This is a genomic window from Ruegeria arenilitoris (assembly GCF_013031355.1).
Taxonomy (GTDB): Bacteria; Pseudomonadota; Alphaproteobacteria; order Rhodobacterales; family Rhodobacteraceae; genus Ruegeria; species Ruegeria arenilitoris_C.
On sequence record NZ_WPZO01000011.1, the window covers coordinates 1 to 55,656 of the forward strand.

Here is a 55,656-nt window from a genome sequence, read left to right on the forward strand (position 1 = left end):
TCCGAGAAATCGGCGCAAACGCAATACTCAGATGGAAAGAATGGAAAGCAAGAGACGAATAAGGGTTTCAATGATCCCGTCTAGCAGCAAACGCTTGCTGGAGCAGCCTAGTAGAATACCAGATTTTCCGAGTATTTCTGGGTTTCGATAATGTTCGGCACCGGTGGTGTCGTTGTACCTGCCGGCCAAAACGATCTTCCGCGATGGTTGCCCGACAAGCATGTTGAGGCACGCGCGCAGACCGCTGTATAAACTCCGCCCAACCAAAAGAACGCGCGCCGCCCCATTCGGGCGGTGTTTTGCGATCTAATAACCAAGCCGACATAAATACGAAATCGGTGTTTCTTTGTCGCTTGCGGGCCAACACTGTCGCGAACCGGCACGCCCAAGTAGAGCGATCGCTCTACCCATGTTTTTATGAATGGCACTCAGACCCAAATCGAAGAACGCCCCAACCATCAGTTTTCTGAAAAGGGCTTTCCCATCCAAAGCGTTGACGCGGCGGGGGTTGAAGCAAAGGCTTCGCCGAGAAGGCTAAACAAGTACTTCCGCGACCGCGAAACGATGGTGATTGCCTCCCTGGGGTCTTGCGCTGCAGCACATTCGGGCTGGGTAAGCCAGAACGTTTCAGAAAGCGCTGATCACATGCCGCAGGTTATGTTCGATTGTCGGTTTGGCTGTGTACTTGCGATGCGCCCGGGCACTGCTGGCAGTGACAAATACTCGCTGAAGCAGGAGCAACCGGCGATCCGGCAAGAGATAAAGAACGTGAAGTCAAGAAAATCCACATGCTTGCACATAGCCTGATCGGCAACAAACCGGGTGTCACAGCCGCTGATCTGCTGGAGCAGGCAATCGCAACTTAGGAGAACTAGGAAATGTTTGAAGGCAAATGCGCGTTGGTAACTGGCGCAGCCGGAGGTATCGGGCGGGTTATCGCAGACAAGCTCAGAGCGAGTGGTGCAAAAGTTGCCGTCGCCGATCGTACGACGGACGGAATCGAGGCCGATGCACATTTGCCCGGTGATCTGCTTGACCCAACCTACAGCGATCAACTGGCTGCTGCGGCACAAAAGGCACTGGGTGGATTGGATATTGTCATCAACAATGCAGGTGTCATCACCCGTGGTCCGGTCACGGAAACCAGCGACGCCGATTGGGCCTTGTCCATGGGCGTAAATGTTGAGGCTCCCTTTCGGATCTGCCGCGCTGCCATCCCTCTGATGGCCGAAACCGGTGGTGGAGCTATCGTCAACACATCGTCCTGCTGGGGCGGAAAGGCCCCCGGCCCGAACCATGCCCTGTACTGCATGACCAAGGCTGCGATTGCGTCGCTGACCGAATGTATGGGCATGGATCATGCGCATCAGGGCGTCCGGATCAACGCGGTCTGCCCCAATGAGGTGAACACGCCGATGCTGCGCTCGGGCTTTTCCAAGCGCGGTTTCGATCCGGACAAGGCTGTGGCCGAACTGGGCAAAACCGTCCCATTGGGACGCATCGCCGAACCCGAGGACATCGCCGATGTCGTTCTGTTCCTCGCATCGGATGCGTCGCGCTACATGTGCGGTGCGCTGGTCGAAGTAAATGGCGGGAAACCGGTCGCATGAGGCGTTTTGAGGGCAAAGTCGCGCTTGTTACCGGTGGTCGCTCCGGTATCGGGCAAGCCATCGCAGCACGGCTGGCTGATGAAGGCGCGCGCGTCTTCACAGCGCAGCGGGGAGCTGAGGACAGGTTCGAAGGGATCGCGGCGAATTTCTCGGACCCTAATTCTCCGGCACAGGTTGTGGCCGAGGTCGTGGAGCGGGCGGGGCAACTGGATGTTCTGGTCAACAATGCGGGCATGATGCAAGAGGCTCGTGTCGAAGACATGACACTGGCGGACTGGCAGAAAAACCTGACCGTCAACCTGACCGCACCCTTCCTGATGATCCAAGCCGCCCTGCCCTATCTGCGCAAGACGCGTGGCAGCATCGTCAATACCGGCTCGATCGAAGGTTTGGGCAGCAATCCAGGCCACGCGGCCTATTGTGCCTCCAAGGCCGGGTTGCACGGTTTGACACGTGCCGTAGCTGTTGACCACGGGGCGGAAGGCGTTCGTTGCAATGCAATCGCCCCGGGTTGGATCGACACCGAGTTAAATCTCGACTTCATCGAGACGATGCCTGACCCCGACGCCTTTCGCCGGGACATCGGAAAGATCCATCCGGTCGCGCGTACTGGCAAGCCCGAAGAAGTTGCTGCGCTGGCCGCTTTCCTTGCCGCCGAAGAAAGCGGCTTTATCACCGGTCAGGTTTACACCGTCGACGGTGGGCGCATGGCGAAACTGAGTTTGCCGTGAGAAATTCGCGGCGCATCATTGCTGCAGCGTTAAACTTGGACGTTGGCAAATCGACCTCAAGTGTTGATTTGCCAACGGTCTGTTCAAGCGAACCGAGCATCGACTAGTGAGGGTTCAATTACTCTCGCATCGCGCCACCTCGGCCTGTGCTTGGTGAGTGCGGTCCTCTCGACTTAAAGATACTTCCCACTTTGCGGGCAAAAAAAAGCCCGCCCATTTTCAGGGCGGGCAAGTCGGGGAGTATTATATCTTAGTAAGTCTGGTTCAGCTCATCGGCAGCAGGGATTTCCCGCTCGCGCCGTGCAATGTAGTCCAGAAGCTCTTCGTTCTTGGCTTCGTCCAGCTTGGGCTCTTCATACTCGCCCAGCAGTTTCTTTGCGTGTTTCAGCGCGCGCTCGGTGATCTCGACGCTGCCTTCTGCCTGCCATTGCTCGATCGAGTTGTTGTCAAACAGTTCCGGCATGAAGAACGCAGTCTGAAAGTTCTCTTGCGTGTGCGGGTGGCCCAGATAGTGGCCGCCTGGGCCCACGTCCGGAACCGCCGAAATCGCCTGATCGAAGTCGTGCCATTTCGGGCCTTCGGCCATGCGATAGGCCATTGCACATTGTTCCGCGTCGACGATGAACTTGGCGACCGAGCAGTGCATGCCCGCTTCGTTCCAACCCGCCGAGTGCCAGATGTAGTTCGCACCGGCGTGGACAACCGCGCCGAGCGTGGTTGCGGATTCATAGCCCGCCTGCGCGTCAAAGGTCTTGGCCCCGCCCAGCGTGTTCGAAGTGCGCCACGGCACATCATAGAACCGCGCCATCTGGCCAATCATGAAGTTCATCAGGCTGATCTCGGGCGTGCCCGCCATCGGTGCACCCGATTTCATCGACACGGTCGACAGGTAATGGCCCCAGATCGCCGGCGCACCTTTGCGGATCACCTGCGTATAGGCCAGCGCCGACAATGCCTCGGCGGTCAGCTGTGCAACAGTTGCCGGAACGGATGCGGGCGTGTTCGCGCCACCCAAAACGAAGGGCGAGCACAGCACCGGCTGATTGCGGCGGCAGAAGGCGCGCATTGCACCCAGCATGGTCTCATCCCAGACCAGCGGGCTGTTGCCGTTACAGTTGCCGGTGGTGACGGGATGGCTGTCGATGAATTCGTCACCAAACAGAATGGCGCACATATCCATCACGTCCTCGGCGTTCTTGGGCGACGTGGTCATTCCCATGAACATCTTGTCCGAGTACTTCATCGACGAGTACGTGATGCGCAGGTGGCGCTGGCTGATCGGGTGATCGTAGGGCTCAACGATATGATGGGCCGAGCTGTGCAGCGCAGGCATCATGTGGCTGAGCTTGTGGAACATCGCCAGATCTTCCAGCAGCGGGTTACGGCGCACATCGTCCAGATCGCGCAGGAACGGCGCGCCGGTCATCGGCACAAACACCGAGTGCTTGCCACCCAGCTTAACGTTGTTGTTGGGGTTACGAGCGTGATAGGTGAACTGCGCAGGAATGGTCGAGATCAGCTCCCGCACCATGTTGCGGTCCAGATAGACCAGCTCTCCATCCACCTTGGCGCCGGCTTTCTTCCAGTCCTCCAAGGCGATCGGATCGCGGAATTGAACGCCGACATTCTCAAGAATGTCCATGGCGGCGTTGTCGATGCGTTCAACCTGGCTGCCGTCCATAACCTCGCATTCAGGAATTGCGCGGGTCAGGCCTGGCAACATGTCAAACTTTGGAGCGGTACGGATTGCCCGGCGGGCAGAGCGCCCGCCTGAGCGGGAACGAGTGCGGGTTTCAGTGGTCATCGGGATTCTCCAGAATTTTTCTGAAAATCACATATTCCAGCTATTCCCGCGTGCCATCTTGCGAAGCAAATTTGATAGATACGACATGTATCCGACGTGTGTACCCGACCTTCTGGCCCACGAAAATTGCACCATCTCAACCAGACTTGCGCACAGGTTTCAGCTGATTTTGTTGCGTTGAGCGTGAGGGGAAACACCAAAGCGTGCGCGGTAAACCTTGGAAAAATGGCCGGAACTTTCGTATCCACATGCCATTGCAATGTCCGTTATGGAATCTTCTGTTTGCAACAGAAGCGTCCGGGCCCGGTCCAATCGCATTTCGACGTAGTACTTTTTTGGTGTCGAGTTCAGGTATTTCCCGAAAAGCCGCTCAAGCTGGCGAGTCGAAATACCAAGTCTGGACGCGATCGACGATGGCGGAATAGGGTCGTCAATCTGATCCCGCATAATGCGAATTGCCGCCACCAGGTGTTTATTTCGCATCCCATTTCTGGATTGCAAAGATACACGCTGCTCTGCGGTGGCGTTTCGGACCGCAACATAGACCATTTGATCGGCAACCTCGAGCGCCAGATCCTCGCCATGGTCTGCTTCGATCAAATGCAACATAAGATCTGCGGTTGCAGTGCCCCCGGACGCTGTGATGTGCTTTTCATCCGCTACGAAAACGCTGCGTACCAGATTTATGTTTGGGAACTCTTCCATGAAGCTGTCGTGGTATTCCCAGTGAATGGCCGCTTTCATCCCATCCAGGAACCCAGCCTCGGCCAATATCCACGCGCCGGAACACAGAGCCCCGATTTCGGCTCCCTTGACCCGCTCCCGACGCAGCGCCGACAGCAAGGGGCGGGTGACATGCGCGCGCATGTTGATACCCGACAACACCAGAAGCCTGTCGCATTTATGAACTGAAGTGAAATCTCCGTCTACAACAGTCTTGGTTCCATTCGAACAAGTGGCAAATTCACCATCTTCGGAATGCAGCGACCACTCGTACAAGTTTTTGCCACTGAGCAGGTTTGCAATTCGCAACGGTTCAATGGCACAGGAGAATGCAAGGTGAGAAAACTCGTCCGTAAGAAAAAACACGAACTTCTGTGCCTGGGACTTTTCCGCCTCGGTCACCACCTACCCGCCTTTCGAACCCGTCTGAGAGGGAGTTCGAGTATAACACGGGCTTTTAGACGTCAAGCGGGCTTGCTTCATCACGAGGGTTGGGCAGCAGATCAAGATACCGATTTCGGAAAAGCCGCCGACCGGTTTGACCACTCACAAAGCACAAGAGCGCTTTACCTCCTTGGGCTTTCCCAAGTTTGCACCGCGAGTTTTCTTGCTAAACCCTGTGGACCATTTTGACGGTGTAGACACAGATCGCATTTAAGGCTGCGAGCAGTTATCCAGCATGTGAACCTTTACGGTGTGGCTCTTCTTGTCGGGATTGTGACAAATGCAATGGGTCTTGTTTTGGCCCGTATTTGGTGCACACGTAACATTGGACACCGGGCTGGAGCAGCTAAATTCAAAGCTGTTCTTCGTTTCTTGCTCGTACTGAGTTTGAGATAAACCATGGAATTCAGGGAAGATGTCTGCTTTCCTTGAGGAACTTCGATATCTTTCATTGAATTGCCATCAAAGTTCACATTTTGCGACCTGGTATGGGCCACACCCAAACCACTTACCCCGCCATGAAACCTCAAACGAACAACAGCGGGAATTCGACCTGACCCGGATGTGCCGCCGCATGGCAAAGGATACCGCAGGTATCCAGTTCCAATCAGCAGAGGTATGATGTCCCTTCGTCGGTCAGAAAGTCAGCTTTCAAAGGGCCCTGTCGAACATCATCACAACACTAAAAAATTTGGCAGAGAGGCGCGGGTAAGCTTGCTCGTGCAAGACATTAGAATTGCCATCAATATCGATGATGATGGCTCCGGTGTGCCGCAGGACCGTCTTGAGAAGATCTTCGCGCCATTCGTGAGGTTGGACAGCGCGCTGACGCCAAAAGCGTTGCAATAGATAGCGCGTCGGTCGTTTCAGGTTTCTGCTGTGGTACAGAAACCCTGCCAGCACCTTACAAACTCAAGAATTTTCGCCATAGGCCGCTGGCAGCAAGAACTGTTCCGACCGAATGGACAGCGGTCTACGCTCTCCAAGCAGCAGTCCCTGGCAAAACAAGCCTGATTCAGCAAAAGAAACCGCAAGCCGCTTGAGCTTCGCCTTTGTCCAAGAGCTGTTTTGATAGACCGCGTATGATTGCGGAGAAGGGGGATTCAGCTCTTGGGGTCCGAAGTCTGCTTCCCTGTCGAAAACATCAAGCTGGACAGCCTGACACGGTTCGACCTGCATCTGCTGTGTCCAGTTTCTGGTCCACAAAAATGCCTCCATCATCGAATAATGCGTGGCTTCTTTGAGCAACCTTTTCGCCACTTTCGGTCCTACGATATAGGCGGCGGCACCACGCTTATTCTTAAAGATCTTTCGCGAAACAACCTGCAGTGTCGGGTTTTGCCAAACTGGGTTTCGTCCAACCGTGTGTTTGTATTGCGCGTATTCTAGATCGTATATGTAATTCCACGGCTCTTCGCGACTATCGATATAGTCGAGAACTGACTTGAAGCCGTCAGACAGCAAAACATCATCTTCCAGCACGCATACTTTCTCAGTCTGCGCAGCAGCTTTCTTCCAAACAAGCCGATGCGAAAATGTGCAAGCGATATCTTGCGCTCTGACTTTCCGGGTCCATTCATTGGCCGCGTTTTGCAACGTGTCCTCGGACAGCTCGCTGACCGAGACCCCGTCTACGAACTCTATGTCCAATCCAAGCCGCGCAGCTTGGCGCTGCTGAAACTCACGGCGCAGCTTGTTCTGGGGCGGGTTGATCATCATGATTTTCATAGTGGAACCTTTATTCTTTCAGGCCTGTCAGGAATTGGCTCTGAAAGAAGTTTTGAATGGTTGCGGCCCGCGGGCATGTCAACATGGACTGTTGCCGCCTGTAACTGTTGGAAAGCACATCGCATGGTGTGCACAGGCCCCAGGGCCTGGACCCAGGCGTATCTCTACGAATGCTATCCAATTGACCTCACTACTCGAGAAGATGTTCTCGCATTTTTCGTCTGAGTTCGTTGATCCTCGATGCGATGAATTGGAGTGCTACTATTCGAAAGACCGGCCTAAATCCACCCCCAAATAAGGGCTACGATTGCGGCGTGCGCACTGATCTCTGCCAACGCAGTCAGCGGGTTGCGACATGGTGACTTTCCGTTTTCGAGTACGTTCCAGCCAAGCTGCTCAGCTTTGCTGATCTGAACGACATACAGGTGCCACAACAAGTAACGGCTGCGATCGACCAGAACCAGCAGCAACTTGGCAAGGTTCGCCACTACCGATCTCAACGGGCCTAGGACCAAGGAAAGAAATGAGCCAACCGGGTGGTAGCTCCTTTTTTCGTCCATTCCCGAAAGATTTTCGGAATTGCTTGAAAATGTCGACAAATCTGAAATCCTTGCTCAGTGGCTGAATCGTTCTTGCCGATATATCGTCCGAGAAGATCACATCAGGATTACAACGCGGCAATAAAGTCATCCCTGTCCTTTTTCAGCGTCTAAGCGATCCAATTTGTAAGGGTCAGGACCCACTGATTTCGGTCTGCTGGCGTGATTCACCGTTGATGCGCTGGTCTAGCTACTGAGCCTAGCGAAGAGAAAACGTTCATGATCGGCGCCACCTCCATGAAAGCCCCCCGCACGGCGTCGAGTCCGTGCGCTAATAAATAAAGGTGGACGCCTGATTGGCAGACCAAAAAAGGCGTGATGAATACCACGTTGCCGGCCATCTGTGACCGCAAAGGGCGCGGCTATACCCGGTCGGAAGCAATGCAAAGCCGCAATGACAAGTGTCCGAAGGACTCCATCCCGGCCACCGCGCTCACCGGCATTTTCTGGGTATCAACCAAAACCGTGTCCTGAAACTAAAGTGCCTTTTCACCACTACCCCTATTCGCCTTGCCATGCACTTTCTCTCTGAACCGCTGAGCGAGTATGTACAGGGATGGTATTATGAAAATACCGACAAGCGCCGCTGAGATCATCCCGCCGAAAACCGGTGTGCCGACACCTCGCCGCGCGAGCATCGAGGCACCGTCGGCTACAACCAGCGGATAGAGTCCGGCGATGAATGCAAAGCTGGTCATCATCACCGCCCTGAAACGCGCGCGGGCACCCTGAATGGCAGCGTCCATGGCACTCAGACCTTGCTGGTACCGATCCATTGCGAATTCGACGATCAAAATCGCATTCTTCGCAGCAAGCGCAATCAGAACCACTAGGCCGATCTGGGCATATAGATTGTTCTGCAGACCCAACAACAGCAGCGCCCCCAAGGCACCACACACTGCGAAGGTGACAGAAAACAGCACCGCCAGCGGTATCGTCCAGCTTTCGTAAAGGGCGACAAGAAAGAGATAGGCAAAGAGCAAAGCAAGCCCCAGAACAATGGGCGTTTTTCCGGCAGCTTCGATTTCCTGCTGGGCAGTTCCCGTCCAATCGTAGCTGTACCCTTCGGGCAGGGTCTTGGCCGCAATCTCCTCCATCGCTGCGATGGCTTCTCCTGTAGAGACCCCCGGAGCAGGGCCACCGTTAATGGTCACCGCTTGGAAATTGTTGTAGCGGGTCAGCAATTGCGGACCCAGAACAAGCTCTGTCTTTGCAACGGCGCGCAACGGCACCATCTCACCGTCACTGTTTCGCACATGAATGCGGGCAATATCTGCGACATTGGCCCGGTATTTCTCATCCGCTTGCAGATTGACCTGCCACGTCCGGCCAAAGAGGTTCATATCGTTCACATGATACCCGCCCAACGTGACCTGCATGGCCCGGAACAGGTCGTCGACATTCACACCCAGCGTCTGCAACCTTTTACGGTCGAGATCGAGGTTCAGTTTCGGGGATTGTGCCGAAAAGGTGGTGTAAACGCCGGACAGCCGGGGGTCGGCATTGGCGGCTGTGACCAGCCCGGCCGCGGTAGCACCCAGATCCAAAACACTGTCGCCATGCAGGTCCAGAAGCTCGAACTCGAACCCGGCACCCGTGCCCAATCCAAGGATTGGCGGCAGATTAAAAGGAAAGGCGATCGCGTCTTCCAAACCGGCAAACTCACGCCGGACATGTTGGATCGAGGACTTGACGGACAAGGCCGGATCCGTCCGGTCTTCGAACGGCTTCATGATGGCGATGCCAAACCCGCTGTTCGATTTGTTCAGGCCATCGACAAAGCTAAAGCCCGTGACTGTCATGACATCCTGCACGCCGGGCGCGGATTTGATGATGGTCGCGACGTCCTCCATAACTTTGGATGTGCGGTTGATCGAGGACCCCTCGGGCAGTGCGACCTCAACAAAATAGGCGCCTTGATCTTCGACCGGCAAGAAGCCGGACGGCGCGGTCTTAAACAACCAACCCGCGCCAAAAAGCCCAAAACCAAGCAGCAACACTGCCAAAATTGCCCGACGGGCAAGAATTGCAACCGCATAGGCATAGCCGTCGCGGGCGTTGTCTATACGGCGCGAGATCCAGGCAAGCGGTCCGCGTTTTGGGGCGCTATCCCGGCGCAGCAGCACCGCGCACAAAGCCGGGCTGAGCGTTAGGGCGTTCAAAGCTGAAATCAGCATCGAAAAGGAAACTGCCACCGCGAATTGCTGGAACATCGTTCCAGTGATGCCGGGAATGAACGCGACCGGCACAAACACCGAAAGCAACACACAGGTTATTGCCAGAATGGGGGCCGTAATCTGTTTCATGGCCTCGCCGGTGGCTTCGGCCACGGTCATCTCGGGGTTTTCGCCCATGACCTTTTCAACGTTTTCGATCACCACGATCGCATCATCCACCACGATGCCGATCGCCAGCACCAATGCCAGCAACGAAACGGTGTTGAGTGAAAACCCCAAAGCGAGAATGAACGCCAGCGCACCAATAAGCGAAACCGGAACCGCGATAAGCGGGATCAGCGCCATCCGCAGGTTGCCCAGAAACAAGAAGACTACGATCACCACCAGGGCAAACGCTTGCACCAAAGTTTTCACAACTTCATCGATACTGGCGCGGACGAAGGTCACCGAATTGTAGGGCACACTCCAGTTAACCCCATCGGGAAAGGCGCTCTGCAATCCGGTCAGCGCCTTTTTTATGGCCTCTGATGTGTCCAGGGCATTCGCGCCGGGCTCAAGGTAGACACCAATCATTGCGGCCGGCTTATTGTCAAACGAGGAAAAGGAATCCCGGGTTTTTGCCCCAAGGTCTACTCGCGCGATATCACTGATCAAAACGAAAGAGCCGTCTGGACGAGCTCGCACGACAATCTCTTCGAACTCTGCGACGGTGCTCAACCGGCCTTGCGTCTGAATACTCAGCTGAAAAGTCGGGTCATTTGTCATCGGCTGCGCGCCAACGCGCCCCACCGCCGCCTGAACGTTTTGCGCATTAAGTGCGGCGATCACATCGTCGACGGTCACCGAAAGGCTGGTCATCTTGTCGATGTCGAGCCAGATCCGCATCGAGTAATCAAGCGCCCCGAACAGCGTTGCATCCCCTACCCCGGGTGATCTTTTGATGCTGTCCAGAACGTTGATTGTCGCAAAATTCGACAGAAACAAATCGTCGTTCTTTGGGTCGTCCGACGTTATGGCCACGACCTGCAACAGAGCCGAGGATTTCTTTTTGGTGTTGACGCCTGCGCGTGTGACCTCTTCGGGCAATGCGGACATGGCCAGGCTGACACGGTTCTGCACATTGACGGCATTGATATCGGGGTCCGTTCCAGGCTCGAAAGTGACCTGCAGATTATAGCTGCCATCCGAGCCGCTCGTCGATTTCATATACAGCATGTCGCTGACCCCGATCACCTGTTCTTCGATGATTTGGGCAACGGTCGACTCGACCACTTCAGCGCCGGCCCCTGGGTAACTGGTTGTGACCTGAACCTGCGGCGGGACAATGTCGGGCAGCTGCTCCACCGGCAGCTGTGTAATGGAGATCAACCCGGCCAGCGTAATCACCACCGAGATGACGATTGCGAATCTGGGACGGCGGATAAACAGTTGCGAGATCATGGGATCAGTTTCCGCTGGTGGCTGACGGTGTGCTCTGGGCTGTGGAGATGCTGACCTCGACGCCCGCATGAACGCGCTGAAGGCCGTCTGTGACAACCTGGTCCCCTTCGGTCAGACCGCTGGAAATGACAGCTTCAGCCCCTTCGGTCCGTTCCAGTTGAACCGGCTTTTTTTCGACCTTGTCGTCGCTTCCGACCGTGAAGACAAAGTAACCCGACTGATCTTTCTGCAAAGCCTTGGCGGGGATCACCAGCGATTTGTCCTGCGTGGGATCGGTGACAAGAACCCGCACCAGCTGATTATCAATGAGTGACCCATCCGCATTAGGAAAAGACCCCCGGACCAGAACGGTATCCGTGCCCGACTGCACCTGCGTGTCAGCCACTTCAATGCTGCCCGTTTCACCGTATGTCGTGCCATCGGCAAGGATCAGCTGCAGTTTCAGCGGCTCAGAGTCCGACGCCTTGACGCGGCGGGCACGAAATTCAAGCAGTTCAGTTTCGGTTACCGGAAAGGTTACATTGATGGGATCGATGCTGGACAGCGACAACAGGGTTCCACCCTCTGGGCTGACGAATGCGCCCACGGACAAGTCCGTCAGTCCGATCCTGCCATCAAAGGGCGCGGTTATCTTTGTATAAGACAGGTCAAGCTGAGCGTTCTGGAGGCTGCCCTGTAGTTCCAGCACATGTCCATCCGCCTCACCTTGCTGCGCTTCCGCTTTCTGAACGACCGCCTGAGGTGTGTCGCCTTTGGCGTAGAGCTTTTGCTGTCGATCAAGCTCGATATCGGCAAGTTTCTTTTCCGCTTGTGCCGCTTGGATCTGTCCCTGAATTTCCGTGACGCTCGCCTCGTAGGAATCCGGTTCGATCTCAATCAGGACATCCGCCGCTTTGACAGTCGAGCCATCCTTGAAATTGATAGACTTCACATATCCGGGCACGCGCGCAATCAGATCGACACGATCTACTGCCTCAACCCGGCCAGTGAACACTTCGGTCAACGATACTGGCTTCATTTCCGCCGCTGTCACGGTCACTTTGGGCTTCGGTTGGTTTTCCTGCGCCATGGCACTGGAGGGAGGCATGCTCAAGTGCAGAAACAATGCAGCGATTAGAAACCTTAATAGCAAGGTTCATCCTCCTGAAAAATTTGTAAGTATTTGCGTTGGCGCCAGAGTAACTCAATGCAGTTGAAAATCCAGAAACTGACGTTGCGTGCCTTGTCTGCGCCTCAACCAAATGAACATTGTTGCAATCAGGGGACACAGCTTTGCCCCGTTCTGCTTTTTCGCGCTGCAAAATTGCCGCGCAGTCGACATAGGCCCGGTTCGAAGGGCTGCATCGCGGTGTAATGGCCGATGCAGTTCGGCCTTTTCTACACTCTTAGGCATTTGCAGGATGGGTAATGATTTTGGGATTTATTGACAAAGTAATACTTTTGTCCTATTTGCGTTAAATCCCAAAAGGATTACCAACATGAAACCTATTCGCAGCACCTCGGATCTTTCGGCGTTCCTTCGCATCACCCGGCAGCAAAAGGGCTGGACACAAGCCCAACTGGGGGAACGGGCAGGAGTGGCCGAAAAGCATGTAAACCGCATCGAAAACGGCGCGAATGAACCGCGTATTTCAACCGTCATTGCACTTCTGGCTGCGCTGGGGTTCGAATTGATGGCTCAGGAAACAGGGACCGACACATCGGTTAGCCGGTCGGTAGAGGATCTGTTCTAATGGCGCGCCCCAGCCAAAAGCGCAGCCTTGATGTGTGGATGAACGGGCGCCTTGTTGGCGATTACAGCTACTCCGCCAATACCGGCATCAGCTTCCAATATGAACGTGATTGGTTGAACAACGGATTTGCCGTGTCGCGCCAGTTGCCTCTCACGGACCGTGTTCAGAGGGGCGACCGGGTGGCGGCGGTCTTTGAGAACCTTCTACCCGACAACACAGACCTGCGCCGTATTATTGCAGAACGCACCGAAGCGCGCTCAGCCCGGCCTCACGACCTGCTATCCGTCATCGGTCGAGATTGCGTGGGAGCCATGCAGTTCGTTCCCAAAGGCAGCGATCCCGGCGATCCGTTCGCCTACGACAGCGAGGTACAAAGCGAGGCGGAAATCGCGAACACGCTCCGCAATCTCGCAACCTCTCCGCTGGGATTGCGTGAGGGCGAGCCGTTCCGCATTTCTCTGGCCGGGGCGCAGGAGAAGACGGCTTATTTCCTGAAAGATAGCCAATGGCACCGCCCATTGGGACTGACCCCGACCACCCATATTTTCAAGCGTTCAATGGGGGTGGTGAACCAGCAAATCGACATGTCTGACAGTGTTGAGAACGAGTATCTGTGCCTCGAACTGACCCGCAGCCTTGGACTGCCTGTGAACGAAGCGAAAATCGGCACGTTTGAGGATCAAAAGGCCCTCATCCTCACGCGTTTTGATCGACGCCACCGTCAGAAAGACGGCACGCTCTTGCGAATGCCGCAGGAGGATTTTCTGCAGGCGATGGGTCTGGAATCCGGTCAAAAATACCAGGAATATGGCGGCCCGAGCTTTAAGGATTGTGCAGAACTGGCGAAAGGCTCAGCTGCACGAGAGGCGGATATGGCGCTGCTGGTCAAAGCCCAGATTGTCTTTTGGATTCTACAGGCCACAGACGGGCACGCGAAAAATTTCTCAATCGAAATGCTGACCGATGGGTACAAGATGACCCCTCTCTATGACATCCTGAGCGCAGCCCCTCATGACGCAGGTGGCTCTCTGCGCAAGAAAGACGTCCGAATGGCCATGTCCGTCGGAGACAAGCGATACTACCGCATGGACCAGATACATCCTCGTCACTTTGCACAAAGTGCAGCACGCTCGGGCATTCCCCCTCGCGTTTTCGATGACGCCGTTGCGGAGCTTACAACAGATGGTCAACAGGCAATAACCCAAGTGGGCGACACGCTTCCCGAGAATTTCCCGGATCGGGTCGCCGGGCCAATCATAAAGCTGGCTCAAAACAGGATGCAAGTTCTTGAAGCCTTTGTAACAGGATAGGTGGTTGGGCCGAAGGGGCGCGCACCACCTGAGCCTCGTCGAGTCCACGAGACATATGTAAAACGTCTGGACCGATCATTAATGGCGCGGGTCTTCGAACGGCATCGCGGAAGTCCAAACCTACACCACCATTCTCAATCGCTACACGCCCTTGGCAAAGCGCGATGTTATCTCAAGGCATTCTCGGCCCATTTGCCGGAAGGGCTGGTCGATATCGTGCCCGCAACTGGAACGAGGCGGTCAGGGCCGTTCTGGGCATTTTGGACATCGCTTACGGTCTCAGAACCGGTATCTGCTACACTGCCCTTCCGTTTGGGGTCGAGTTGGTCAAGGCCGGGGCTCAATGAATGATTGTCGGTCTGCTGACCCTGAGTCTGATCCTTATTTTTCGCAAGAAAAGCCGATCATGCTTCCCAACCTGATGTCGCGAACGAATTCAATTTGGCGAAGACCTCACAGAAAACGCCGCTTGAGAGAAAAAGTCCAGCAGTGTTGAATTGGGCGCAAGAAGACCAACGCAACAGACCGTTGTTGGCTACCTCTCATTTAAGCAACTGAGGACCGCTGGATATGAAACAAATTTCCATAAACCTGATCGGCGCGGGTCGAGTCGGGCGGACCTTCTTGCACCTTCTGGCCGCAAACCCGAATTGCCGGGTTCAGGATATCCTCAGCGGTAACTATAGCTCGGCCCAAAACGCCGTCGAACAGGTCAAGGCCGGCCGCGCCGTGCAGCAGATTTCGGAATTGCGCCCCGCCGACCTTTGGATCATCGCAGTGCCGGATACTCAGATAGCCGCCGTGGCGGCGGACCTGGCCGAAGGGCTGGCGGGAACAGAGGCAGCAAAGGTATCGGTGGCGTTTCACTGCAGCGGCTTTTTCCCGGCTGCTGAGATGGATCCGCTGCGGCACCTAAATTGGCATCTTGCCAGCGTTCACCCGGTTTTGTCCTTTGCTGACCCAGAACGCGCAAAAGATCAGTTCAGGGGTGCGCTGTGCGGGCTTGAAGGTGACGAGGCGGCCCTGGCTGTCATTAAACCCTTACTGGAACAACTGGCGGTCGAGTGCTTTGCAATCCGTTCCGAGGGCAAAAGCCTTTATCACGCGGCGGCCGTGATATCGAACAACTTTACCGTCGTGTTGCAAGCGATCGCACGAGAAGCGTGGAAAGATGCGGGCGTAGCGGATGATATCGCACGTCGGCTGAACGAAAAGCTCCTCGACAGTACCGCCGAGAATGTCCGTGCTTTGGGTCCGCAGCAGGCACTGACGGGCCCGGCGGCTCGCGGCGACGAACAGGTTGTCGCCTCTCAGGGCCAAGAGGTTGCGCGCTGGAATCCGGAGGCCGGCGAAATCTATAGCATCCTGAGCAAATTGGCACGCACCATAAAGACAAACGGCTGATCTTGCTGCGAGGTTTCTGAACGAACAAAGAAGTCACGCTGAATGGGCAGATTCTGGGCGTCAATAACCTTTGTAGATCATGTTCGCGACAGGATCACATCCTTCGGATAGTGCCGCTCGTCACGGACACCAAACAGACGAAAATCAAAGGTCACATGCAGTCTTAGGTTTGAATACGGTGGGCACTACTCTTCGGGGCCCAGTTTGCCGGTAGCAACAAGAGTTTCAAAATACTCGACCTTCAGATCGAAGGATTTCAGGAGTTTTCTGGTGCTTGGCTTAACCACGGCATCATCGAAAGCGCCCTGCTCAAAGTGCCCAGCTGCCTCAAGATCGGACCAAAGGCTTGTGACCACCAACTCCTTCTGACCGCTGTTCACCTTGACTGCGAGGGCAGCGCCGAGGTGTCCGGGAAGCTGTGCCATTTCAACGAAGGTGGTTCGCTTCAGATGCTCTGCATATTGTTCCAGGACCTCATCAGTTCCTGCTACTGCGCGCCACCAACGGATTATCATGCTGCTTCTCTTCGTTTGAATTTCTATTGTGAAAGTTTGGAGCGAGAGCCCCGGCCATATCTTTTTTGCATCGGGTTGAGGCCGGAGTTCAATTGCCTTCAACACCACCACGGAAGGACAACTTTGTGAACTTTGAATTGCTTAAAGACGAGGTGGATGGTGTTTCGTCAGAGGAGTATGGGGGATCGCGTGGCCGCGCTGAAGACGTCCTTTTCCTATCCCTCCCTTGACCCCAGCATGAGGACACTTTACGGGCTGCTTCCTTTGCAAAAGCATGTTGGAGACCTATGCCATGGCCCCGGTAAACCCCTGGATTGGCATCGATTTCGGCACGTCGAATTCGGCGGTGGCCTTTCTCGACGGAAACGCACCCCGTCTGGTAAGGTTCGATGGATCGGTCACGACACTTCCCACCACTTTTTTCTTCGATTTCGACACGCGCAAAACCTTGATCGGTGAACCTGCCAACCAAGCGCTGCTCGAAGGGTTGGAAGGGCGTTTTATGCGGGCGCTCAAACGGGTTCTGGGCACCACGCTGATGCATGAAAAGCGCCAGATCCTGAATGAGAGGCTGACATTCGTTGAGATCATCGGGTCTTTCCTGCGCAGACTACGGGAGCGTGCCGAAGCTGAGCGCGGCGTGCAATGCACCCGCGTTGTGTCGGGTCGCCCCGTGGTTTTTCATGGGCTGGACGACCCGCGTGAGGCACAAGCCGAGGCCGACTTGCGGGCGTGCTACGAAGCCGCCGGGTTTACCGAGGTCCTGTTCTGCCCCGAACCTGCTGCAGCCGCGATCGCAACCGGTGGAATGGGCCATGAAGGGGCAACTGGATTGGTCGTAGATATCGGCGGTGGGACGTCGGATTTTTCAGTTTTTCGATCGGGAACCTCAGGCATTGAAATTCTGGCCAATCATGGTGTGCGGATCGGCGGTACAGATTTTGATCGTGCGATCAGCATAGATCGCGTGATGCCCCTTTTGGGCAAGGGCTCGATGATCCGGGATGTTTTCGGCAGTGGCGCATCGCAAGCACCCAATGCGATCTTCAATGACCTTGCGACCTGGGAGATGATCCCGTTCCTATATACCGCGCAGAACCGGCGCATGGTCGATGAAATGTTAAAAATGGCCAAGTCCCCCGAGCGGATGTCCCGGCTTGCCTCAGTTTTGGAGCACGAATTGGGTCACGAGCTGGCCTTCGCCGTTGAACGCGGGAAGATCGCTGTGAACACAGGTGCGGATGATCCAGCAATTGTACTGGATATGATGGAACGAAATCTGTCGGCACCGCTGAACAGCGCCCTGGTCGCGGACAGCCTTGCCACACATGCGACGCTTCTGGAGGAAGGAACGCAAGTGGTGCTGCGCCGGGCCAACTTGACGCCCAGCCAGATCGACCGTGTCGTCTATGTGGGGGGCTCAAGCCTGATGGGTATTGTGCCGAAAACGATGCGCAGTGTGTTTCCCAAGGCAGATCATACCTTTGCCTCGGTCTTTACTGCGGTTGCTGAAGGTCTGGCCATCGTCGCAGCGCAAGAAGGCGGCTTAAGTCCTCCGTGAACCCATCTCAGTCACCTCAATGGGGCGGGTGTCCGCCCCACCCCACCAAGGGTTCGTGTGTCGGGACCTTTTGGGGCGCTCCTACCTACTTTCGCTCGTGAAGCATCCGTAAACTGCGTAGTTGCGATATAAACGCCGGAGCGTGACTTTGCCGTCATTTTGCGCAAGCTCTCGCAGCGCCGTTTCCAGCGTCGTTCGCGGGGCCACGTGAAAGCGGGCGAGCCAACCAAGAAGGGCACGTTGAAACCAGCGCGGCAGGCCCGCGCTGTCGCCGAAATCAACCACATGGAGCTGTCCGCCGGGCGCGAGATGCCGGGTTGCCTCGGTCAACGCGCCTTTCCAGTCGGGGATCATCGAGAGGCTGTAGGACAAGACAATATGGTCAAAGCTCTCGACGCCGAACATGGCTCTTGGGTCAAACCGGCAGGCATCCCCCTTGGCCAGCACAGCATTCCGGCCCAGCTTTGTCCGAGCCGTCGTCAGCATTTGGTCTGAGATATCAAACCCGTATATCTTGGCCTCGGGATATCGTTTGTGGATCATCGCCAGATTGCGCCCTGTACCACAGGCGACCTCCAGCACGCGCGCGCCGGGCTGGATGTTCATTTCGTCGATCAGATGATCGCGCCCCAAAAGATAGTATTTCCGCGTCAGATCATAGATGAGCCGCTGATAGCGATAGGTCTCATCCATCAACTGAGAATGTTCGATCGTGCCATTCATTTACGCGGTCTTTCGGTAAAGCTGTACACCGCCATAAATCGCGGATCGGTCGGTCTTGAATGCGGTCTGGGACGCCTCGGTGTCATAGGTCCATTGACGAAGGGTCGCGTCCTCGACCCGGCCGGGCAGAATGTCGTCTGCCCCGCCGGTGCGGAACAGAACACGCGCACCAGGCCGGGCGGTGCGGGTAATCTGGGTCCAAAGCGCGTTCAGTTGCGCATCCGTCATCCAGTCCTGCGCGTCGAGAAGGACATAGACCGATTTCGATCCGTTGGGTGCCATGGTCAAAACATCGGTGATGGATTGGTTCAGGATCTTGGCGCGACCCGCTGCGCTGCGCAACGCTTCGAAATGCCGCTCTTCAAGGTAAGGGGGTACCGGTCCTTCACCATCAGGCGCATAGGCGCGGTTTGCAGCCTGCCATGCAAAATAGTTCTCGGCGATCGGGAAGTCACAAAACAGCTTTCGCGTGCGTTCCTTGAGAACCGGGATGATGTCGCCATCCGCATCGCTGGCCAGCTTGTCATATTGTGCGGGCGGGATACCCAGCCCAAACAGTGAAGCGCGGCGGCGGGCCAGGAACTTGACGAACCGCGAGTTATACAGCGGCGCGATCTGGCTGGTGAAAAAGGCTTCCTGCTCGGACAGGGTATTGGCCCGCAAAAGTTGATTGAAATCAACACGACCCAGACGAGCGACCAGATGCACCGCGCCAAGATAGGCTCCAAGCACTCCAAAGCGGTAGAAGCCGCGCGCAAACATTGATTTGCGGCTGCGCAACCCGGTGCGTCCGTTCCAGAATGCCCGCGATTTAGCGTCCAGATGCGACAACACGAATTGGTTCAATAGTTCGACATTTTCGGGCCGATCTGCATAGCCAAAAACCGAGTAGAACGCCTTGTGATCGGGCAGGTGTGTAGCCGCAGCAAGCTTGAGCCGGTTCAACTCGACATGCCAAGGCGACAAATCCACAGCAGTCAGCGAGGCGGGCTGTGCGGTCAGATAGGACATCACATTGCACCCGCCCGAGGCGATGCAAATGATGTCATCATCTTCGTCTAATTCGAGGGCAGCCATGTCACACACCGGGTCTTCCCAGATCTGCGGATAGACCAGACCGCGAAAGAGAAAGGCAAATGCACGCTCAGAGACTGTATCCAGCGAAAAGGCTCGATTCTCATAAACCGCATCTCTGATTGTGTCCGTGCTTGCGACGCTCATGCCTGCTCCTTCTCTGATGTGAAATTGAGTGCGTGTTGCGCCCGTTTTCGACGTGTCTGGCGTTGTTCCAGCAACCGCATCCTGTTGCTGCGTGACTCCCAGTCGACAAGCCGCAGCGCACCGTGCATGTCCTCGACAATTGCGGTGCAGCTCTCCACCCAATCACCGGTATTCACATAGTGGACGTCACCAATCTGACGGATCGCAGCATGATGAATATGGCCGCAGATCACCCCGTCAAAACCGCGCTGGCGCGCATCCTCGGACAGGACTTCTTCGTACTTGCCGATAAAGTTCACAGCCTGCTTGACTTGATGCTTAGACCATTTCGACAGCGACCAGTATTTGCGCGACCAGAGCCGGCGAACCATGTTGATTTTTGGGTTGAGCCAGATCAGCGTCGCATAGGCGCGGTCACCCAGATAGGCCAACCATTTCGCGTTGGCGATGACCGTGTCGAACTGATCCCCATGCGTGACAAGGTATCGCTTGCCGTTCGCCGCCACGAATGTGTCGTGGTCCTTGACTTCAATGCCCCCGAAATGAATGCCGGGAAAACGGCGCATTACCTCATCATGGTTGCCTGGGATAAAGACGACGCGAGTTCCTTTCTGTGCCTTTCCCAGAATGCACTGAACAACATCATTGTGCGCACTTGGCCAATGCCAGCCGCGTTTTATCTGCCAGCCGTCAAAGATGTCACCCACAAGGTAAAGCACGGCGCTGTCGTGTTTTTCGAGGAAGTCTGCCAAGAGGGCCGCACGGCATCCCCGCGTTCCCAAATGGACGTCAGATATGAATATTGCGCGGTAGTTTGTCATCGACAGCCCAGACCAGATTTGGGGCTGGGCCTATCGCTTGAATGTGTCAGCGTCGTAACAGAACCGAATTTCTACCCTGTTTTTGAACCTGCGGTCTGGCGATTGAAAATTAGCCAGCTGTCGCTATTCGCTGCGCACTGCATAATGAGACAGGAACATGTCCAGGCAGTCCGACATGATGCCATCCGTGTTTTGCTTTGCCCCAAGCATGAACTCGGGCGTGTAGAAAAACTCTCGGATCAGGCTGTACAATTGCCGTGAAGCACACTGCGCATCAACAGCGCGAATGGCACCAGCTTCCATTGCTTCAGAGATCAACTCGGTTATCGGGTTCTGTAGCTTGGCAACTTCCGCGACATAGGCTTTGGACCGTTCCGGATCAATCAGCATTTCTGCGGTCACCATTCGCGTAATGGCTATGGTTTCCGGTTCAGTCAGCTTTTCGACATACTTGGTGATCAACTCTTCAAGCTGCGTTTTCAGATCGTGCTTCGGATCAAAGGGAACGTGACCAGTGTTCACTTTGATCCAACGGCGCACCGCAAACGACGCACCAATACCGGCACATAATAGGAGAACCGTTTTGGGTTTGAAATCGGCTCTTTGCTCCGCAGCGTTTGTACTTTCGGTCGCACCAGCATTTGCAGGCGGAGAACAATCATTGGCCGACAAAACGCTCGGAACTCCTATCACCGCAGAAAACATCGTCGATGTTCTCGAAATTGGTCGTACCGTTACAAATCTCACACTCAGCGTCGACACCCAACAATGGGACGTCACCGCTGATCTTTTGGATGGTGATATCGAGACCACTATCGGTGAGCCTGTTAACGGCGCGCCAGTGGTAAAGTCTGAAGAAGAAATCCTGACACGCTGGAAAAGCTTCTATGAGACCGCAGAGAAACTCGTCATTCATCACGTGACTTCAAACAATCGCATTTTCTTTGAGGATGCCGACACCGCAACAGTCTTTAGCAAAGGTGTTATCGTGCTTGAGAACACGCCGGCTGGCAAATTTGCCGACGATGGCGACACACTGCGCGGCTATCGCTGGTTGGACTATGAAATCGGCGTTCATAGAACCGACGCTGGATGGAAAGTGCACAAGGTCAACGTCACTTACCTTGTACAGGAATTTGACTCTCTACCCGCAAACTAAACCTGACCTCTATCGCGGCGGCAGCTTTTGCGAGGTCAACCAGCTTTAAATCCCGGTGCTTACAAAGAAAGGGCGATTTGAATGGTGACCGCCGCAAAGGTTTCTTCCGTCGAACGGTGGGAATAGGTCACCCTCACCGTTTTCCTGATTTTCTGCATCGGCACCGAGGTCCACCGCCCCTATTCCTGACCAGCAACAATAAATCGCTATCCGGACGTCTCAGTTCCCGAAACCCAAAATTCGTTTCGCCTGGACCTGACCCGCTCGGCAAGAAAATCGACGAACATCCGAACCCGCGCCGTGTTCCGAAGATCACGATGTAACAAAAGCCAGATGCTTCGATATGGCATCGGTTTTTGGAACGGGGCGCGGATCAGATCGGGATGACGGTCGCCGAGGTTGCATGCCAGATAAGCCATGCCCAGCCCCGAGGCCGCCAGCGTGATCAGAGGAACCAGTTCAGATACCCGGTGTTTCAGTGTTGCCTTGGGGTAATAGCTGTCCTTCACCCATTTTGCTGTCGTCACCTCCTCGGGTTCGTGCCAACCAATCAGGTGCAGCCCTTCGCCGCCGTTGTCGCTGATCCGTTCGGCATAGTCGCGTGTGCAATAGGCTGCCTGAGACATCTGGACGAGCTTTCGCCCGACAACATCATCCGTCACTTCATCTGAAACACGTAAGGACACGTCTGCTTCCCTGCGCATCAGGTCGCGGACATCGTTGGTGAAATTCATGTTCAACGTAATGTCCGGATAAAGCTCGGCAAAGGCGGCAAAGTCGTCCATCAGCGAAGTCATCGCCAACCCATGAGGCAGCGTTACATAAACGGTGCCTGAAGGCTGCGCATCCCGGCCAACAATGATCCGCGACGCAGCGGTCATTTCCGCCTCGACACGCTCGGCATGGGGCAGAAGGTCTTCACCAAGTTGCGTCAGAGCCATCCCGGATTTGGAGCGGTCAAATAGCCGGCTTCCGACACGCTCTTCCATGACCGAAAGACGTCGCGTCAGCGTGGTGTGGTTCACCTGAATACTGTCCGCCCCACCCCGAAGTGTTCCGGATCGGGCAACGGCCAAAAAATACTTCAGATCGTCCCAATTGAGGGAGTGGCTTTCTTTTATCGACATGCGCTAAGTGTTTCATTTTTGAAGCACCATGTCCACTAATGCCTACCTATAGTTCATTTATTGGCCACCTTATCTTGGAGACATCAAACGTGACCCCAAGGAGCCCGCCCCATGAACCCAATTCAATCTGTACTGATCACAGGCGCAAATGCTGGCCTGGGCCGAGAAGCCGCCCGGCAGCTTGCTCTGCAGAAAGGCATTGCCAAGATTTATCTGGCCTGCCGCAACCGAACCAAAGCCGAAGCAGCCAGAACAGCGCTGGAGAATGAAACCCGGCGCAAAATCTTTGAGATTGTTCTGATGGATGTAACCGATCCTGCCTCGGTTCGAAATGCTGTAGCAGAGCTTTCGACACCTATCGATGCCGTCATTCTAAACGCGGGCGGCACAGGCGGGAGGCAACCCAATAGCCTGACCAAGGAAGGTGTCACCAACATCTTCGCAACCAATGTTCTGGGCCATGTGGTTCTGGTGGACGCGTTGCTGGAGCGCCAGTTGGTGACCTCTACAGTTCTTTATGCGGGGTCCGAGGCCGCGCGCGGTATTCCGAAAATGGGCATGCATCGCCCCAACCTGTCCGAAGGCACAGTGGACGAGTTCAGATCAATCGCCGATGGCAGCAAGTTCGGTCCCGAGGGCGACCCGATGCAGACCTATGGCTATGCCAAGATGGTGGCGACTCTGTGGATGGGGGCGATGGCGCGCCAGCACCCGCATATCCGTTTTGTCACCATGAGCCCCGGCGGCACGGCCGGAACTGCGGGTTTTGACGATCTTCCTCTGATGAAACGCATTTTCTTCAAACATGTGGGCGGCGTACTGATGCCCCTGTTCGGGATGATGCACGGCGTTGAAGCCGGGGCAAAACGGTATCTGGACGGGTTGCTCAACCCCGAATTCAAGAGCGGCCACTTCTATGCAAGCCAAACGGGATACCCCACCGGACCGGTGGTGGATCAGGCCAGCATTGATGCGGCTCTGTCAGACATCACCACCCAGGACAACGCCAACCAGGCACTGCGCCAATTCGCCTGACGCAAAGGAGAAATGAAATGGAAACCACACTGAACGTCCTCGTCTTACTTGTAACACTCATGCTGACGGGCCTCGGCATCATGTCGATGTTTGCACCCCGGCGCATGGTCGCCAACTTTGCCATCGAACCGGTGGGAACGGTCGGGCTCAGCACAATCCGCTCGGTGATCGGCGGGCTGTTTCTGGCCTCGGTTGCGTTGCTGGTGATCGGTTTGATGACCGGACAGACGCTGGGATATGTGGCCGTCGCGATCCTGATGGGTGTCGTGGCCCTTGGGCGCATCGTCGGCATTCTGGCTGACGGATTTGACAAGGCAGTTTTGCCGCCTCTGGTCGTTGAACTTGTCATCATCGCGGTGCTGATCACAACTTACTACCAATTTCCTGTTTAGGCGCATTGGTTTCAGACAGACAGCGGCGAAGATAAAATCGCCGCTGCACCCAAGACTTTCGCGACCCAAAAAACGAGCAGTCGGAAATATTCCACTTATTGCGCCCGCAGACCTTTGACGGTGAGAGAGTACCACATTTTCAGCAAAAGCCCGACCTGGCGGACCCCACCGCAGACCTTTGGGGTTAGCTTGGACGACAGTAATGGGCCGATTTCGGCAAATCGAGCATTCTCTCGTTGAGAAGCGCCCCGAGTTTACAGATCTTGGAAATTGGCTTTAGTTTAGCGAGGAGCAGGGGCTCAATCAGAGGTCCCGGAAAGGTTGAAAGGTGTGATCTTAAAGCGATCTGTATCGGTACTGGCTGCTCTGGCGTTGGCGGGATGCGTATCGACCGCCACCCCTCCTTCGGCACCCATCCCGAGCCCTGTTCGCGCAAGCGCCCCAGTCAGTTCGCAGCAGGCACACAGTAGGTTCTCTCAGGTCGCCACTCGAATAGAACCCGTGGCAGAGCGAGAATGCCGCCGTCTCGCTTCGGGCGTAAATTGCGATTTTTTGATCCGTATAGACCCAAACAAACAAGCTCCCTCTAACGCCTCTCAGAGTTTGAGCAAGTCGGGGCGCCCGGTAATCACAGTAACACAAGCGCTGATACAAGATGTGAACAATACCGATGAGCTTGCATTTGTAATTTCTCATGAAGCCGCACACCACATCCAAGGGCACTTGGCACGCCGAGCACAGAACGCGGCGGCCGGTGCGGTGATTTTGGCAGGTCTGGCGACAATCGCCGGAAGTGGGGCGAATGATATCGCCGCAGCACAAGATCTAGGGGCCTTTGTTGGTGGGCGCAGCTATTCAAAGGACTTTGAGCTGGAAGCAGATCGGTTAGGCACGGTGATTGCTTACAAAGCGGGATATGATCCACTCAAAGGTGCGCTGTTCTTCGCCCGAGTCCCTGATCCCGGTGATCGCTTTCTGGGGACGCATCCTCCTAACGCCCAAAGATATCATGCAGTTCAAGCTACAATGGCCCAGATTGGTGGTTGATTAGTTTGAATCTCAGGGTTTCGCAGAAGCGTAAGCTCGAGCAAGCCTTTAAGTTCGCGCTTGTAGCATTTGGCCGGGTTCACTGACGCACTTTAGTACCGAGACTTCGGGTTCAACTGCAGTCTTGGACCGTAGTTATTTTTGATTGATCGAGGGATTGGTCCGTCATAGCGTGCGGCATATGTCCAAGTTTCTCCATCTTGTCGTCTTAGAGCGCCACTCCGCTCATCGTCGAAAGCGTTTTGCCGGATAGCTGGTCTTTGCATTTGTGACCCACCCGGAAGAACAATTTTGGAGACCTCAGATGACTGAATTCACAGAAATCCCGGTGCTTGATCTTGCACCGCTGATCAATGGCGGGGATACGTCCAGCCTTGCCTTGGAATTTGCCGAAGCCTACGGAAAAACCGGTTTTGGATATGTTGTTAACCACGGCGTTGACCCGGACTTGCGCGCTGCCGTTTTTGCCGCCTCAAGGGCGTTTCATGCCCTGCCAGAGATCGAAAAACAGGCAATCGCACTTGATAAATGCCATCGCGGCTACATCGCTATTAACACATCCACGGACGTGAACTCTGACCTGGCCAAGGTGACCAAACCCAATCAGTCCGCGTCGTTCATGATGATGCGCGAGGATGCAGAGGTCGACCCTGCCATCTATCTGTCCGGACCAAACCAATGGCCTGGACTGGAAGGTTTCCAAGAGGCTTGCGAGGCTTATGCCCAGGCAATGACAAACCTGGGCTACAAACTCATGGGTCTTGCCCTTGATGCTATTGGCGTCGACGATCGCTCGATCCTCGATGCGTTCCAGACGCCAACAATTTGGCTGCGCTTGCTCCACTATCCACCACAGCCGCCGCAGGCTCCGGAGGATCTGTTCGGGTCTGCCCCCCACAAGGACTTTGGATGCCTGACATTGCTTGCACAGGACAATGTTGGCGGTTTGCAAGTCCAAACGCCCGCCGGCCATTGGGTGGATGCACCGCCAATCGAAAATGCCTTTGTAGTCAATGTGGGCGATATGCTGCACCGGCTCTCGAACGGAAAGCTGTTGTCCACCCCGCACCGGGTGATCAACGCGACCGGGCAACAGCGCTATTCCGTTCCGTTTTTCTTCGATCCACATGTCTCCGCCGAAATCGCGCCACTTCCGGGGACGGGGACTGCGAGGTTCGATCCCCTGAACTTTGGAGAGTTTCTGAGAGGCGAACTGGAAGCGAGCTACGAAGCACATCAGGTTGGCCAGCCGGATACCTAGAAGTGCGCAACGTTGGTAGTAGCGCCACGGTAGACTGATATCAAAAGCCGCGAAGGACGCGGGCGGATGTATCTAATTTTGCTCGTCAAGGTGGATGAGTTCGCACTCCAGTCCCGCACATTTCAATGGCAGAGCGCCGGATCGAAGGACCCGGCGCTTTGTTTGTTAGAAATACAGGGCCCGACAATCTCGCGCCCTGTCACTGGCCTTGACCTTAAGGCCAGGAGCGTTCGCCCTCGATAACTTGCGCGCTGAGTTCAAGATCGCCCACGTTTACAAAGTCTGGGTAGGCTTCCTTCATCGCCGCAACCAACGCGGCAGAGTTTTCCGCCTTCTGCGATGCGTCTTCGAACGCCTCGACGTATTCTCTGGTAAAATCAACGATGCTCTCATCCTCGGCGCTTTCGCCGATAACGTGACCGGGAATGATGCGCTCGGGATTGAGTGCGGTGATCTGGTCCAATGTCGCGCGCCACTTATCGCGGCTTTCAGGCGTTTGATTGTCTGCAAGCCAGACATGGACGTTTTCGTAAAGAACCACACCGCCCAGAACGGTCTTCTCACCGGGTGCCCAGAGGAATGTGTGGACGGGATCATGGCCCTCCAGACCGACAAGCTGAATGGTCTCTCCGTCGACGGTCAGGCTGTCGCCCTCCAAAACGTTCGGGACGATCAGCTCGGCAGGCGCGTTTTCCTTCAGGATAGGCCCCCAGAAATCATACTTGAGCTGGATCGTCTTCTCGATCCCCTTCACGGTTGCCGGTGTGGCGACGATTTTGACATCGGGATAGGCCTCGCGGATCGTATCAAGCCCGAAATAGAAATCGGGATCCTTGTGGCTGATGAAAACGGTGATAAGCGGCTTGCCAGTGGCTTTGATCATGCTGACCAATTGTTCGGCATCATCTTTTTCAAACTGCGCATCGACCAGCAGCACTTCATTGGGCCCTTCGATCAGGTTTGAAGAAACCGGAAACAGGCTGCCTTCGTCGGGCGTGAAATGGGTGATTTTCAGATCAGCGGCTACCGCGGCCGACGAGATCATCGCAGCTGCTGTGGCGGTCAGGATTGCTTTCATAGTCATCTCCTTTGTCAGGGGGCAACCTTGAATAGCCGTCGCGATTGCCCTGTGCGTTTCAAATAAGGAGTCGACGCTGTCAGCTAAATACGCATTATATGGACTTACCGTCAGTTAAAAGATGACAATAAATGTCAAAGGCCAACCTGAACCGTTTGGAGTATTTTGTAGCCATAGCCGAGGCCGGAACCATTACGGCTGCGGCGGATCGCTTGCGTGTCAGCAAGGCAGTTGTCAGCAAGCAATTGCAGCTTCTTGAAGAAGAGCTGGGAGCAACGTTAATTGTTCGAAATTCCCGCCATCTGAACCTGACGGAAATTGGCCATACGTTTTATGCGGCTGCGCAGGCTTCAGTTGCGCAAGCAGAAGAAGCCTATGCGATGGTGCGCCGCGGCAGCACCGAACCTTCCGGATCATTGCGCATCACTGCACCACTTGATTTTGGTGCTGATTATGTTGCCCCGGTCGCGGCAGAGTTTCGTAGATTGTACCCCGCAGTAACCATAGAGCTGACGCTGAGTGATGCACGGATTGATCCGGTTGGGGCAAGGTTCGACATCGCGTATCGGGTCGGCTGGTTGGCCGATTCCGCAAACATTGCGCGCAAACTGGGGGAATTCAGGCAGATCGTCGTCGCCTCTGAAAGAGTGATCAATGAGTTTGGCGACCCCAAAACGCCAAGCGATTTGGCTGATTTTCCGTTTATCGAGCATCAGGCGTTATCTACTCCGCTCCGATGGCGATTCTTAGGGCGCTCTGGCGACTCGGTCGATGTTGAAATGACGCGGGCCTTGTCGGCCGACGTAACACCTGCAATCAAAGCAATGACACTTGAATCCGCGGGTATCTCTATCCTTCCGGACTTCTATGTTCGAAAAGAGCTTGCGGAAAAATCCCTTGTCCAGCTTCTCCCGGAGTGGACCCTCCCGTCCGGAGGAATTTACGCAGTGTATCCGCCGACGCAGTACAGATCGACCGCCACTCAAAGGTTTTCGCAACTCTTTGCAGAGCACATCCGGAAAGAACTGGCGTAGGCAGCATCGCCGGTTTTTTTATCTTCAATGGAAGTGCAGAAAGATCCGCTAGTGTCCACTTCGGCTAAACTGCATTGCAGTGTTAACAAGGGAAGGTGACGTTCTACGACGCGAGAGAGGACACCCATTTCCAAAGTGTTGTAGCTGCTGGGCTGTTTTCTGCTCTTGCGGTCAGGCAGACGAAATAGCCTCTGTCGGTTTCAACAGTTCTCGGTGTGAGACGGACCAATTGGCCTTGGTCCAACAAATTCTGAAAAAGCGTTTCCCATCCAAGAATGACACCGTCGCCATTTAGCGCCGCCTGCAGGTATACCATGAAAGAGGTGAACCTTTGCTCGGATTTGGGGACCGGCAAGGAAATGTCCGTCCCGCGAAAGTACCTTTCCCAATCATGCGAGTGCACTCCAGTGGAAAGGTGCAACAGTTCAAGCTGTGCGAGGTCTTCCAACGCATCACCGACCGGTTGAAACACGTTTGGACTTCCAACTGGAATTAGCTTCTCGGAGAAAATGCGCTTGGCCTGTGTTGATGGCAGGTTTTTCGGTTCATCGAACAAGATCAAGACATCCGCGTGGGCACTTCTGTAAGCGTCATTCTGGTCGCGAGAAACAAGCTCGACGGCAATGTCGGGATGTTCCATCCGAAAACTTGCCAGGTGTTGCATCAGATAGCAGCTTGCAAATCCGATCGTTGTGTTCACCACCACAACGTTCCGATCAGATTGTGCCTTAATTTGGTTTATGGCGTCCGAAACCTGAGCGACCCCTCCAGAGATCGCATGGAACAAAAGGTCTCCTTCAGCCGTCAGTGCCGCCGTTGGGCGTGTGCGAACAAGGAGTTTCACACCAAGCTCTGCCTCGAGTTCCGCAACGCGCCTGCTGATCGAGGGTTGCTGCACGTTCAGCTCGCTTGCAGCATGCGTGAAATTCCGATGTCGGGCCACAGCCTCAAAGGCCATGAGGAGCTTCCAGTTCAGCGCAGGCATCAAGTATTCCTTCATGGAATAGTTTTCATAGCTCTTTTAGGCGTTCTCAGACACCTGACAAAAGCCCAAAAATATAACTTGAAGGCAATGATGGGCTTGCTTGGAAATGAATGAGCAAATCACAGATCATTCCGTCCCGGAAGGCGGTGCCATGGATTGGGCGTGGGACCCCGCAATGCCCATTCCAGTGAGTCCTGTTTTTGCCTGGCCGCCCCGACCCGCCCAAGCCGCGAAATGGCTTGCCTCGTATTGTCTGGCGTTGTCCTCCACTGTGATCGAGCTGGCGCTGGCGATCTCAATCTGGTGGCTATTTCAGCCGCCATTGGAGGTAATGCAAACGCTCGACCTTAGGTCGATCAACACGATCTGGGCGCGCAATATGGCGCTGTTAGCTCCAACATGAAGCGGGTCTCCAAAATGGGCGGAAATCCGGCCTGGCCGCACCTGACGGTCGCAGGTCTTGCCGTCTACATTCGGAGAGGCAAACCATGAAAGTACAGGCGGCGGTAATGTATGGCGTGGGTGAGCCGCTTCGGGTTGAAGAACTCGAACTTGCCGAACCGAAGGCCGGAGAAGTGCGACTACGGATGGGCGCAGCTGGTGTTTGCCATTCAGACTATCACGTCATGTCGGGCCAATCGGGTCATGAACTGCCTGTTGTGCTGGGGCATGAGGGAGCAGGCACGATCACGGCCGTGGGTGCGGGTGTCGAGGATATCGCTGTAGGGGATCACGTCGTGCTCAGCTGGATTCCATATTGCGGGAAATGCTTCTTCTGCGAACACGCCCAAACCCATCTTTGCCAAGCGTACAAGGCCCCACTTTGGGATGGAACCATGATGGATGGGACCTGCAGGTTCTCAAACGCGCATGGACCGGTCCGGCACCTGTCGATGCTCGGATGTTGGGCCGACAATGTGGTCGTACCGCAAGAGAGTTGCGTACCGATCGATAAAGCTGTCCCCTTCGAAATCGCCGCTCTTTTGGGGTGTGCGGTCACCACAGGCGTGGGAGCCGCACTCAACCGGGCCAAGGTCACGCGGGGCGATCGCGTGGCGGTGATCGGTGCAGGTGGCGTTGGGCTGTCCATCATCATGGGCGCAAATCTTGCTGGCGCAGAACAGATTATCGCCATTGACGCGTCACCTGCGGCCGAGATCAAGGCACGGGAACTCGGGGCAACGCATTTTGTGGACGCGAAAAAGGACGTTGGCGCAGAAATCCGGGCGTTAACAGAACATGGCGCAGATTACGTCTTTGAAGCGGTAGGCAAGCGCATGTTGCAGCGCGCGGCGATTGATTATTGCCGTCCCGGCGGTCAGGTCACATTTGTGGGCATGGACGCCAATGATGCGACCATCGATCTGCCTTCGACCGGGATCACGCGTTCCGAAATCAACGTGACGGGCTCGATCTTTGGCTCTGCCTGCACGACGCGCGACTTCAATGCCTATGGGCAGCATTTCCTGGATGGCAAGCTCCCCATCGACCAGCTGATCGGTCGGCGCTACCGGCTGGAAGAGATCAACAACGCCATTGACGATATGCTCTCGGGCAAGCCCGGCCGCGGCGTCATCCTGTTTGACCAGGGGGCGGCATGAGCAATCGCACTTTCATTTTCAACAACGATGGACGCGCCCTCGTACCCGTAGGCGGGTACCAGGCTTCTCGAAATTGCAACAAAGGCCTGCGCGCCCTTCTTCAAAAAAATACCGATTGGCTCGATCAGAAACTTCAGCAAAAGGAGCCATTCGCATGATCGAAACCGCACTCACGCGACTGGCGCATTTCGTGGCTGAAGACGCTTTGACACCAGATCAGGCAACTATGACTGTTCTGAGAGACGGTGTGATCGATACGCTGGGCTGCATGGTCGTCGGCGCAAAAACAGAGGTCGCACAACTCAGCGTTTCCGCGGTCACTCAAATGGGTGGAGACAGGCCCTGCCGTGTCGTGAGGACGCCGAACCATGTGTCGCGCCCACACGCCGCATTCTTGAATGCCGTCGCGGGACACGCGCTGGACTTTGACGACTGGGAGGTTCCCGGAAACACGCACCCAACGGTGGTTTTGGTTCCGGCCCTATTGGCCGTGGCAGACGCGCAAACAAGCGGAAGGGACTTGGCACGCGCCTACCTTGCGGGGTTTGAGGTGATTGCCCGTCTCGGCGAAAGTCTGAATTTCGAACATTACGATGCGGGATGGCACTCGACCGCAACGCTGGGAGCCATCGGTGTTGCTGCAGGTTGTGCACGCTTGTTGGGCTTGGACGTTTCAGGAACGACACGGGCCATGTCTTTGGCTTGTAGTGCCGCTACAGGGTACACCTGCCAGTTCGGCTCACATGCCAAGCCCGTTCAAGCAGGTTTTGCGGCACGTTCCGGGGTAGAGGCTGCTTACCTTGCAGCAGCTGGTCTGAGCGCACAACCTCATGTGCTGGATCATCCCCGGGGCTTCGCTGCGCTGATGGGGGGATTTGATCCCAACCACCTGTCAAAGGTGCTGTCAAAGCTTGGGCAACCCTACGCCCTGAGCGAACATGGCCTTGTGCTGAAACCCTGGCCCAGTTGCGGCTACACCCATCGGGTCATGACCTGCGCGTTGGCAATGCGTGAGCGTATCCAACCAGATGATATTGCGCATGTAGTCCTTCACATGCCAGATTTTCACGCTGCGGTTCTTCCCTATGGGTCACCGAAATCGCGATCCGAAGCTCTCTTCAGTGCGCCATTTGTTGCGGCCATTGGCCTTCTGCAAGGCAATCTCACACTTGCCGACCTTGATCGCAAGGCATGGCAATCGCCCGAAATTGCAAGACTGATGGCGCGCTGCGAGCTACGGCCATTTCGCCCCAAAAGACCCGATATGAACTACAGCCCGGAAGACCCCGATCGTATGGAGGTCATTCTCCGTTCAGAGCGACGCCATGAAGAACGCTGTGTCTATCCCATTGGCGCGCCCGAGGCGCCGATGTCTCAACACAGCGTTATGGCAAAGTTCAAAGCCAATCTTGGGCAAATCTCCGAGGATGACGAAAGGCAAATGGACTGGCTGGGAAAAATACAAGACTGGCCGAATGCGCCATCCATTCTTGACCTCTTTTTCAAAGAAGGAGTCACCGCATGAGTAAAACGAGATCCGGACGAAGTGCGCGCCGCGCAGCTCGGCGAGACGGTGCTGGTTCTGGCCCCACAACCTCGATCTGGCCTGGCATCGAAGGCGGGCACTATCGGCCGATCCCCAAGGACGGAATCGTTTCCATTCACCGAACGGCCCTTCGCATTCTTGAAGAAATCGGCATTGCAAACGCCACACCTCGATGTATCGAAACCGTAACCACCGCCGGAGGATCGGTTTCCGAGGCCGGAAGGCTTCTTTTTCCGTCCGGTATGGTTGAGCGTGTTCTGGAGACTGCTGGGCGCGGGTTCAAGCTGTACGGGCAAACGCCCGAGTTTGATCTCGATCCATCGGGCACGCGCATCCATCTGGGCACGTCTGGCGCCGCAGTGCATATTGTTGACAGTGAAACCGGCGAAGTCCGCGATACAACCTTGGCAGACCTGTTCGACATGGCCCGGTTGGCACAGGCGCTTCCGAACATTCATATGTTTCAACGCACAGTCGTTGCGCGCGATATTCTTGATCCACATGCGATGGAACTGAACACCGCTTACGCCTGCGCAGCGGGGACGAAAAAGCCTATTGGCACGTCGTTTAGTTCGGTGGAGACGATGCGGGCTGCCGTTGAAATGTTCCACATCATCGCGGGTGGAGAGGACGCCTGGCGCGCGCGCCCATATTGCTGCATCTCGACGTGTTTTATTGTGCCGCCACTGACTTTTGCGGAAGAAGCACTGGGGATTATCGAGTGTGCAGCAGAAACAGGAACACCTCTTAAGCTTGTGTCAGCTGGCCAAGCCGGAGCGACCAGTCCCGCACCGCTGGCAGGGGCTGTTGCGCAACAGACTGCAGAGGTTCTTGCTGGGCTGGTCTACGTAAACCTGTTGAACCCCGGCCACCCTGCTCTTTTTGGCGCCCTGCCCTTTGTCAGCGATCTGCGTACCGGCGCAATGTCTGGGGGAAGCGCAGAACAGGGTGTTCTGATGGCGGCATGTGCACAGATGGCACAATTTTACGGAATTCCCTGCGCGGTCAGCGCAGGTATGACGGACTCCAAGCTGCCTGACTTTCAAGCTGGTTATGAAAAAGGCATTACCGAGCTTTTGAGTGCCTTGGCTGGTGCCAACCTGATTTATGAAGCTGCTGGAATGTACGGCTCTCTGTTGGCCGCCAGCAAGGAGAGCTTCGTTCTCGACAACGATCTCATCGGATCGGTCCTGCGCGCCACGCGCGGATTCGAAATAGACGAAGACGCGCTCGCGTTCGAAGTCATACGCGACGTATGCGTAGGGGGTCCTGGCCATTTCCTGGGCAGTGACCAAACTCTGGGCCGTATGCAAAGCGATTACTACTATCCAGCGTTGGCAGATCGCACGACACCTCAAGCCTGGGCAGACGCCGATACCCCTGCCCTACTGCAAACCGCCCGAGAGAAAACGAACGAAATCCTGAACCAAATTTCTGAACCCGTTTTTGGGTCAGAAAGTAATGCGGCGATACTGAAGCGATTTAGCGAAATTCGAGACGTCTGGTCAGGTGAAACAGTCTTGTCACCTGTCGAAAACCAATAACTGCGATACCTGTCGACCTTCCATCTCGTAAGATGTCCAGTATCGGACAATCCCCGCAATCCAAATGTGAACGCCAATTCCGACGTCTCGTTTGGAGAGGCCGCATCGCAGTGTCGATCAGATCAGCTGATGTCCGGTTGGGTCTAAACGGAAGTGAGAAATTTGATGAGGTTCCTGATCCTTTCCGGCAGCAGGCGTTTGCTGGGGTATACGGCGAACATGTCTCGTGTCACGGGGCCGGTACCTTTCAAATAGACGGCTTGCATACCATCGACCCGCAGGTCAGCTGGCAACATCGCTATCCCCATACCCTTTTTCACCGCGATCTGAACGAGATCCAGGTCGTCTAAGTCATGCACGACATTCGCAGGCCGAATCTGGCCCCCATTTTCCAACAACCAAGGCGGTCGCGATATGATAGCAGGTAATTTTTCCAGCCGTTCCGGCGTGATCGGCTCGTTCAAATCAAGCTCGTTTGCAAGCGCATGCCCAACACAGAAACAATAGGGAACTTCCCACAGTTTACGCGCAACAAGCCCGGAATCATCCAGCGGGCCCAGCCGAAAGGCGAGGTCGATATTGTCCCGGAAGAAATCCAAATTGGCGTTGGAGGTGATCAGCTCAAGCTTGATGTCCGGATGGGCCTGCGCATAGTCCAACAGCTTTGGGCCAATTGTTGTCCTCGCCGCCAAAGACGAAGCGGTAATGCGGATCTTGTGGATGCGGGTGTCATCGGTGAGGCCGGCAATGTCCTGCAGCGCTTCGATCGGGTCCTGACACCGGTCCAGTAGCCGCCTGCCTTCTTCCGTCAGCCTGACCTGCCGTGTCGTCCGCTCAAAGAGCTTTACGCCCAGGTGGTCTTCCAATTCGGCGATCCTGCGACTGACCCGGCTGAGCGGGATGCCCAATTGGCTGGCCGCGGCAGAAAAACCGAGATGCTGCGCAACGGATGTGAACAGCGCAAGATCGTTATAGATCATATTCTCACCTGTGAGATAGTGAATACCGTTTGCTCACATTATCATGTGATTTGGCGCTGGCTATGTTCTCCTCGACAGAAACAAGGAGACACCCCATGCCCTACGCAATCGTGATCCCAGAAACCGGCAACCACGACGTCTTGGCCAAGCAGGACCAATCTGCACCCACTCCGGGTGCGGGTGAAGTGCTGATCCGCAACCATGCAGGCGCAGTCAATTTTATCGACACCATCATTCGTCGCGGCGAAATGCCTGAAGGCATGATGCCGGAACTGCCCCATGTACCGGGCGTTGAAGGCGCAGGTGTGGTCGAAGCCATCGGTGCAGATGTTGACGGTCTCAACGTTGGCGACCGGGTCGCGTGGATGGGTCCGATCGGAGCCGGTGGTTACGGCACCTATTCGGTGATCGGCGCGCCTTATGTCACCCGTATCGCCGACAGCGTTGACTTTGAAACCGCCGCCTCGATCCCGGTGAATGCAATGACCGCCTACCACATGCTGGTCAACCTTGGTGGTGCGACCGAGGGCAAATCGGTTCTGGTCCATGCCGCGGCGGGCGGTGTCGGCACCATGATCCAGCATATTGCCAAGCACTTGGGCATGACCGTTATCGCATCGACCAGCACGGACAAGCTGGACTATGCAAAAGCGCAGGGCGCAAACTATGTCATCGACTACCGCAAAGAAGACGTCGCCGCACGCGTGCTGGAAATCACCGAAGGCCGTGGCGTCGATCTGTCGCTGAACCCGATCTCGGGTGACACGCTGAAATCCGATCTGACCGCATTGGCTCCGTTGGGTACGGTTGTCCTCTTTGGTTTCCTTGCCGGTCCCCCCGCGGGCACGTTCGGAAAAGACCTGGCGGCCCACTTCCAAAAGTCGGTCGCGGTTCGTGCCTCGGATATCTACACCTACTTCCTCAATCGCCCTGCCGAGTTCAACGCGGATCTTGTCAAAGTCTTCCAGCTGCTGAGCGACGGCGTGCTGCGCCCCCAAATCACGGCTTTGCCGCTTGAGGGCGCATCTGAAGCGCATCGCCGTCTCGAAGCAGGTGAGACCACCGGCAAATTGGTTCTGAGCATCGCATAAGGAACATCCGTCATGTCCAAAGTTGCAATCGTAACCGGCGCAAATCAGGGTTTGGGATTTGCCTTGGCGAAAGGTCTGGCCAATCGCCTGAGCGCAGATGACATCGTGTATCTGACTGCCCGTTATGCAGAACGTGGCCGCGCCGCCCTGCGATCGCTAGGCGATACGCGGGCGCAGGTCGCGTTCGCGCAATTGGACGTGACGGATGACAACTCGATCGCGGCCTTCATCACGCATCTGAAAGCAAAGAATGGAGGCGTCGACATCGTCGCCTCCAACGCGGCGGCCCGGATCACCAAAGACCGCCCGAAATCCGAACAGGTGCGCGCCTTAATCGCAACCAAACGGGCAACTGGTCCAGTTCGGCCGCGTTCTACCTTGGTTGTGACCCCATCACATGCGATCCGCGCAGAAAAGGAGGGCTCCTGAACATACGCCGGATACGCTCCAATTTCCGAACACCGTTTCCTGTTAGGGTTCCGAGAGGTGTTCGAAAAACAGTCGCAGAGGCATCAGTTTGCGGTATTCACGCGGGAAATAAATGTAGATTCCTGGCGTCTGGCCCAAATGGTCCTCCAACACCGAGATCAGATCACCTCTTTGAACTTCTTCCTCGCAATAATCCCGGAAGGTCCAGATGAAACCATGATGCTGCATTGCCAGGTTAACGCTTGCGGGCAAGGTATTCACAATCAGCGGACCGTTCACCGCCACGCTGTAATCTTTATCTCCTTCCGTGAAATACCAGGTCGAAATCTGTCGTGAGGATTGAAACCGATAGCGGATGCAATTGTGCTCAAGAAGATCGCTGGGGTGGTCAGGAACCCCACGGCGTTCCAGGTAATTTGGGCTTGCCATAACCGCCAGTTTCAAAGGAGGCGTCAGACGAATGGCCACCATATCCTCTGCGATACGGTCGCCCAGGCGAAAACCAGCATGCAATTCTTCTTCCAAAATGTCGGAAAAGGCGTCTGTGAATGACATCTCCAGCTCGATCTCGGGATAGGCTTCGCGAAAAGACTGCAGCTTAGGGCCGACACACAGTTTGAATACAAACTCGGGCATAGCCACTTTAAGCGTTCCGCGCGCTTCGTGGCCCACCGAGCGTGCACTTTCTACGGCGTAGGAGACCTGCTCGAAGGCGGGCCCGACTCCGCGCATGAGCGCACGACCGGCTTCCGTCAAGCTCAGCGAACGCGTGGTTCGGATGATCAGCGCCGTGCCCATTTGCTCTTCCAAGGCCTTGAGCTGGTGGCTGACAGTTGAGGGTTGCAAGCCCAAGCGGGTGGCCGCGCCTTTGAAGGAACCTTCGCGAACGATGGCGTCGAAAATTTCAAGCGTGGCAAACGGCAACCTCATTATTCGATCTCATACATAATTGTAGTGCATACAGGCAGTATTATAATTCATCGTCACATGGTCCAATTTCTTTTCAACGGAAAACAGCCTTGGGCGACCCCAGCAGCACAGTTGAAGCTGATCATTCTGTCGCCTGAATGCGCCGAAACAAACCGACAGGAAATTGATGCCAGGAGAAACGGAAATGGCGATTGTGAACCTTCAAAACACGCCGGAAAAAGCCGGTGTTTCATCGGAGTCGGTCACTTTCGAAAGCAACGGTAACACGTTGAAAGGAACTCTTTACAAGCCTGAGGGCGCGACAGGTGCACTGCCCGCCGCCATCGTGACCGGAGCCTGGACTACCGTGAAAGAGCAGATGCCCGGCACCTATGCCCGTGAACTGGCAGCCCGTGGTTTTGCTGCCTTGGCCTTTGATTTCACCGGTTGGGGTGAAAGCAGCGGCGACCGCCGTTATGTCGAGGATCCGGCCGTGAAAACCGCCGATATTCACGCCGCTGCCGCCTTTCTGGCGTCTCGCGATGACGTTGACAGTTCACGGCTCTCCGGCCTCGGGGTATGTGCCTCGTCCGGTTACATGGCCGAAGCCGTCGCGGATAACGACAACCTGCAGAAACTGGCGCTTGTCGCCCCCTGGCTGCACGACCCTGAAATGGCCGAAGACATTTACGGCGGGCACGAAACCGCAACCGGCCTGATTGCGGCCAGCGAGGCTGAAGAAGGCAAGGCTTCGCCCGCTGTACTGACTGCTGCCAGCACCACGGACAACTCGGCACCAATGTTCGGCGCGCCTTACTATACCGAGGAGGACCGCGGTCTGATCGCGGCCTATGACAACAAGTTCTCGGTTCTGACCTGGAAGCCTTGGCTGACCTACGACTCTCAAGCCAGTGCCGACCGCCTGACCAAGCCAACGCTCATGGTCGGGTCGCCCTCCATCGCACTGCCCGCTGGTGCGGCCGCCTATGAGGCTCGGATGACTGCGCCACTCGAAAAACTCTGGCTGGATGAAGAGGTCACCCAGTTCGATTTCTACGACCGCAAGGACGTCGTTACCGCATCAACAGATGCCGTAGCCGATTTCCTGGACGACTAAGGAAACCTAAAATGAAGTACACACTCCAGACGACCGCATTTGCAGCAGCACTGGCCCTTGGTGGGGCGGCATTGGCCGCCTCTCCCGAGGATAACATCAAAGTCGTGCGAGACTTTTTTGCAGCTTACGGGGCCAATGACCTCGACGGCATCGCCGCTGTCATGGACGAAGATGTCAAATGGCACATTCCGGGCCGTCACCCTCTGTCGGGCACCAAGAATGGGCGCGACGAGGTTCTGGCCTTCTTTGCTCAACTGGGCGGCGCGGGTTTCAAGGCCGAACCTATCTATTTCGGAGCCGATGAAAACTATGTTGTAGACATTCACCGCGGCTGGTCGAACGCCGAAGGCAAACCGAATGTCGATACCACATGGGCGTTGGTCTACCGGATCGAAGACGGCAAGATCGTCGAGGCCACCAACCTGAGCGCTGATCAGGACGCGGCCAACACATTCTTCTGGTCACAATACCAACTTGCCCCTCTGCCGAAGCGTCTGGCCGAATAATCCCCCAATGTAGGCGGCGCGGTTTCTTGGTACCGCGCCAACACCAAGGACACTTGTGATGACCCGAACCGAACTCGAAAGCTTTGCTCGCGCTTTCTTTGCAAAGGTGGACGCCCAGAAGGCCGATGACCTGCGTCCGCTTCTGACAGAAGATGTCCGCTTGCAAATGGCCAATCTGGCGCCGTCGACTGGTGCGGATGATCTGATCGCCGCCTTCAGGGCGACCGAGGAACGGTTCTTGTCAATCCGCCATGACATTCAGGGCATCTGGACCGGCGCCGACAACCAGGACCTGGTTGTGAGTGTCGAAGCCATTGCAAACTATGAGATCTTCGATGGCCGCAGGGTCGCGTTGCCGGTGAACAGCACGCTGCGTTTGCGCGACGGAAAAGTCGCCGACTACCGCATCTTCATGGATCCCGGCCCGGCATTTGCCTGACCCAATGACAGGAAAAGACATGACTAATAACGCAAGTCGCAACAAAGATGCCGTTCGTGCCTTTTTCAAGGCGCTGGAGGCCGAAGAGCCGCGCACCATTGCCGCGCTGTTCGCCGAGGATGGTGTGCATATCAACCCCTATCACAGCGGCGTTTTCCCCACAGGTGCCGAGGGCCGCGCCGGTATCGAAGCGTACTGGACACCCACCTTCCCGAACTTCGACGGTATGACCTTTGCGATTCACGAGCTTTGCGCAATGGAAGGTGATGCGGTGTTCGTGCGCTTTTCCGGAAAGATCAAACTGAAGAATTACGCCGGTTGGTACAACAACGACTACTACTCGACCTTCAAGTTCAACGCGGCCGGCGAGATCACCGAATATGTCGAGATTTTCAATCCGGTCGTTGCGGCACGAGGCTTTGGTTTGATGGACCAGTTGGCCGGGCAAGACTGAATTTCGCAAGCAGGAGAATGCTATGACTCAGGGCATTACCAATGCAGTCCAACGCTTTTTTGCCGCCGTAGATACACGCGATTGGGAAGGCGTTGAGGCATTGATGACCAACCCCTTTCACCTGGACTACTCCAGCTTTGGCGCAGGACCCGGCGCGGATCTGGCCCCGGCTGACATACTAAGCGCCTGGAAAGCGATGCTGCCTGGCTTCGATGCCACACAGCATCACCTTGGACCATTGCATATCGAAGCGAATGAAAGCGCGGCCACGGCCCGGGCCACCGTGATCGCCACGCATCAAATTGCGGATGCCGAGGCTGGAGAGCTTTGGACTGTTCACGGTGACTATGTTCTGAAGCTGGTCAATGACGGTGGCTGGAAGCTTTCAGCGAACACCTTCAACTTCAGGTTCCTGACCGGCAATCCCGAACTGCCAGCTTTGGCGCAAGAACGCGCCGCTTGAAGGACACCTGTGATGAAACAGCTTCTCGCACTGGCGGCTTTCCTTGCCACACCGGCGCTGGCGCAGGACTTGCCGGCAGCGATTGACTGCTACCAAACCAGCACCAACGCCAAAGATATCGAAGCCTATATGGGCTGCTTTATCGAAGACGCCGAGATGATCGATGTCTCGCGCAGCTTTGAGGGTCAGGATGCCATCCGCGCATGGGCGCTGCGTGAGGTGATCCCAAGCGGGAGCACCTTCAAACACCGAAAGATCCTCAAACAGTCTGAGGGTTACGCCAAGACCGAGGTCGATTGGTTGAGCTGGGTCGTTCACTATTCCTACTGGTGGGACACGGACGGGAAAATCACCCGCATGTCTCTGCAATACGCGGATTGAGGAGAGGTTCATGAAACGCGCGCTTGTTACCGGGGCCAACCGCGGCATTGGACTGGCCATCGCCAAGGGGCTTGTCGAGCAGGGCTATGACGTGCTGTTGGGTGCCCGCGATTTCGCTGCCGGTGAAAAAGCTGCCAATCAGATCGGGGCAACAGCCCTGCACCTGGATGTAGCCAACCCCGACAGTATTGCCAAAGCGGTGCAAACCGCTGGCCCCATCGACGTGCTTGTCAACAATGCAGGCATCCTTGGATCGGGCAGCATACTGAATGATCCCGAGGATTTCTTAGACTCGATGGCGGTCATGGTTCACGGACCCTATCTGCTGATGCACCATCTGACGCCCCACATGGCTGCACAGGACTTTGGTCGCATCGTCAACGTCTCTTCCGGTTGGGGAGCCTTCTCGGACGGCGTGGCCGGACCGGCCGCATATGGGGTCGCCAAGGCCGCGCTGAACGCGCTGACCGTTGCATCGGCCCGCACGTTGCCCAACACGGTCAAGGTCAATGCTATGTGCCCCGGATGGGTGCGCACCCGCATGGGCGGCACGGGCGCGGATCGCTCGGCGGAAGAAGGCGCGGACACAGCGATATGGCTCGCGACCTTAGGCAAGGACGGACCTACGGGCGGATTCTTCCGTGACCGCAAACCCATCGACTGGTGAGAAAATGGCAAACGACACCCAAATCCGCGATTTCATTGCCGACTGGTTCGCACGCTTTGACAGGCTGGACCCGATTGACGCTTTCCTGCCCGACTTGCATCCGCAGGTCGACTGGGACATGCCAGATACGGATCGGACCCTACCCGGTCATGATCGTGTGCGTGCTTGGTACGCTGGCGTTCTAGCGACCCTTCAAAGCCCCACCGAACACCGTGTCAGCGACATCTCCGTTGGCGACGGCGCCGCATCTTTCACCGTTCTGTTCCGCGCCCGCACCTTTGGTGGCGACACAATCGAGGCCAATGTCCGCGAAGACTGGCGCTTTGACATCCGGCCCGATGGCCGCCCGTACATCACCCATTACTCAGCACGTATGCTTGAAGAGGCAAACACATGAAAATTCTCGTCATGACCGCCCATCCCGATCTAGGCAAGTCGCGCGTCAACCGCGCGTGGTTTGACGCCCTGACCGAGTCCAACGCGGTGACCACCCGCGATCTGACTGCCATTGGCGGACGTGAGATGCGGTTTGACATCGAAGCCGAACAGGAGTTGCTGCTGGCTCATGATCGGATTGTTTTCCAGTTTCCTTTCTACTGGTACTCGGCCCCTCCGGTCATGAAGGCCTGGATGGATCAGGTTCTGAGCTATGGCTTTGCCTATGGTCCGGGTGGCGACAAACTCAAAGGACGAGAGTTACTGATCCTAGTCTCCACCGGCGGTCCCGAACACAGTTACCACGCAGGCGGTTACAACAGCTTTACAATGTCCGAGTTTCTTAAGCCCTACCAACAGACGGCCAATCTGGCGGGTATGACTTATCTGCGCCCCTTCGTGATCCACGGCATGGCGTTGGCCGACGACGATCAGATCGAAGCAAGTGTCCCAGAAATGCTGGCCCATCTGACCGACCCCGAACTGGATCCCAGAGTTAAACAGGCCCGGCTGCTGAAGGAGCTGGAAAATGACCCGGCCAAAGCTGCGGCTATCAGCTGAAGGGCCCACCCAAAACGCGGGCGGGCGCTTTGGTCCTGCCCGAGCAAACCTGGATCAGGCACGCACCATGTGCCCGCCATCCACGTCCATAATCGCGCCGGTGAACTTGGCTTCAAACATGGCGCTCAGATCAGTGGTGGGCAACTCAGCAAAGCCCGATGCGCGGCGCTCAACGCTGAATTAACCCGATGAACAAACCCAGTGATGCGGCCTTGCGGTATGTCATCGCATCCTCCGACTTGCTCGCAACCGTTCCCACACCGCTTGGGGACGTCGCCCAACAGGCCGGGTGCTCGGTGCTGTCTGTGCCGGTTGAGGTGCCGCCGTGGCAATCAGAAATGATTTGGACACTAAAAAAGCCGGGCCTCACAAGCTCAGTTACCAGCATCTAAGGGTCGGACTTGAATGCAGCACCTTGCGAAGGCACTTATACCGAATTTGATCCGATCAGTCCTGTCAGTACGAAATCTGCTGTGCTCGGGCTGCTTGCGAAGGGTAAATCATAGACAATCGCCAGCCGGCTCAGGGCTTTGACATCCACGTCATGCGGCATCGGCGACATTGGGTCGATGAAAAAGAACAGACCGTCCAGCCGACCCTCACAGATCATCGCGCCAAGCTGCTGGTCTCCGCCCAGAGGGCCGCTATTCAGCGCGGTGACCTGAAGATCGGGCAACGCGTCGCTGATGCGGCCACCGGTAGTTCCGGTGGCGAACAGCTGAGCCTGACGCAGGGCGTCGGCGTGGGACCGGGCCCATTCGACCATCAGGTCTTTCTTGGCGTCATGGGCAACCAGAGCCAGTTTCAGCGGCCTACCTGATGAATTGCTCGACATAATCCGCCCCCAAACCAACCTCTTCATAGTGCTTACGGCACATGTCGATTTTGGTAAAGACGTCCTCGTAGCCCATGGTTTTACCCCATGGATCGACATAAAGCATCACACCGTTGACCTGGAAATAGGTGATCATCTCGTCGACATCATCCGGCACAACCAGCGTGTGAGTTTCGCCCGGCGGTTCGAACACGTAACCGCCTTCCTGCGCCACCCAGTCATGTTCCAGATAATGCCACCGGCCTTTCAGAACAAAACCGTGAACGGGTTGCGGATGTCGGTGCCGCGATAAAACACCTGATTTCCGTACGCGCAGCAGGTTCATCCAGTACCCCTGCGATCGGTTCAGGCACAACGGCCGGAATGAGACATTTTCGGTTTGCGGCACCCAGACGCGCTCATCCACCGCCACAGCGTCAGGGATGACGATTTCCTCCTGCGCGTCCTTTGGAAAGGGCAGTTGGTAGGGCATTCTGGGATAGTCGTCTTGTCCTTGCACTGGCATCAGATGCCCTCCTCACATTGCAGAATAGCCGCCGTCCACGGGATAGACGGCACCGGTCACGAAAGCGGCCTCATCCGACAGCAGCCACGCGGCCAGCGCCCCAACTTCCGCGGGCTTGCCCCAGCGGTCCAGCGGCGTCCGGCTCAGGATCGGCTGGTTGCGGTCTGGATCGGCGCGCAGGGCTTCGGTCATTTCGGTTTCGATCCAACCCGGTGCAACCGCATTGACGCGCACGCCGTCTGCAGCCCATTTCCCGGCCAGCGCCTTGGTCAGCTGCGCCACCCCGCCCTTACTTGCGGAATAGGCCGGGACCAATGGCCCGCCGAAATAGCTGAGCATCGAGGCCGTGTTCACGATGGCCCCGCCCGACGCGGCCAGCAGGGGCTGCGCAGCCAGACAACAGCGCATGGTCCCGGTCAGGTTGATATCGATCACCTTCTCGAAAGTCTCGATCTCATATTCCGTACCCCGGGCCAGAATGCCTGCGCAATTGACCAAGCCGTTCAGTTGTCCAATCCCTGCGAAAAATGCTGTGACGGCCTTCGTGTCACGCACGTCCAGCTGCACACAGGTCTCGTCAGGGTATTGCGCGGCGCAGGCCGCGACCTCGTCCGCGCCGACGCCGGTCGCCGTCACACGCCAGCCCTTGCGGCGCAACTCACCCGCGATCCCGGCGCCGATGCCGCGGGTTCCGCCAATGACAACGGCGTGTTTCATGGGTCAGTCCCCTTCTGCCAGAAATGCCTCAACCGCGTCTTTGTGCGGCATCGGAGCAACCGCTCCGTATCCTTGCGTCGACAAGGCAGCTGCGGCGTTGGCATAGCGGGCGGCGGTGAACGGATCGTCACCAGCCACAATGCGAGACAGGAAAGCCCCGTCAAAGGTGTCGCCCGCGGCGGTGGCATCCACCGCCTCGACCCGGCGGCCTTTGACCCGTTCGCGCTTGTCGGGGGTGGCGACCAGAGTGCCCTCGGCCCCCAACGTCAGGGCGACGATTTTTGCGCCCAAATCCAGATAGAAGTCGGCAATGGCATCCGGGTCGGACAGGCCGGTCAGTTGCTCGGCGTCGTCCAGCCCGGGCAGAGCGATGTCGCACTGCGCCATGGCTGCATGGGTCACGGCCCGTGCACGTTCGATCGGCCACAGTTTCAAGCGCAGGTTGGTATCGTAAGAGACCATCCCCCCGGCCTCTTTCACGATCCGGATGGCAGCAAACACCGCATCCGCAGCAGTATCGGAAATCGCCTGACTGATGCCCGACACATGCAGGATCTTCGCCGATTGCAGCGCTGCCACCGGCAGCTCATCCGGCCCCATCCGGCTGCTGGCGGACCCTGCGCGGAAATAACTGAATTCATGCCCGTTCACGCCATGGGTCACAAAGTAAACCCCGGTATGGGCATCCGAGACCTGACGCACGGTCGAGGTATCAACGCCCTCAGCCTGCCACAGGTCCATGAAGGAATTGCCAAACGTATCTGCCCCGATATGCGTCACATATCCAACGGATGCCCCCTGTCGCGCGGCGGCGATAGCGCAATTCGAGGTGTCTCCTCCATGTCCGGGCAGATAGTTCCCGTCTGGTTGCTGGTTGAACTCCAGCATCGGTTCGCCAAGGCACAGAATATCGGGGGTCATGATCATCTCATCTTTGCTAAAGGGGCCAGCCCCGTAGGGCTGACCAAGGAGTTTGGGAGGATTATTCGGCCGTATAACTTTGGCCGACGCCCGGTATTTTCCAGATGCGGAAATTCGGGATTTGGGGGTCTTCGAAATTCATGTCGCCATCGACCCAAATATGCAGGTGGTTCGAGACCACGTACATCTCGCCATCCGGGCCCCAGGCCAGCGTGTCGGGCCAGTTCATTTCCGGGTGGTGGACGAAACGGCTGACCTGACGGGTGGATTCATCGAATTTCATGATCCCGTCCAGCGACAGCGCGGTCATGTAGATATTGCCCGCGTTATCCGCGGTCATCCCGTCAGTGTTCGAGGGCAACACGGCCGCAACCTCGACCGCGTTTTCGATCACGGTTTCATTGGCTTCAAAATCGCGCAGAACCTCGGTCGGCAGGCTATACAGGTGATTGCCGGTAAGGTTGGTCCAGTAGAGCGTTTCCTTGTCGCCCGACAGCGCGATGCCATCGGCACCCGTGCGCATGCCACCATTCTTCAAAACCGGGCGGTCGTCGATATTGAAGAAGAAATTCGGCTCGTCATTGGTGAAACGATGTTGATCCAGAATACGTCGCACCGAATTGATGTTGCTGTCATAGACGATCAGGCCACCATGCAGCGGATCGCAGAAAATGCCGCTGTCGGCGATATAGGCAAAACCGGTGTCGTTATCGACGGCCAGATCGTTCAGGAAGGAACACTGGCGATCCGCTTCTTCCGCTGTGAAGACATAGCGCTGAATTTCCTTGTTCTCTTTCAGATCCCACAGCACCAGTTTGGCATCACCATCTTCGAACGGAGGGCCCGCTACGTGGCCCTGATCAAGGATCCACATCACGTCGTTACGGTCGATCTCGAAACCCAGCACGGCCTTCAGACCATCGGGGTTAGACATGCTGTTCATTTCCTCAGACGGAAATGCCTCCAGCTCCCACGTGTCGCCGTTCTTAACCAACTTGGACACTGTCGAAGGGATTTCCGCGCCGCCCCAGCGCGCGGTTGAAACATAGATGTTGCCCTGACTGTCGACCTTTGCGCCCTGAATCAGCGCCTTGCCGAAAATCTCGCTGCCTTGCCAGGCGGATTTCGTCGCCTCATCCTTGACGGCATAGGGCAGACTGTTCCATTCCGCGACAACCTCGGGGCCGTTTGCAAGCGCCGGGGTGGCCAGAACGGCGGTAAGGGCCACCGTGTTGAGCATTCGTTTCAGCATGTATTCCTCCCTTGCTGATGTCTGGTGTTCCGCAGGCTGCTGCAACAGCCTGCGGAACCTTTGTTTTTAGATGCGACCGTATTTCGCCAGACCTTCGCGCAGCGAACCACTTTCGATAATCAGACGCGCCTGTTCGGCTTCGCGCTCATCAATCTCGCGCGCCATTTCCAGAATCGCGTCGGCATGTTCACGCGGCACTGCGACAACACCGTCGACATCGGCCACGATGATGTCGCCCGGGTGGACAATCACTCCGCCCATGTCGACTTCAACGTTTGACGCCAATGTCCGGATGCGGCCCAGCGTGGTGCCCGGGCTGACACGGCGGGAATAGACCGGGAAGTCATAGTCACGCTTGATCTCGACCAGATCGCGCACACCACCATCCAGAACCGCGCCTTCGTGTTTGTTGGCCACGGCACCTGCAGTCATCAATCCACCCCACAGCGCCACATCGGTGGTACCGTTGGTCGAGATCACGATGACCGATCCGGCCTCGGATTCGTCGATGGCGTCCAGCGCGTGCTGCGGCGGCAGGAATTCGTCGGTGGGGCCTTCCAGAATAGTCACGGCCGGGCCAACGATTTTCTTTTCGTTGATGCGGGGCTTGATCGAGGCGGGCAGAAAGCCGGTCTTGCCCGCCACCTTGTCCACGGCATCGGCAACGGATGCGGTGGCTACGTCGCGAAACCCGGCAACGAGTTCTTGGGTGTTCATGAGAGTATCCTCTTACGTTGGGAAGATTGAAAGGATGCGACCGAGAGGGCCGCGTTGATTTGTGCGCGCGCCAGGTCGATGTGACCGGCCTCAAGCGCCCTGGCAGGCAGCAGGTTTCCACCCATGCCGACGCAAAGCGCACCGGCGTTCAGATAGGATTGCGCGGTGTCAGGAGACACGCCGCCGGTCGGCATCAGGGCAAGGTCGGGAAACACGGATTTGACGGCCTTCAGGAACCCGGGCTCACCGGCTGCATCAGCTGGAAAAATCTTGATCACCGCAGCGCCGTTTTCCGCGTGATGCTGAACCTCGCCCGGGGTCGTTGCGCCGGGCAGATAGGGCACTTTTGCGGCCTTGGCTTCCCGTGCGGCGGTATCGCTCCAACACGGAGAAACAACAAATTCGGCTCCGGCCGCCAACACCTTGTCAGCCTGACCAGCGCTGAGAACTGTTCCGGCGCCAATGCAGATCGAGGGATAGCGTTGGTGCAGTTCGGCGATCAGTGCAGCGGCATCCGGGACCGTCGTGGTGATCTCCAATGCGCCAATTCCGGCCTCGGCCAGCAGGTCGCAGGCCGTCAAAGCAATCTCGGGGTCGCTGTGGCGGATCACCGGGACAATTTGCGCCGACCGTAGGGTGCTGACCAAATCTACCATTTGTTCACCCAGTGATCGGGATGCTCATTATTCAGGACCTTGGCGACCTCGCGGGCCGCGCATCGCTGCAGCACCGCGACCGAACGTTCCGAGTACCAGGCAGCATGGTCCGATACGATGGTGTTGCGGCTATGCAGCAGCGGGTTATCCGGCGCCACCGGTTCCTGTTCGAACACATCGATGCCGGCGCCGAAAATACGCCCCTGGTTCAGGGCTTCGGCAAGCGCCGCTTCATCCACCAGCCCGCCGCGAGAGACGTTGATCACGACCGAGGTCGGTTTCATCAGCGCAATATGGTCGGCGTCCAGAATATGCCGCGTCTCGGGCGTCAGCGGCGCATGCAGGCTGACGACATCGGCGGTCTTACACAGCTCGGCCAGATCGACCTTTTGCACTTCGGCGGCGGCGGCCGCGTCGTCCGTTAGATAGGGGTCAAACACCAGAACCGATGTGAACCCCAGCGCCCGGAATTTCTGCGCCGCCTGCAACCCGATCTTGCCGCAACCGATCAAACCCAGAGCGGCGTTCTCACGGCTGGGGATCAGGGCGGCCTGGCCGATGCCCCATTGGCCCTGCCGAACTTCGCAATCGCGGGACGGAATGCGACGCTGGACCGCCAGATACAGGGCGAGCGCGTGTTCGCTTACTTCGGTTTCGGCGCCATAATCGGGCACATTGGCGACATAGATTCCACGCGACCGCGCGTAATCCAGATCGATATTGTCGACGCCCACCCCATAGCGGACGACGACTTTCAGGTTCGGGCAGGCGTCGATCACCGACGCATCCACGATACGTTCCCGCACCAGGATGGCGACCGGGTCCAGCGCCTGCAAAGCCGGGACCGCCTCAGTCTCCGGTGTGACCGGCGCGATCAGAGCGCCCTGCGCGGCCAGCACCGAGGCCTCGGTGTCATAGGTGGCGTAGCCGGGTTCAAGGATTGCTATGGTCTGGCGGGTCATTTGACGGTCTCTCGGCATGGGTTACTGGGCCTGGTAGGCCGCAACGGCGGCGTCGAGGCGGTTCGGCCAGTCTTCGCCAATCTCGCTGACGATGTATTCGCGCACGGCGGGCTGAGCCGCGGCACGGAACATGGCCTTCTGCTCGGGGCTGACAGGGATCACTTCCATGCCTTTTTCAGTCAGGATCGTGGTTGCGTTTGCGTCCTGCGCGGCGGTCATACCGCGGTGGATCGTCTTCGAAATCTCAACGCACTGTTCTACGGCCTTTTTCTCGTCATCGGTCAGGCTTTGGTAGAACATGTCCGACATCAGATAGGCGTGCCAGCTGAACACATGCCCATCCAGCGAGACGTATTTCTGGTGCTGGTAGAGCGAGGCGTTGACGATATTGGTCACACCGTTTTCCTGACCGTCCACAACGCCCTGCTGCAGCGCACCGGGCAGTTCAGGCCACGGAACCGGGGTTGCCGAGGCACCCAGGCTTTCCACCAGCGTCACCCAGACCGGCGCGGTCATCACGCGCATTTTCAGGCCTTCCATATCGGCCGGCTCGGCCACGGGTTTGACATTGTTGGTGAAATTGCGCACGCCGTTGTCGGCCACGCCAAAGTTGCGGATGCCGGTTTGGGCTAGCATGTCCTCGGCCAGCGCTTCGCCGAATTCGCCGTCCATAACCGCCCAGGCCATGGCCTGATCGTCGAACAGGTAAGGCATCGCCAGAACCGAGAACGGTTTGTAGACGGCCGAGATCGGACCATCATGAATGGCTGCCATCTGAACGGTGCCCAGTTGCAGGCCCTCCATGATCTCGGACCCGCCACCCAGCTGCGAGGCCGGGAAGATCTGGACGTCGATCGAGCCCGAGGTCTTGCCCTCGACACAGGCCTCAAATGCCAACGCGGCGGCGTGCTTGGGCGAGCTCAGGTCAGCGGCCTGAAAATGCGCGTATTTCAGTTCCTTGGCCGAGGCAGCGCTGGCGGCAGTCATCGCAACAACAGCCGTGGCCGTCATCAGTTTCGACATGGTTTTCATGAGGTTCCTCCCTTTCATGTCAGTTCGCAAATCCAAAGAAGTTGGGGATGAAGGTGCTGACGCTTGGCACGAGGATGACCAGCAATAGCACCACGAGTTCGGCTAGCAGCAGCGGCAGCACCGCCTTTGACAGCCGTTCGATTTTCAGTTGTCCGACGGTGGCGATCACAAACAGCACCGGGCCAACCGGGGGGGTGATCATGCCGATGGTCAGGTTCAGCACCAGCATCATGCCGAATTGCAACGGGTCGATCCCGGCGGAATAGGCGATGGGCCCGAGGATCGGCGTAAGAATGATCAGCGCGGGCAAAGTGTCGATAAAGAACCCGCAGATCAGGGCGAAACCCGCCAGAATGAACAGGATGCCAAGACGGTTTTCGGTGATCTTGGTGATCAGTTTGGCCAGTTCCTGCGGGATCTGCAGATAGGTCAGCAGCCAAGCAAAGATCGACGCCATCGCAACGATCAGAAAGACCGAGGATGTCACCACCGCAGCCCGCACGAAAGCCTCGTAAAGCGTACGAAGGGTGAAGGCCCGAAGAATGAAGCCCAAAAATAACGCGTAGGCCGAGGCCACAGCCCCCGCCTCAGTCGGGGTGAAGACGCCGAACAGGATGCCGCCCAGAATGATCGCGGGCATGATCAGGGCCGGGATGGCCGACAGGGTCGCGCTGCGCAGCTCGGTCAGGGTCGCGCGATGCTCGCGCCCGCGATAGCCGTAGCGGGTCGACACGATATGGTTGGCAACAGCCAGCGCGACGCCCAGCAGAACACCCGGCACGATGCCGGCCAGAAACAGTCCCGCAACCGTCACGCCATTGGTCGAGATCGCAAAGATCACTGCCAGAATGGACGGCGGGATGATCGGCCCAATGGTGGCCGTCGCGGCGGACAGGGCACCGGCATAGTTCTTTTCATACCCGGCCTCGCGCATCATCCGCATGACGATGGCCGAAGGCCCCGCCGCATCCGCCAGTGCCGATCCACTGATACCGGCAAACAGCATGGACACCAGAATGTTCACATGCCCCAACCCGCCACGCACATGCCCGACCAGAGCATTGGCGAACCGCAGCAGGGCGTTTGTCAGGCCACAGGCCGTCATTAGCTCGGACGCAAGGATGAAAAACGGCACTGCCATCAGGGGAAAGCTGTCGATCCCGGCAAACATGCGCTGGGTCGCAACCAACGGGTTCAGCGACCCGTCGATGAAGATCGCTGAAATACCGGCGATACCCATCGTGAACGCTACGGGGACGCCCAGGAACAGAGTGGCGAAAAACAGGATGATCAGGGTTTTTGCCACGACTCAGACCTCCGCCTCGTCGCCTTCAAGGCCGGCTTCGAATTCCTGACGGACGAAGCGTTTGGCGAAGAACACCAGTTGGATCAGGAACAACGCGCATCCGATGGGGATCGCCAAATAGGGGATGCCCCGTGAAATGCCGGTGGACATGGTTTCTTTGTCCCAGCCGAATTCAACGAACCGGATGCCCAGCCACAGCATCGTGGCCATGAAACCGAACATGACGATGACGATGCCCCAGCGCAGCAGGCGGGCCAGAGCGTCCGGCAACAGGTCAGGAATGGTGGTGATCGCAACAAGCCGCCCTTCACGCAGGGCAAGGCCCGCACCGCAAAACGCACCGAGGATCATCAGATGGCGGGCGACCTCTTCAACCCAGGCAAAAGATGCGCCGAAACCGTACCGCCCCACCACGTTGGCAAAGACGATTGCGAAGACCGCAGCCAGGGCCACGGCGACCAGCGCCCGGTTCAGCGCAACGATCCATGTCTCAAGAGTTTGCAAAGACGCCCCTCCCAATGTCGTCTCTTTGTCAGAATCATAACTGGCATACAGTATGCTAATGTGTCAACACTAACACATTGTATGCCAGACGCAGGGCTGCTACTGTCGAATTGAGGAGAGCGATATGAGCCTATTCAACAGACCGAAATCATTGACGGAATTGGTGACCGAGAACCTGCGCGATCGGATTACCAAAGGTGAGTTCGAGTTGGGCGAACAGTTGTCCGAGGCTCGAATCGCCAAGAATCTTGAGGTTAGCCGCACCCCTGTGCGCGAGGCGATCAACCGGCTCGAAATGGAAGGTCTGCTGGTCGTCGAGCCGCAAAGGGGGTCCTTTGTGTTCAACCTGGAACCAGAAGAACTGGCTAAGCTCTGCGATGCGCGTGTCTGCCTTGAAACAACCGCCTTAACCTTGGCCATGCAGGCGAACCCGCAAGCGCTTCATGCCGCGCTTGGCGACTGCGTCGAACGGATGAAAGTGGCCCGCAAGGCTGGGAACGATGCAGAATACCTGTTTCAGGATACGATGTTTCACCAATGCCTTTTCGACTGTGCCGATAATCGGTTTCTCAACGACGCCTATCAGACGATTGCATTGAAAATGGCGGCATTGCGAAGCCGGTTGGGACACCACCCAGACCACATGGCAAAATCCTACCGCGAACACTTAGAGTTGGTGCAATGCGTTCGGGATGGTGACGTTCACAAGGCACTGGAGATACTGAAGCTTCATATAGACAGGAAGGAAGGGTCCTATTGGAGTGATGCAACAAGCATGGACAGCCTAACTCAACAGTCGAAGTGAGTGGCCTCAGTTCGACTGTTGAGGCAGTAATGTCTTTTACGTGAAGCTTCTAGAAATATCTCTGAGCAATAGGCGCATATTTCCTTTCAGACATACCCCTTGAAACTCAATCACAGGCGGCCGTCACAATCATCTCAACCTTGAGAACGTCGTGCGCCAGTTTGGCCTCGCCACAGGCACGCGCCGGGGCGTGGCCTTCCGGCACCCAAGCGTCCCAGACCTCATTCATCTCGGCGAAATCCGCCATGTCTGCCACCCAGATCACACATTGCAAAATGCGGGTTTTGTCGCTGCCCGCTTTGGCCAACAGATCCTCGACCTTAGACAGGATTTCGCGGGTCTGATCCGCAACCGTAGCAGCGTCCGAAGTCTGGCCACACAGATAGGCGACGCCATTGTGCTTGACGATCTTGCTCATGCGTTGGCCAGTTTCGATACGGGTGATTGTCATCTCGGATATCTCCTTTACAGAACCTTGCGGTCAAATCGATCAATGCGGAAGGGCGATAGATTGAAACGGCTTTGCCCACCTATCACCAAGTCTGCCAGAACCTGCCCTACGACAGGTCCCATCTGAAATCCATGCGCCGAAAACCCAAAGGCGTGGAACGCACGCGGGGCATTCACAGCCGGGCCGATGACGGGAAGGTTGTCAGGCATATAGGCTTCCAGCCCGGCCCACATCCGATTGATGCTGGCCTTGCGCATGATCGGGAAAAACTCGGCCGTGGTGCGGCAGGCTGCGGCCAGTTTGGCATAATCCAGCCGCGTGCGGTTGTTGGCGCGATCCGCAAATCCCTTGGCACCACCACCGATCAACACCGTGCCATTCTCGAACTGCTTGAAACTTAGTTGCCGGCTGATCGCTCCGACCACCGGCTTGGCAAAATGTGGCATCCGGGCAGTAATCATCAACATCGGCGCGGCATGGCTGAGGGGAACATTGTCACCGATCATCAGCGCGATTTTATCCGCCCAGGCCCCTGCACAGTTGACGACGGTTTCGGCCTCATACCCGTGCCGGGCACCCTGCGCCAGCCACGCGTCGCCCACGCGGCGGAGGCCCAGAACCTCTTCGCCTTCGATCACCTGAGCGCCATAATTTTCGGCCGCCAGACGAAACGCCGTCGTCGCCTTGAAAGGGATCGCATACCCGTCCAGTTCAGAGATCACACCGCCAACGCAATTGGCACTCACATGCGGCAATCGTTCCCTGAGTTCGGCCTGATCGATGATCCGTTCATGCATAAATCCGGCGTCATGCATCTTGGCCTCGCGGGCCTGCGCGGTCGCCAGGTCCACTTCATCCACTGCGATGTTGACCAGCGTCTGACGGCGAAATCCGGTGTCATGACCCAGATCTTCATCCAGTGTCTGCCACATCTCCATCGACGCTTTCGACAAAGGGATCTCGGCCATGTCACGCCCCAGAAGCCGCACACCACCCGCATTAACGCCCGAGGCATGCCGCCCCGAGTAGTCCTTTTCAATCACGATCACCAATGCGCCCTTGCGCGCCAGATGATAAGCTGTTGCGCAGCCTTGAATGCCGCCGCCAATGATCAGAACGTCGGCCTTCATTCCGCTGCCCCCGCCGAAACTGAGCCGTACCGGCCCAGTTCATCCAAGGTCAGCAGGCGCTGGGGGCTGCGCAATCGGTAATATCCGACCTCTTCGGGGCTTTCCGCACGCCACTGTGCCAACAGCCCGGCCACGACATGGCCGCATTGTCGTCCCTGACATGGGCCCATTCCACAGCGCGTCAGGGATTTCAGAGCGTTCGGGTCCCGCGCACCTTGTTCGAACCCCTTTCGCAAGTCGCCCAAGGACTGCTCTTCGCAACGGCAAACCTGAGTTTCTGCGTCACGCGGCAATCTAAGCGCCTCGGTAGGGCGGTACAGGCAGTCGATGAAACGGCGAAACGGTTTCAAAGCCGACAAGTCGTTCAGGTCAGCGCGCACGCTTTGATCCCTGTCGGCCTGGGAAATCCGACCAAGGCGAAACAGGATATTCTGCGCGGCCACACGCCCGGCGGCACGCGCGCCATCTGCACCAATAATTCCAGCGCCATCGCCGCCAACCGAAACATGCGGAACCGAGCTTTGGCCAAACGCATCAACCGTAACCTGCCAGCACATCTGTGTACTGTTCCAATGATGCGCCAACCCCATCGCCCGGGACATGTTCAGGTTGGGCTGAACGCCATGATGCAGGAACACTGTATCGGCCGAAACCTCGTGTTGCTGGCCCGATGCCGAAAAACGCAGGCCCGTGGCCCTGTCATCGCCGATCACCTCAAGGTTCTCGGCATATCGGTAGGTGGCAACACCCGAAGCGCGGATTTCCCGCAACAAAGACAAGCCCTTGCGCAGGTTTCCAAGCTGCTGCAGGGCGCGTGGCATAAGGGGGGCAGCGTCAAAAAAATGCTGACGCGGGGTCGTATCGACAAGCGCGGCCACCTGTACACCCAATCGCAAATATTGCGCCACTATCAGGTACAGCAATGGGCCGGACCCGGCAAAGACAGCTCCGTCCGCAACTACCGCATCCGACTTGAGCATCACCTGCGCCGCACCCGCCGTCATGACGCCGGGCAAGGTCCACCCGGGTATCGGCATGGGTCGTTCCATGGCGCCGGGGCACAACAGCATCTCACGGC

General features: G+C 56.7%; 60 protein-coding genes (1 of these 60 only partly in view). 30 read left to right on the plus strand and 30 right to left on the minus strand.

The features are described 5' to 3' along the window. Nucleotides 1–417 precede the first annotated feature (417 nt). The 3 genes from GOX63_RS19375 (at nt 418) to GOX63_RS19385 (ending at nt 2,341) form a co-directional block, all read left to right on the plus strand. Nucleotides 418–807, plus strand: coding sequence for a hypothetical protein (locus GOX63_RS19375; protein WP_170546848.1), 390 nt, complete (start codon nt 418–420; stop codon nt 805–807). 71 nt (nt 808–878) lie between these two features. Next, nucleotides 879–1,610, plus strand: a complete 732-nt coding sequence (locus GOX63_RS19380) for an SDR family NAD(P)-dependent oxidoreductase (protein ID WP_170546851.1) — start codon at nt 879–881, stop codon at nt 1,608–1,610. Beyond that, nucleotides 1,607–2,341, plus strand: a complete 735-nt coding sequence (locus tag GOX63_RS19385) for an SDR family NAD(P)-dependent oxidoreductase (RefSeq protein ID WP_170546854.1) — start codon at nt 1,607–1,609, stop codon at nt 2,339–2,341. Before GOX63_RS19380 ends, GOX63_RS19385 begins: the two co-directional genes overlap by 4 nt. Nucleotides 2,342–2,591: 250 nt before the next feature. On the opposite strand, the gene GOX63_RS19390 is transcribed toward GOX63_RS19385, so the two are convergent. Both GOX63_RS19390 and GOX63_RS19395 read right to left on the minus strand, forming a co-directional pair. Next, a complete protein-coding gene (locus GOX63_RS19390; RefSeq protein ID WP_170328525.1) occupies nt 2,592–4,145 on the minus strand; it encodes a trimethylamine methyltransferase family protein in 1,554 nt (517 codons plus the stop codon). Between the two features lie 159 nt (nt 4,146–4,304). Then, nucleotides 4,305–5,270: a GlxA family transcriptional regulator gene (locus tag GOX63_RS19395; RefSeq protein ID WP_170328524.1), complete on the minus strand. Its 966-nt coding sequence runs from the start codon at nt 5,268–5,270 to the stop codon at nt 4,305–4,307. Between the two features lie 663 nt (nt 5,271–5,933). Here GOX63_RS19395 and GOX63_RS19400 point away from each other — a divergent pair. Beyond that, nucleotides 5,934–6,161, plus strand: a complete 228-nt coding sequence (locus GOX63_RS19400; RefSeq protein WP_170328523.1) for an ATP-binding protein — start codon at nt 5,934–5,936, stop codon at nt 6,159–6,161. A 63-nt stretch (nt 6,162–6,224) separates the two neighbouring features. Here the strand turns inward: GOX63_RS19400 and GOX63_RS19405 are convergent, their stop codons facing one another. From GOX63_RS19405 to GOX63_RS19425, 4 genes are all read right to left on the minus strand, one after another. Beyond that, entirely contained in the window at nt 6,225–7,040 is an 816-nt protein-coding gene (locus tag GOX63_RS19405) for a glycosyltransferase family 25 protein (RefSeq protein WP_170328522.1), read from the minus strand. A 278-nt stretch (nt 7,041–7,318) separates the two neighbouring features. Beyond that, nucleotides 7,319–7,639, minus strand: a complete 321-nt coding sequence (locus GOX63_RS19410; RefSeq protein ID WP_170328521.1) for a hypothetical protein — start codon at nt 7,637–7,639, stop codon at nt 7,319–7,321. Between the two features lie 476 nt (nt 7,640–8,115). Beyond that, entirely contained in the window at nt 8,116–11,256 is a 3,141-nt protein-coding gene (locus GOX63_RS19420; RefSeq protein WP_170328520.1) for an efflux RND transporter permease subunit, read from the minus strand. A gap of 4 nt (nt 11,257–11,260) precedes the next feature. After that, on the minus strand, nt 11,261–12,343 hold the full coding sequence (locus GOX63_RS19425) for an efflux RND transporter periplasmic adaptor subunit (protein ID WP_170328519.1): 1,083 nt from the start codon (nt 12,341–12,343) through the stop codon (nt 11,261–11,263). Nucleotides 12,344–12,734: 391 nt separating this feature from the next. Here GOX63_RS19425 and GOX63_RS19430 point away from each other — a divergent pair, with 391 nt between their 5' ends. From GOX63_RS19430 to GOX63_RS19440, 3 genes are all read left to right on the plus strand, one after another. Beyond that, nucleotides 12,735–12,989, plus strand: coding sequence for a helix-turn-helix transcriptional regulator (locus tag GOX63_RS19430; RefSeq protein ID WP_170328518.1), 255 nt, complete (start codon nt 12,735–12,737; stop codon nt 12,987–12,989). Next, the gene (locus GOX63_RS19435; RefSeq protein WP_170328517.1) at nt 12,989–14,299 is read left to right on the plus strand and encodes a HipA domain-containing protein; all 1,311 of its coding nucleotides are present in this window, start codon (nt 12,989–12,991) and stop codon (nt 14,297–14,299) included. Before GOX63_RS19430 ends, GOX63_RS19435 begins: the two co-directional genes overlap by 1 nt. A gap of 570 nt (nt 14,300–14,869) precedes the next feature. Continuing rightward, on the plus strand, nt 14,870–15,703 hold the full coding sequence (locus GOX63_RS19440) for a Rossmann-like and DUF2520 domain-containing protein (protein WP_170328516.1): 834 nt from the start codon (nt 14,870–14,872) through the stop codon (nt 15,701–15,703). A 185-nt stretch (nt 15,704–15,888) separates the two neighbouring features. Here GOX63_RS19440 and GOX63_RS19445 read toward each other — a convergent pair whose 3' ends face one another. Next, on the minus strand, nt 15,889–16,218 hold the full coding sequence (locus GOX63_RS19445) for a hypothetical protein (protein WP_170328515.1): 330 nt from the start codon (nt 16,216–16,218) through the stop codon (nt 15,889–15,891). A 292-nt stretch (nt 16,219–16,510) separates the two neighbouring features. Between GOX63_RS19445 and GOX63_RS19450 the strand changes: the two genes are divergently transcribed. Further along, on the plus strand, nt 16,511–17,779 hold the full coding sequence (locus tag GOX63_RS19450) for an Hsp70 family protein (RefSeq protein ID WP_170328514.1): 1,269 nt from the start codon (nt 16,511–16,513) through the stop codon (nt 17,777–17,779). 81 nt (nt 17,780–17,860) lie between these two features. On the opposite strand, the gene GOX63_RS19455 is transcribed toward GOX63_RS19450, so the two are convergent. The 4 genes from GOX63_RS19455 to GOX63_RS19470 all read right to left on the minus strand — a co-directional run bounded on the left by GOX63_RS19455 (nt 17,861) and on the right by GOX63_RS19470 (nt 21,084). Then, nucleotides 17,861–18,502, minus strand: a complete 642-nt coding sequence (locus GOX63_RS19455; RefSeq protein ID WP_170328513.1) for a class I SAM-dependent methyltransferase — start codon at nt 18,500–18,502, stop codon at nt 17,861–17,863. Continuing rightward, nucleotides 18,503–19,723 (minus strand): DUF3419 family protein, encoded by a 1,221-nt coding sequence (locus GOX63_RS19460; RefSeq protein ID WP_170328512.1) that lies wholly within the window; start codon nt 19,721–19,723, stop codon nt 18,503–18,505. Next, nucleotides 19,720–20,544, minus strand: coding sequence for a UDP-2,3-diacylglucosamine diphosphatase (locus tag GOX63_RS19465; RefSeq protein WP_170328511.1), 825 nt, complete (start codon nt 20,542–20,544; stop codon nt 19,720–19,722). Before GOX63_RS19465 ends, GOX63_RS19460 begins: the two co-directional genes overlap by 4 nt. Nucleotides 20,545–20,667: 123 nt before the next feature. Next, nucleotides 20,668–21,084 (minus strand): TetR/AcrR family transcriptional regulator C-terminal domain-containing protein, encoded by a 417-nt coding sequence (locus tag GOX63_RS19470; protein WP_170328510.1) that lies wholly within the window; start codon nt 21,082–21,084, stop codon nt 20,668–20,670. A gap of 43 nt (nt 21,085–21,127) precedes the next feature. Between GOX63_RS19470 and GOX63_RS19475 the strand changes: the two genes are divergently transcribed. After that, on the plus strand, nt 21,128–21,703 hold the full coding sequence (locus tag GOX63_RS19475; protein ID WP_170328509.1) for a nuclear transport factor 2 family protein: 576 nt from the start codon (nt 21,128–21,130) through the stop codon (nt 21,701–21,703). A gap of 206 nt (nt 21,704–21,909) precedes the next feature. Here GOX63_RS19475 and GOX63_RS19480 read toward each other — a convergent pair whose 3' ends face one another. Further along, the gene (locus tag GOX63_RS19480) at nt 21,910–22,830 is read right to left on the minus strand and encodes a LysR family transcriptional regulator (RefSeq protein ID WP_170328508.1); all 921 of its coding nucleotides are present in this window, start codon (nt 22,828–22,830) and stop codon (nt 21,910–21,912) included. A 111-nt stretch (nt 22,831–22,941) separates the two neighbouring features. Here GOX63_RS19480 and GOX63_RS19485 point away from each other — a divergent pair, with 111 nt between their 5' ends. The 4 genes from GOX63_RS19485 to GOX63_RS19500 all read left to right on the plus strand — a co-directional run bounded on the left by GOX63_RS19485 (nt 22,942) and on the right by GOX63_RS19500 (nt 26,565). Continuing rightward, nucleotides 22,942–23,865: an SDR family NAD(P)-dependent oxidoreductase gene (locus GOX63_RS19485; RefSeq protein WP_170328507.1), complete on the plus strand. Its 924-nt coding sequence runs from the start codon at nt 22,942–22,944 to the stop codon at nt 23,863–23,865. Nucleotides 23,866–23,882: 17 nt separating this feature from the next. Further along, nucleotides 23,883–24,257 (plus strand): DUF4345 family protein, encoded by a 375-nt coding sequence (locus tag GOX63_RS19490; RefSeq protein ID WP_170546859.1) that lies wholly within the window; start codon nt 23,883–23,885, stop codon nt 24,255–24,257. A gap of 501 nt (nt 24,258–24,758) precedes the next feature. Next, on the plus strand, nt 24,759–25,304 hold the full coding sequence (locus tag GOX63_RS19495) for a M48 family metalloprotease (RefSeq protein WP_367647220.1): 546 nt from the start codon (nt 24,759–24,761) through the stop codon (nt 25,302–25,304). Between the two features lie 304 nt (nt 25,305–25,608). After that, complete coding sequence (locus GOX63_RS19500; RefSeq protein WP_170328505.1) at nt 25,609–26,565, plus strand: isopenicillin N synthase family dioxygenase; 957 nt, start codon at nt 25,609–25,611, stop codon at nt 26,563–26,565. Between the two features lie 214 nt (nt 26,566–26,779). On the opposite strand, the gene GOX63_RS19505 is transcribed toward GOX63_RS19500, so the two are convergent. Next, complete coding sequence (locus GOX63_RS19505; RefSeq protein ID WP_217356248.1) at nt 26,780–27,643, minus strand: MBL fold metallo-hydrolase; 864 nt, start codon at nt 27,641–27,643, stop codon at nt 26,780–26,782. A gap of 131 nt (nt 27,644–27,774) precedes the next feature. Between GOX63_RS19505 and GOX63_RS19510 the strand changes: the two genes are divergently transcribed. Continuing rightward, nucleotides 27,775–28,677, plus strand: a complete 903-nt coding sequence (locus tag GOX63_RS19510) for a LysR family transcriptional regulator (RefSeq protein WP_170328503.1) — start codon at nt 27,775–27,777, stop codon at nt 28,675–28,677. A gap of 103 nt (nt 28,678–28,780) precedes the next feature. Here GOX63_RS19510 and GOX63_RS19515 read toward each other — a convergent pair whose 3' ends face one another. Next, nucleotides 28,781–29,662, minus strand: coding sequence for a LysR substrate-binding domain-containing protein (locus tag GOX63_RS19515; RefSeq protein WP_170328502.1), 882 nt, complete (start codon nt 29,660–29,662; stop codon nt 28,781–28,783). Nucleotides 29,663–29,768: 106 nt separating this feature from the next. Between GOX63_RS19515 and GOX63_RS19520 the strand changes: the two genes are divergently transcribed. From GOX63_RS19520 to GOX63_RS19535, 4 genes are all read left to right on the plus strand, one after another. Continuing rightward, complete coding sequence (locus tag GOX63_RS19520) at nt 29,769–30,065, plus strand: hypothetical protein (RefSeq protein WP_170328501.1); 297 nt, start codon at nt 29,769–29,771, stop codon at nt 30,063–30,065. Nucleotides 30,066–30,150: 85 nt separating this feature from the next. Then, on the plus strand, nt 30,151–31,263 hold the full coding sequence (locus GOX63_RS19525; protein WP_170546861.1) for a zinc-binding dehydrogenase: 1,113 nt from the start codon (nt 30,151–30,153) through the stop codon (nt 31,261–31,263). 154 nt (nt 31,264–31,417) lie between these two features. Continuing rightward, nucleotides 31,418–32,788: an MmgE/PrpD family protein gene (locus GOX63_RS19530; protein ID WP_170546863.1), complete on the plus strand. Its 1,371-nt coding sequence runs from the start codon at nt 31,418–31,420 to the stop codon at nt 32,786–32,788. After that, nucleotides 32,785–34,353, plus strand: a complete 1,569-nt coding sequence (locus GOX63_RS19535) for a trimethylamine methyltransferase family protein (protein ID WP_170546866.1) — start codon at nt 32,785–32,787, stop codon at nt 34,351–34,353. Before GOX63_RS19530 ends, GOX63_RS19535 begins: the two co-directional genes overlap by 4 nt. Before the next feature lie 143 nt (nt 34,354–34,496). Here GOX63_RS19535 and GOX63_RS19540 read toward each other — a convergent pair whose 3' ends face one another. After that, nucleotides 34,497–35,333, minus strand: coding sequence for a LysR family transcriptional regulator (locus tag GOX63_RS19540; protein WP_170328497.1), 837 nt, complete (start codon nt 35,331–35,333; stop codon nt 34,497–34,499). Between the two features lie 95 nt (nt 35,334–35,428). Between GOX63_RS19540 and GOX63_RS19545 the strand changes: the two genes are divergently transcribed. Continuing rightward, nucleotides 35,429–36,424 carry a quinone oxidoreductase family protein gene (locus GOX63_RS19545; RefSeq protein WP_170328496.1) on the plus strand — a complete coding sequence of 332 codons (996 nt, stop codon included), beginning with the start codon at nt 35,429–35,431 and terminating at the stop codon, nt 36,422–36,424. A gap of 12 nt (nt 36,425–36,436) precedes the next feature. Then, entirely contained in the window at nt 36,437–36,853 is a 417-nt protein-coding gene (locus GOX63_RS19550) for an SDR family NAD(P)-dependent oxidoreductase (RefSeq protein ID WP_170328495.1), read from the plus strand. Nucleotides 36,854–36,895: 42 nt separating this feature from the next. On the opposite strand, the gene GOX63_RS19555 is transcribed toward GOX63_RS19550, so the two are convergent. Next, complete coding sequence (locus GOX63_RS19555) at nt 36,896–37,783, minus strand: LysR family transcriptional regulator (RefSeq protein ID WP_170328494.1); 888 nt, start codon at nt 37,781–37,783, stop codon at nt 36,896–36,898. Nucleotides 37,784–37,967: 184 nt separating this feature from the next. Here GOX63_RS19555 and GOX63_RS19560 point away from each other — a divergent pair, with 184 nt between their 5' ends. The 9 genes from GOX63_RS19560 to GOX63_RS19600 are packed head-to-tail and all read left to right on the plus strand — an operon-like array spanning nt 37,968 to nt 42,785. After that, nucleotides 37,968–38,879 (plus strand): alpha/beta hydrolase, encoded by a 912-nt coding sequence (locus GOX63_RS19560; RefSeq protein ID WP_170328493.1) that lies wholly within the window; start codon nt 37,968–37,970, stop codon nt 38,877–38,879. A gap of 11 nt (nt 38,880–38,890) precedes the next feature. Next, entirely contained in the window at nt 38,891–39,385 is a 495-nt protein-coding gene (locus tag GOX63_RS19565; RefSeq protein WP_170328492.1) for a nuclear transport factor 2 family protein, read from the plus strand. 58 nt (nt 39,386–39,443) lie between these two features. Beyond that, nucleotides 39,444–39,824: a nuclear transport factor 2 family protein gene (locus GOX63_RS19570; RefSeq protein WP_170328491.1), complete on the plus strand. Its 381-nt coding sequence runs from the start codon at nt 39,444–39,446 to the stop codon at nt 39,822–39,824. A gap of 19 nt (nt 39,825–39,843) precedes the next feature. Continuing rightward, complete coding sequence (locus tag GOX63_RS19575; protein ID WP_170328490.1) at nt 39,844–40,278, plus strand: nuclear transport factor 2 family protein; 435 nt, start codon at nt 39,844–39,846, stop codon at nt 40,276–40,278. Between the two features lie 22 nt (nt 40,279–40,300). Beyond that, nucleotides 40,301–40,741, plus strand: coding sequence for a nuclear transport factor 2 family protein (locus GOX63_RS19580; RefSeq protein ID WP_170328489.1), 441 nt, complete (start codon nt 40,301–40,303; stop codon nt 40,739–40,741). A 12-nt stretch (nt 40,742–40,753) separates the two neighbouring features. Then, nucleotides 40,754–41,122 carry a nuclear transport factor 2 family protein gene (locus GOX63_RS19585; RefSeq protein WP_170328488.1) on the plus strand — a complete coding sequence of 123 codons (369 nt, stop codon included), beginning with the start codon at nt 40,754–40,756 and terminating at the stop codon, nt 41,120–41,122. A gap of 10 nt (nt 41,123–41,132) precedes the next feature. Further along, nucleotides 41,133–41,789, plus strand: coding sequence for an SDR family NAD(P)-dependent oxidoreductase (locus GOX63_RS19590; RefSeq protein WP_170546869.1), 657 nt, complete (start codon nt 41,133–41,135; stop codon nt 41,787–41,789). A 4-nt stretch (nt 41,790–41,793) separates the two neighbouring features. Continuing rightward, complete coding sequence (locus tag GOX63_RS19595; protein ID WP_170328486.1) at nt 41,794–42,186, plus strand: hypothetical protein; 393 nt, start codon at nt 41,794–41,796, stop codon at nt 42,184–42,186. Then, a complete protein-coding gene (locus tag GOX63_RS19600; protein ID WP_170328485.1) occupies nt 42,183–42,785 on the plus strand; it encodes an NAD(P)H-dependent oxidoreductase in 603 nt (200 codons plus the stop codon). Before GOX63_RS19595 ends, GOX63_RS19600 begins: the two co-directional genes overlap by 4 nt. A 427-nt stretch (nt 42,786–43,212) precedes the next feature. Here GOX63_RS19600 and GOX63_RS19605 read toward each other — a convergent pair whose 3' ends face one another. From GOX63_RS19605 to GOX63_RS19655, 11 genes are all read right to left on the minus strand, one after another. After that, complete coding sequence (locus tag GOX63_RS19605; protein ID WP_170328484.1) at nt 43,213–43,620, minus strand: methylglyoxal synthase; 408 nt, start codon at nt 43,618–43,620, stop codon at nt 43,213–43,215. Beyond that, nucleotides 43,598–44,125: a 2,4'-dihydroxyacetophenone dioxygenase family protein gene (locus tag GOX63_RS19610; RefSeq protein ID WP_170328483.1), complete on the minus strand. Its 528-nt coding sequence runs from the start codon at nt 44,123–44,125 to the stop codon at nt 43,598–43,600. The genes GOX63_RS19605 and GOX63_RS19610 overlap by 23 nt, the downstream gene beginning before the upstream one ends. 12 nt (nt 44,126–44,137) lie before the next feature. Next, nucleotides 44,138–44,842 (minus strand): SDR family NAD(P)-dependent oxidoreductase, encoded by a 705-nt coding sequence (locus GOX63_RS19615; RefSeq protein ID WP_170328482.1) that lies wholly within the window; start codon nt 44,840–44,842, stop codon nt 44,138–44,140. 3 nt (nt 44,843–44,845) lie between these two features. Then, nucleotides 44,846–45,763, minus strand: coding sequence for a sugar kinase (locus GOX63_RS19620; RefSeq protein ID WP_170328481.1), 918 nt, complete (start codon nt 45,761–45,763; stop codon nt 44,846–44,848). 61 nt (nt 45,764–45,824) lie between these two features. After that, a complete protein-coding gene (locus GOX63_RS19625; protein WP_170328480.1) occupies nt 45,825–47,015 on the minus strand; it encodes an L-dopachrome tautomerase-related protein in 1,191 nt (396 codons plus the stop codon). 66 nt (nt 47,016–47,081) lie between these two features. Further along, nucleotides 47,082–47,732: an RraA family protein gene (locus GOX63_RS19630; protein ID WP_170328479.1), complete on the minus strand. Its 651-nt coding sequence runs from the start codon at nt 47,730–47,732 to the stop codon at nt 47,082–47,084. Next, complete coding sequence (locus GOX63_RS19635; protein ID WP_170328478.1) at nt 47,729–48,388, minus strand: bifunctional 4-hydroxy-2-oxoglutarate aldolase/2-dehydro-3-deoxy-phosphogluconate aldolase; 660 nt, start codon at nt 48,386–48,388, stop codon at nt 47,729–47,731. Before GOX63_RS19635 ends, GOX63_RS19630 begins: the two co-directional genes overlap by 4 nt. Next, nucleotides 48,382–49,350 carry a C-terminal binding protein gene (locus tag GOX63_RS19640; RefSeq protein ID WP_170546873.1) on the minus strand — a complete coding sequence of 323 codons (969 nt, stop codon included), beginning with the start codon at nt 49,348–49,350 and terminating at the stop codon, nt 48,382–48,384. Before GOX63_RS19640 ends, GOX63_RS19635 begins: the two co-directional genes overlap by 7 nt. A 21-nt stretch (nt 49,351–49,371) precedes the next feature. Then, nucleotides 49,372–50,382, minus strand: coding sequence for a DctP family TRAP transporter solute-binding subunit (locus GOX63_RS19645; RefSeq protein WP_217356254.1), 1,011 nt, complete (start codon nt 50,380–50,382; stop codon nt 49,372–49,374). A gap of 19 nt (nt 50,383–50,401) precedes the next feature. Then, nucleotides 50,402–51,688 carry a TRAP transporter large permease gene (locus GOX63_RS19650; protein ID WP_170546876.1) on the minus strand — a complete coding sequence of 429 codons (1,287 nt, stop codon included), beginning with the start codon at nt 51,686–51,688 and terminating at the stop codon, nt 50,402–50,404. 3 nt (nt 51,689–51,691) lie between these two features. Continuing rightward, entirely contained in the window at nt 51,692–52,192 is a 501-nt protein-coding gene (locus GOX63_RS19655) for a TRAP transporter small permease (RefSeq protein ID WP_170546879.1), read from the minus strand. Between the two features lie 163 nt (nt 52,193–52,355). On the opposite strand from GOX63_RS19655, the gene GOX63_RS19660 reads away from it, so the two are divergent. Next, complete coding sequence (locus GOX63_RS19660) at nt 52,356–52,997, plus strand: GntR family transcriptional regulator (RefSeq protein WP_170546882.1); 642 nt, start codon at nt 52,356–52,358, stop codon at nt 52,995–52,997. Nucleotides 52,998–53,103: 106 nt separating this feature from the next. On the opposite strand, the gene GOX63_RS19665 is transcribed toward GOX63_RS19660, so the two are convergent. The 3 genes in view from GOX63_RS19665 to GOX63_RS19675 are tightly spaced (at most 14 nt apart) and all read right to left on the minus strand, a layout consistent with a single transcriptional unit that may run on beyond the window. Then, nucleotides 53,104–53,448 carry a RidA family protein gene (locus GOX63_RS19665; protein WP_170546885.1) on the minus strand — a complete coding sequence of 115 codons (345 nt, stop codon included), beginning with the start codon at nt 53,446–53,448 and terminating at the stop codon, nt 53,104–53,106. Nucleotides 53,449–53,462: 14 nt separating this feature from the next. Then, nucleotides 53,463–54,578: an NAD(P)/FAD-dependent oxidoreductase gene (locus GOX63_RS19670; RefSeq protein WP_170546888.1), complete on the minus strand. Its 1,116-nt coding sequence runs from the start codon at nt 54,576–54,578 to the stop codon at nt 53,463–53,465. Further along, nucleotides 54,575–55,656, minus strand: partial view of an NAD(P)/FAD-dependent oxidoreductase gene (locus GOX63_RS19675; RefSeq protein ID WP_170546890.1) — the 3' portion only. Its footprint extends 316 nt past the window's final position; the window shows 1,082 of its 1,398 coding nt (coding positions 317–1,398); its start codon lies beyond the right edge, outside the window; its stop codon occupies nt 54,575–54,577. The genes GOX63_RS19670 and GOX63_RS19675 overlap by 4 nt, the downstream gene beginning before the upstream one ends.

Bases quoted from the DNA above. Each gene is read 5' to 3' on its own strand.
- GOX63_RS19540 (WP_170328497.1), bottom strand. From the start codon at position 35,333: ATGATCTATAACGATCTTGCGCTGTTCACATCCGTTGCGCAGCATCTC.
- GOX63_RS19575 (WP_170328490.1), top strand. From the start codon at position 39,844: ATGACTAATAACGCAAGTCGCAACAAAGATGCCGTTCGTGCCTTTTTC.
- GOX63_RS19525 (WP_170546861.1), top strand. From the start codon at position 30,151: ATGAAAGTACAGGCGGCGGTAATGTATGGCGTGGGTGAGCCGCTTCGG.
- GOX63_RS19620 (WP_170328481.1), bottom strand. From the start codon at position 45,763: ATGACCCCCGATATTCTGTGCCTTGGCGAACCGATGCTGGAGTTCAAC.
- GOX63_RS19485 (WP_170328507.1), top strand. From the start codon at position 22,942: ATGAACCCAATTCAATCTGTACTGATCACAGGCGCAAATGCTGGCCTG.
- GOX63_RS19515 (WP_170328502.1), bottom strand. From the start codon at position 29,662: ATGCCTGCGCTGAACTGGAAGCTCCTCATGGCCTTTGAGGCTGTGGCC.
- GOX63_RS19510 (WP_170328503.1), top strand. From the start codon at position 27,775: ATGTCAAAGGCCAACCTGAACCGTTTGGAGTATTTTGTAGCCATAGCC.
- GOX63_RS19610 (WP_170328483.1), bottom strand. From the start codon at position 44,125: ATGCCAGTGCAAGGACAAGACGACTATCCCAGAATGCCCTACCAACTG.
- GOX63_RS19590 (WP_170546869.1), top strand. From the start codon at position 41,133: ATGAAACGCGCGCTTGTTACCGGGGCCAACCGCGGCATTGGACTGGCC.
- GOX63_RS19600 (WP_170328485.1), top strand. From the start codon at position 42,183: ATGAAAATTCTCGTCATGACCGCCCATCCCGATCTAGGCAAGTCGCGC.
- GOX63_RS19480 (WP_170328508.1), bottom strand. From the start codon at position 22,830: ATGTCGATAAAAGAAAGCCACTCCCTCAATTGGGACGATCTGAAGTAT.
- GOX63_RS19560 (WP_170328493.1), top strand. From the start codon at position 37,968: ATGGCGATTGTGAACCTTCAAAACACGCCGGAAAAAGCCGGTGTTTCA.
- GOX63_RS19550 (WP_170328495.1), top strand. From the start codon at position 36,437: ATGTCCAAAGTTGCAATCGTAACCGGCGCAAATCAGGGTTTGGGATTT.
- GOX63_RS19430 (WP_170328518.1), top strand. From the start codon at position 12,735: ATGAAACCTATTCGCAGCACCTCGGATCTTTCGGCGTTCCTTCGCATC.
- GOX63_RS19460 (WP_170328512.1), bottom strand. From the start codon at position 19,723: ATGAGCGTCGCAAGCACGGACACAATCAGAGATGCGGTTTATGAGAAT.
- GOX63_RS19405 (WP_170328522.1), bottom strand. From the start codon at position 7,040: ATGAAAATCATGATGATCAACCCGCCCCAGAACAAGCTGCGCCGTGAG.
- GOX63_RS19505 (WP_217356248.1), bottom strand. From the start codon at position 27,643: ATGAAAGCAATCCTGACCGCCACAGCAGCTGCGATGATCTCGTCGGCC.
- GOX63_RS19390 (WP_170328525.1), bottom strand. From the start codon at position 4,145: ATGACCACTGAAACCCGCACTCGTTCCCGCTCAGGCGGGCGCTCTGCC.
- GOX63_RS19380 (WP_170546851.1), top strand. From the start codon at position 879: ATGTTTGAAGGCAAATGCGCGTTGGTAACTGGCGCAGCCGGAGGTATC.
- GOX63_RS19635 (WP_170328478.1), bottom strand. From the start codon at position 48,388: ATGGTAGATTTGGTCAGCACCCTACGGTCGGCGCAAATTGTCCCGGTG.
- GOX63_RS19490 (WP_170546859.1), top strand. From the start codon at position 23,883: ATGGAAACCACACTGAACGTCCTCGTCTTACTTGTAACACTCATGCTG.
- GOX63_RS19630 (WP_170328479.1), bottom strand. From the start codon at position 47,732: ATGAACACCCAAGAACTCGTTGCCGGGTTTCGCGACGTAGCCACCGCA.
- GOX63_RS19625 (WP_170328480.1), bottom strand. From the start codon at position 47,015: ATGCTGAAACGAATGCTCAACACGGTGGCCCTTACCGCCGTTCTGGCC.
- GOX63_RS19425 (WP_170328519.1), bottom strand. From the start codon at position 12,343: ATGCCTCCCTCCAGTGCCATGGCGCAGGAAAACCAACCGAAGCCCAAA.
- GOX63_RS19500 (WP_170328505.1), top strand. From the start codon at position 25,609: ATGACTGAATTCACAGAAATCCCGGTGCTTGATCTTGCACCGCTGATC.
- GOX63_RS19545 (WP_170328496.1), top strand. From the start codon at position 35,429: ATGCCCTACGCAATCGTGATCCCAGAAACCGGCAACCACGACGTCTTG.
- GOX63_RS19640 (WP_170546873.1), bottom strand. From the start codon at position 49,350: ATGACCCGCCAGACCATAGCAATCCTTGAACCCGGCTACGCCACCTAT.
- GOX63_RS19565 (WP_170328492.1), top strand. From the start codon at position 38,891: ATGAAGTACACACTCCAGACGACCGCATTTGCAGCAGCACTGGCCCTT.
- GOX63_RS19440 (WP_170328516.1), top strand. From the start codon at position 14,870: ATGAAACAAATTTCCATAAACCTGATCGGCGCGGGTCGAGTCGGGCGG.
- GOX63_RS19555 (WP_170328494.1), bottom strand. From the start codon at position 37,783: ATGAGGTTGCCGTTTGCCACGCTTGAAATTTTCGACGCCATCGTTCGC.
- GOX63_RS19595 (WP_170328486.1), top strand. From the start codon at position 41,794: ATGGCAAACGACACCCAAATCCGCGATTTCATTGCCGACTGGTTCGCA.
- GOX63_RS19450 (WP_170328514.1), top strand. From the start codon at position 16,511: ATGGCCCCGGTAAACCCCTGGATTGGCATCGATTTCGGCACGTCGAAT.
- GOX63_RS19670 (WP_170546888.1), bottom strand. From the start codon at position 54,578: ATGAAGGCCGACGTTCTGATCATTGGCGGCGGCATTCAAGGCTGCGCA.
- GOX63_RS19435 (WP_170328517.1), top strand. From the start codon at position 12,989: ATGGCGCGCCCCAGCCAAAAGCGCAGCCTTGATGTGTGGATGAACGGG.
- GOX63_RS19580 (WP_170328489.1), top strand. From the start codon at position 40,301: ATGACTCAGGGCATTACCAATGCAGTCCAACGCTTTTTTGCCGCCGTA.
- GOX63_RS19520 (WP_170328501.1), top strand. From the start codon at position 29,769: ATGAATGAGCAAATCACAGATCATTCCGTCCCGGAAGGCGGTGCCATG.
- GOX63_RS19530 (WP_170546863.1), top strand. From the start codon at position 31,418: ATGATCGAAACCGCACTCACGCGACTGGCGCATTTCGTGGCTGAAGAC.
- GOX63_RS19420 (WP_170328520.1), bottom strand. From the start codon at position 11,256: ATGATCTCGCAACTGTTTATCCGCCGTCCCAGATTCGCAATCGTCATC.
- GOX63_RS19570 (WP_170328491.1), top strand. From the start codon at position 39,444: ATGACCCGAACCGAACTCGAAAGCTTTGCTCGCGCTTTCTTTGCAAAG.
- GOX63_RS19445 (WP_170328515.1), bottom strand. From the start codon at position 16,218: ATGATAATCCGTTGGTGGCGCGCAGTAGCAGGAACTGATGAGGTCCTG.
- GOX63_RS19455 (WP_170328513.1), bottom strand. From the start codon at position 18,502: ATGAATGGCACGATCGAACATTCTCAGTTGATGGATGAGACCTATCGC.
- GOX63_RS19375 (WP_170546848.1), top strand. From the start codon at position 418: ATGAATGGCACTCAGACCCAAATCGAAGAACGCCCCAACCATCAGTTT.
- GOX63_RS19400 (WP_170328523.1), top strand. From the start codon at position 5,934: ATGTCCCTTCGTCGGTCAGAAAGTCAGCTTTCAAAGGGCCCTGTCGAA.
- GOX63_RS19535 (WP_170546866.1), top strand. From the start codon at position 32,785: ATGAGTAAAACGAGATCCGGACGAAGTGCGCGCCGCGCAGCTCGGCGA.
- GOX63_RS19615 (WP_170328482.1), bottom strand. From the start codon at position 44,842: ATGAAACACGCCGTTGTCATTGGCGGAACCCGCGGCATCGGCGCCGGG.
- GOX63_RS19645 (WP_217356254.1), bottom strand. From the start codon at position 50,382: ATGAAAACCATGTCGAAACTGATGACGGCCACGGCTGTTGTTGCGATG.
- GOX63_RS19665 (WP_170546885.1), bottom strand. From the start codon at position 53,448: ATGACAATCACCCGTATCGAAACTGGCCAACGCATGAGCAAGATCGTC.
- GOX63_RS19465 (WP_170328511.1), bottom strand. From the start codon at position 20,544: ATGACAAACTACCGCGCAATATTCATATCTGACGTCCATTTGGGAACG.
- GOX63_RS19585 (WP_170328488.1), top strand. From the start codon at position 40,754: ATGAAACAGCTTCTCGCACTGGCGGCTTTCCTTGCCACACCGGCGCTG.
- GOX63_RS19385 (WP_170546854.1), top strand. From the start codon at position 1,607: ATGAGGCGTTTTGAGGGCAAAGTCGCGCTTGTTACCGGTGGTCGCTCC.
- GOX63_RS19605 (WP_170328484.1), bottom strand. From the start codon at position 43,620: ATGTCGAGCAATTCATCAGGTAGGCCGCTGAAACTGGCTCTGGTTGCC.